The 48,574-nt window shown below is 48.9% G+C and carries 39 protein-coding genes, 1 other RNA gene and 1 other annotated feature (1 of these 41 running past the window's edge); of the genes, 32 read left to right on the top strand and 8 right to left on the bottom strand.

Going from position 1 to position 48,574, the window contains the following annotated elements:
- The 10 genes from speD to DWZ45_RS05495 form a co-directional block, all read left to right on the top strand.
- Nucleotides 1-758, top strand: the 3' portion of a protein-coding gene (gene speD, locus DWZ45_RS05450) for an adenosylmethionine decarboxylase (RefSeq protein ID WP_118468053.1). It extends 10 nt beyond the left edge of the window; 758 of the gene's 768 nt are visible here — the last part of the coding sequence; its start codon lies off the left edge, out of view; its stop codon occupies nucleotides 756-758.
- An 81-nt stretch (nucleotides 759-839) separates the two neighbouring features.
- Nucleotides 840-2,417 (top strand): aminotransferase class I/II-fold pyridoxal phosphate-dependent enzyme, encoded by a 1,578-nt coding sequence (locus DWZ45_RS05455; protein WP_270224102.1) that lies wholly within the window; start codon nucleotides 840-842, stop codon nucleotides 2,415-2,417.
- Nucleotides 2,418-2,445: 28 nt separating this feature from the next.
- On the top strand, nucleotides 2,446-3,306 hold the full coding sequence (gene speE, locus DWZ45_RS05460; protein WP_117796445.1) for a polyamine aminopropyltransferase: 861 nt from the start codon (nucleotides 2,446-2,448) through the stop codon (nucleotides 3,304-3,306).
- Nucleotides 3,287-4,162, top strand: a complete 876-nt coding sequence (gene speB, locus DWZ45_RS05465) for an agmatinase (RefSeq protein ID WP_117796446.1) — start codon at nucleotides 3,287-3,289, stop codon at nucleotides 4,160-4,162. Before speE ends, speB begins: the two co-directional genes overlap by 20 nt.
- A gap of 207 nt (nucleotides 4,163-4,369) precedes the next feature.
- Nucleotides 4,370-5,572, top strand: coding sequence for a saccharopine dehydrogenase family protein (locus DWZ45_RS05470; RefSeq protein ID WP_022360539.1), 1,203 nt, complete (start codon nucleotides 4,370-4,372; stop codon nucleotides 5,570-5,572).
- A gap of 106 nt (nucleotides 5,573-5,678) precedes the next feature.
- Nucleotides 5,679-6,851, top strand: a complete 1,173-nt coding sequence (nspC, locus tag DWZ45_RS05475) for a carboxynorspermidine decarboxylase (protein WP_118293252.1) — start codon at nucleotides 5,679-5,681, stop codon at nucleotides 6,849-6,851.
- A gap of 160 nt (nucleotides 6,852-7,011) precedes the next feature.
- Entirely contained in the window at nucleotides 7,012-8,010 is a 999-nt protein-coding gene (gene nudC / locus DWZ45_RS05480) for an NAD(+) diphosphatase (RefSeq protein ID WP_117796448.1), read from the top strand.
- Between the two features lie 260 nt (nucleotides 8,011-8,270).
- The gene (ilvN, locus tag DWZ45_RS05485) at nucleotides 8,271-8,771 is read left to right on the top strand and encodes an acetolactate synthase small subunit (protein ID WP_022360536.1); all 501 of its coding nucleotides are present in this window, start codon (nucleotides 8,271-8,273) and stop codon (nucleotides 8,769-8,771) included.
- A gap of 136 nt (nucleotides 8,772-8,907) precedes the next feature.
- Nucleotides 8,908-9,930, top strand: coding sequence for a ketol-acid reductoisomerase (gene ilvC, locus DWZ45_RS05490; protein ID WP_117796449.1), 1,023 nt, complete (start codon nucleotides 8,908-8,910; stop codon nucleotides 9,928-9,930).
- 225 nt (nucleotides 9,931-10,155) lie between these two features.
- On the top strand, nucleotides 10,156-11,328 hold the full coding sequence (locus DWZ45_RS05495) for an acyltransferase family protein (protein ID WP_182426635.1): 1,173 nt from the start codon (nucleotides 10,156-10,158) through the stop codon (nucleotides 11,326-11,328).
- 245 nt (nucleotides 11,329-11,573) lie between these two features.
- Here the strand turns inward: DWZ45_RS05495 and DWZ45_RS05500 are convergent, their stop codons facing one another.
- The gene (locus tag DWZ45_RS05500) at nucleotides 11,574-12,458 is read right to left on the bottom strand and encodes a LysR family transcriptional regulator (RefSeq protein ID WP_118468057.1); all 885 of its coding nucleotides are present in this window, start codon (nucleotides 12,456-12,458) and stop codon (nucleotides 11,574-11,576) included.
- Between the two features lie 338 nt (nucleotides 12,459-12,796).
- On the opposite strand from DWZ45_RS05500, the gene leuC reads away from it, so the two are divergent.
- From leuC to DWZ45_RS05540, 8 genes are all read left to right on the top strand, one after another.
- Nucleotides 12,797-14,062, top strand: a complete 1,266-nt coding sequence (gene leuC, locus DWZ45_RS05505) for a 3-isopropylmalate dehydratase large subunit (RefSeq protein ID WP_022359392.1) — start codon at nucleotides 12,797-12,799, stop codon at nucleotides 14,060-14,062.
- A 183-nt stretch (nucleotides 14,063-14,245) separates the two neighbouring features.
- Entirely contained in the window at nucleotides 14,246-14,731 is a 486-nt protein-coding gene (leuD, locus tag DWZ45_RS05510; protein ID WP_022359393.1) for a 3-isopropylmalate dehydratase small subunit, read from the top strand.
- Between the two features lie 40 nt (nucleotides 14,732-14,771).
- Entirely contained in the window at nucleotides 14,772-15,239 is a 468-nt protein-coding gene (gene ybaK / locus DWZ45_RS05515; RefSeq protein ID WP_117796452.1) for a Cys-tRNA(Pro) deacylase, read from the top strand.
- A gap of 642 nt (nucleotides 15,240-15,881) precedes the next feature.
- The gene (locus tag DWZ45_RS05520) at nucleotides 15,882-16,703 is read left to right on the top strand and encodes a cell wall hydrolase (RefSeq protein ID WP_022359395.1); all 822 of its coding nucleotides are present in this window, start codon (nucleotides 15,882-15,884) and stop codon (nucleotides 16,701-16,703) included.
- Nucleotides 16,704-17,002: 299 nt separating this feature from the next.
- Nucleotides 17,003-17,665 (top strand): HAD family hydrolase, encoded by a 663-nt coding sequence (locus tag DWZ45_RS05525; RefSeq protein ID WP_117796453.1) that lies wholly within the window; start codon nucleotides 17,003-17,005, stop codon nucleotides 17,663-17,665.
- Nucleotides 17,666-17,803: 138 nt separating this feature from the next.
- A non-coding RNA gene (gene ssrS / locus DWZ45_RS05530) (6S RNA) lies at nucleotides 17,804-17,984 on the top strand.
- A 120-nt stretch (nucleotides 17,985-18,104) separates the two neighbouring features.
- A complete protein-coding gene (locus DWZ45_RS05535; RefSeq protein ID WP_107000114.1) occupies nucleotides 18,105-19,361 on the top strand; it encodes an AI-2E family transporter in 1,257 nt (418 codons plus the stop codon).
- Nucleotides 19,362-19,408: 47 nt separating this feature from the next.
- Nucleotides 19,409-21,715 (top strand): SpoIID/LytB domain-containing protein, encoded by a 2,307-nt coding sequence (locus DWZ45_RS05540; protein WP_227589715.1) that lies wholly within the window; start codon nucleotides 19,409-19,411, stop codon nucleotides 21,713-21,715.
- 203 nt (nucleotides 21,716-21,918) lie between these two features.
- On the opposite strand, the gene DWZ45_RS05545 is transcribed toward DWZ45_RS05540, so the two are convergent.
- Nucleotides 21,919-23,235 carry a 6-phosphofructokinase gene (locus DWZ45_RS05545; protein WP_117796454.1) on the bottom strand — a complete coding sequence of 439 codons (1,317 nt, stop codon included), beginning with the start codon at nucleotides 23,233-23,235 and terminating at the stop codon, nucleotides 21,919-21,921.
- A 524-nt stretch (nucleotides 23,236-23,759) separates the two neighbouring features.
- Entirely contained in the window at nucleotides 23,760-24,212 is a 453-nt protein-coding gene (locus tag DWZ45_RS05550) for an NUDIX hydrolase (RefSeq protein WP_022358438.1), read from the bottom strand.
- A gap of 357 nt (nucleotides 24,213-24,569) precedes the next feature.
- On the opposite strand from DWZ45_RS05550, the gene DWZ45_RS05555 reads away from it, so the two are divergent.
- The gene (locus tag DWZ45_RS05555; RefSeq protein ID WP_117796455.1) at nucleotides 24,570-26,111 is read left to right on the top strand and encodes a carboxypeptidase M32; all 1,542 of its coding nucleotides are present in this window, start codon (nucleotides 24,570-24,572) and stop codon (nucleotides 26,109-26,111) included.
- Here DWZ45_RS05555 and DWZ45_RS05560 read toward each other — a convergent pair.
- Nucleotides 26,047-27,036: a site-specific integrase gene (locus DWZ45_RS05560; RefSeq protein WP_117796456.1), complete on the bottom strand. Its 990-nt coding sequence runs from the start codon at nucleotides 27,034-27,036 to the stop codon at nucleotides 26,047-26,049. The two genes, DWZ45_RS05555 and DWZ45_RS05560, sit on opposite strands and share 65 nt — an antisense overlap.
- A gap of 388 nt (nucleotides 27,037-27,424) precedes the next feature.
- On the opposite strand from DWZ45_RS05560, the gene glmS reads away from it, so the two are divergent.
- Nucleotides 27,425-29,266 (top strand): glutamine--fructose-6-phosphate transaminase (isomerizing), encoded by a 1,842-nt coding sequence (gene glmS, locus DWZ45_RS05565; protein ID WP_107000109.1) that lies wholly within the window; start codon nucleotides 27,425-27,427, stop codon nucleotides 29,264-29,266.
- 152 nt (nucleotides 29,267-29,418) lie between these two features.
- On the opposite strand, the gene DWZ45_RS05570 is transcribed toward glmS, so the two are convergent.
- Nucleotides 29,419-29,958 carry a DUF4364 family protein gene (locus tag DWZ45_RS05570; RefSeq protein WP_107000108.1) on the bottom strand — a complete coding sequence of 180 codons (540 nt, stop codon included), beginning with the start codon at nucleotides 29,956-29,958 and terminating at the stop codon, nucleotides 29,419-29,421.
- Nucleotides 29,959-30,045: 87 nt separating this feature from the next.
- Nucleotides 30,046-31,200 (bottom strand): NADP-dependent malic enzyme, encoded by a 1,155-nt coding sequence (locus DWZ45_RS05575; RefSeq protein ID WP_118468059.1) that lies wholly within the window; start codon nucleotides 31,198-31,200, stop codon nucleotides 30,046-30,048.
- A gap of 400 nt (nucleotides 31,201-31,600) precedes the next feature.
- On the opposite strand from DWZ45_RS05575, the gene DWZ45_RS05580 reads away from it, so the two are divergent.
- The 11 genes from DWZ45_RS05580 to DWZ45_RS05630 all read left to right on the top strand — a co-directional run bounded on the left by DWZ45_RS05580 (nucleotide 31,601) and on the right by DWZ45_RS05630 (nucleotide 44,247).
- On the top strand, nucleotides 31,601-32,851 hold the full coding sequence (locus DWZ45_RS05580) for an argininosuccinate synthase (protein WP_022358444.1): 1,251 nt from the start codon (nucleotides 31,601-31,603) through the stop codon (nucleotides 32,849-32,851).
- Between the two features lie 129 nt (nucleotides 32,852-32,980).
- Nucleotides 32,981-34,372, top strand: a complete 1,392-nt coding sequence (gene argH / locus DWZ45_RS05585; RefSeq protein WP_022358445.1) for an argininosuccinate lyase — start codon at nucleotides 32,981-32,983, stop codon at nucleotides 34,370-34,372.
- 22 nt (nucleotides 34,373-34,394) lie between these two features.
- On the top strand, nucleotides 34,395-35,333 hold the full coding sequence (gene argC / locus DWZ45_RS05590) for an N-acetyl-gamma-glutamyl-phosphate reductase (RefSeq protein WP_118468061.1): 939 nt from the start codon (nucleotides 34,395-34,397) through the stop codon (nucleotides 35,331-35,333).
- Between the two features lie 249 nt (nucleotides 35,334-35,582).
- Entirely contained in the window at nucleotides 35,583-36,791 is a 1,209-nt protein-coding gene (argJ, locus tag DWZ45_RS05595; protein WP_118468063.1) for a bifunctional ornithine acetyltransferase/N-acetylglutamate synthase, read from the top strand.
- On the top strand, nucleotides 36,791-37,657 hold the full coding sequence (argB, locus tag DWZ45_RS05600; RefSeq protein WP_118468099.1) for an acetylglutamate kinase: 867 nt from the start codon (nucleotides 36,791-36,793) through the stop codon (nucleotides 37,655-37,657). Before argJ ends, argB begins: the two co-directional genes overlap by 1 nt.
- 104 nt (nucleotides 37,658-37,761) lie before the next feature.
- A complete protein-coding gene (locus tag DWZ45_RS05605) occupies nucleotides 37,762-38,940 on the top strand; it encodes an aspartate aminotransferase family protein (protein ID WP_118468065.1) in 1,179 nt (392 codons plus the stop codon).
- Between the two features lie 2 nt (nucleotides 38,941-38,942).
- Entirely contained in the window at nucleotides 38,943-39,845 is a 903-nt protein-coding gene (argF, locus tag DWZ45_RS05610) for an ornithine carbamoyltransferase (RefSeq protein WP_022358782.1), read from the top strand.
- A 347-nt stretch (nucleotides 39,846-40,192) separates the two neighbouring features.
- The gene (locus tag DWZ45_RS05615) at nucleotides 40,193-40,612 is read left to right on the top strand and encodes a C-GCAxxG-C-C family protein (RefSeq protein ID WP_118468067.1); all 420 of its coding nucleotides are present in this window, start codon (nucleotides 40,193-40,195) and stop codon (nucleotides 40,610-40,612) included.
- A 292-nt stretch (nucleotides 40,613-40,904) separates the two neighbouring features.
- Nucleotides 40,905-41,242, top strand: a binding site (T-box leader).
- An 85-nt stretch (nucleotides 41,243-41,327) separates the two neighbouring features.
- Nucleotides 41,328-42,407, top strand: coding sequence for an ABC transporter substrate-binding protein (locus DWZ45_RS05620; RefSeq protein ID WP_227589780.1), 1,080 nt, complete (start codon nucleotides 41,328-41,330; stop codon nucleotides 42,405-42,407).
- Between the two features lie 92 nt (nucleotides 42,408-42,499).
- Nucleotides 42,500-43,405, top strand: coding sequence for an ABC transporter permease (locus DWZ45_RS05625; protein ID WP_118468069.1), 906 nt, complete (start codon nucleotides 42,500-42,502; stop codon nucleotides 43,403-43,405).
- A gap of 47 nt (nucleotides 43,406-43,452) precedes the next feature.
- Entirely contained in the window at nucleotides 43,453-44,247 is a 795-nt protein-coding gene (locus tag DWZ45_RS05630; RefSeq protein WP_118468071.1) for an ATP-binding cassette domain-containing protein, read from the top strand.
- Nucleotides 44,248-44,341: 94 nt separating this feature from the next.
- Here DWZ45_RS05630 and DWZ45_RS05635 read toward each other — a convergent pair whose 3' ends face one another.
- Together DWZ45_RS05635 and nhaC are read right to left on the bottom strand one after the other, a co-directional pair.
- Entirely contained in the window at nucleotides 44,342-45,220 is an 879-nt protein-coding gene (locus DWZ45_RS05635; RefSeq protein WP_118468073.1) for an MBL fold metallo-hydrolase, read from the bottom strand.
- A gap of 155 nt (nucleotides 45,221-45,375) precedes the next feature.
- A complete protein-coding gene (gene nhaC, locus DWZ45_RS05640; protein WP_118468075.1) occupies nucleotides 45,376-46,764 on the bottom strand; it encodes a Na+/H+ antiporter NhaC in 1,389 nt (462 codons plus the stop codon).
- A gap of 425 nt (nucleotides 46,765-47,189) precedes the next feature.
- On the opposite strand from nhaC, the gene DWZ45_RS05645 reads away from it, so the two are divergent.
- On the top strand, nucleotides 47,190-48,527 hold the full coding sequence (locus DWZ45_RS05645; protein WP_118468077.1) for an MATE family efflux transporter: 1,338 nt from the start codon (nucleotides 47,190-47,192) through the stop codon (nucleotides 48,525-48,527).
- Nucleotides 48,528-48,574 lie beyond the last annotated feature (47 nt).

The raw sequence follows: 48,574 nt of genomic DNA on the forward strand, positions 1-48,574 counted from the left end.
GCGAAAAATTAAAATTATACGGCTTTAATAACCTGACAAAGGCGCTTAGCTTTAATATCTATGATGTCTGTTATGCCAAGACACCGAGGGAGCAGAAGGATTATATTGCCTACATTGATCAGCAGTACAATTCGGAACGCCTGACCCGGATCCTAACATCGCTGACGGATATGATCGGGGCGCGGGTATTGAGTATTTCTCAGCAGGACTACGATCCGCAGGGGGCTTCGGTCACGCTTCTGATTGCGGAAGGCTCTATGGTGCCGGTGCAGGGGGAGACGCAGGTGGCGCATCTGGACAAGAGCCATGTGACCGTCCATACCTATCCGGAATACCATCCGGAGACCTGTCTGGCGACCTTCCGGGTGGATATCGACGTGGCGACCTGCGGGGAGATCACGCCGCTTTCGACACTCGATTACCTGATCGGTTCGTTTGATTCGGACATCATCACGATGGACTACCGGGTGCGTGGGTTCACGCGGGATGTGGACGGAAAAAAGTTGTTTATGGATCGTGAGATCCGCTCGATTCAGGATTATATCTCCAAGGAAACGCTGCGGCGCTACGATGTGGTCGATATCAATGTGTACGAGGCAAATCTGTTCCATACCAAGATGATGCTGAAAGAGATCGATCTGCAGAATTATCTGTTTAAGACAGATGTCTATGAACTTCCGCCGACCACCAGACTCAGTATTATGGAGAGCCTGCGGCGGGAGATGATTGAAATTTTCAGCGGAAGAAATGTGTTTTAAAAGAAATGCTTTTTGAGAGGAAAGAGAAGAGTTTGACTGGAAAATACCGCGAAAACCAGGGAAATTCGATAGAAGAAACGAATGAGTGATTTTCAGGAGGGACGGCAGATGGAAGAAGAGAGAAGAAATCTGGAGCCGGGCGTCGGACGGAGTGCACGGCGCAGAAAGGAAGCTTCAGGACCGAAAGAAACGGGGGGAGGCAGTCGAAGAGATGACGCGCTGACCCAGGAGCGCGCGCCGATCTATGAGGCGCTGGAAGCATTTCAGAAGATGCGCGTGGTGCCGTTTGATGTGCCGGGGCACAAGAGGGGGCGCGGCAACCCGGAGCTGACGAAACTTTTAGGAGAGACCTGCATGCGGCTGGACGTCAATTCCATGAAGCCGCTCGATAACCTCTGCCATCCGGTGTCCGTCATCGCGGATGCGGAGCAGCTGGCGGCTGAGGCATTCGGGGCGGCACACGCATTCCTGATGGTCGGCGGTACGACATCGGCGGTCCAGAGCATGGTGCTGACGGCAGTCAAGCGGGGCGAGAAGATTATATTGCCGCGAAATGTCCACCGCAGCGTCATGGGCGCCATGGTGCTTGGAGGCGCGGTTCCGGTCTATGTGAATCCGGCTGGCGATAAGAGACTGGGGATTCCTCTTGGAATGCGTGTGGAAGATGTGCGCCGGGCGATCAAGGAAAATCCAGATGCTAAGGCGGTGTTTGTGAACAATCCGACGTATTACGGCATCTGTTCGGATCTGCGCTCGATTGTAAAGCTGGCACATGAGCATGGGATGTTGTGTTTAGCTGATGAGGCGCATGGAACCCATTTTTATTTCGGGGAAAATATGCCGGTTTCCGCGATGGCAGCTGGGGCGGATATGGCGGCGGTTTCGATGCACAAATCAGGCGGAAGCCTGACGCAGAGCTCGATTCTTCTGACGGGTCCGGGTATGTCCGCCGGGTATGTCCGCCAGATTATCAATCTGACGCAGACGACGAGTGGTTCCTACCTGCTCCTTTCCAGCCTCGATATCTCCAGACGGAACCTGGCGCTTCGCGGGCGTGAGGCATTTAAGCAGGTGGTGGAGCTGGCGGAGTATGCGAGAACAGAAATCAACCGGATTGGCGGTTATTATGCCTATTCGAAGGAGCTGGTAAACGGCGACAGCATTTATGATTTCGATGTGACCAAACTTTCAATTCACACGCGCGATATCGGGCTGGCGGGGATCGAGGTTTATGATCTTCTCCGGGACGAGTACGATATCCAGGCGGAATTTGGTGATCTGGGAAATATTCTGGCATATCTGTCCATCGGTGACCGGCAGCGGGAGGTAGAGCGCCTGGTCAGCGCACTGGCGGAGATCAAGCGCCGGTTCAGCCGGGATAAATCGACGCTGATGGATTTTGACTATATTGACCCGATTGTGGCGATGTCGCCGCAGGAGGCATTTTACGGAGAAAAAGAATCTCTTCCGATCCGCGAGACAGCCGGACGTGTGTGCAGTGAGTTTGTCATGTGCTATCCGCCGGGCATCCCGATTCTGACGCCGGGCGAGCAGATTACGGAAGAGATCATTGACTACATTGCGTATGCGCTGGAAAAAGGATGTTCAATGACTGGACCGGAGGATCCGGGGATTGAGCGCCTGAATGTGCTGAAATAGATAAGCAGTAGATAGAAAGGGGAAAATTATGAATTTCTGGTTTTCAGAGAATCATACGCCAAATGTAAAAATTTCCATCCGGGTGGATCGCCAGCTTTACAGCGGAAAGAGCGAGTTTCAGCGGATCGATGTCTTTGATTCGCCGGAATTTGGGCGGTTTCTGACTTTGGATGGATATATGATGCTGACGGAAAAGGATGAATTTATCTATCACGAAATGATCACGCATGTGCCGATGGCAGTGCATCCGTTGGTCAAAAAGGTACTGGTGATTGGAGCCGGGGATGGAGGCGTGATCCGGGAGCTGACCCGCTATCCGGAGATCGAGCACATCGATATGGTGGAGATCGACCCGCTGGTGGTGGAGGTCTGCCGGAAATATCTGCCGAAGACAGCGTGCCGTCTCGGTGATCCGAGACTCTCGATTCACTATGAGGATGGGCTGAAATATGTCCGCTTTAAGGAAAATGAATACGATCTGATCATCGTGGATTCGACCGATCCGTTTGGACCGGGCGAGGGACTTTTTACCCGGGAATTTTACGGGAACTGCTATAAGGCGTTAAAAGAGGACGGCATCATGGTCAATCAGCATGAAAGCCCGTTTTATGCCGAGGACGCGGAGGCGTGCAAGCGGGCACATAAGCGGATCGTAGAGTCGTTTCCGATCAGCCGCGTCTATCAGGCGCATATCCCGACCTATCCGTCCGGGCACTGGCTGTTTGGATTTGCGTCGAAGAAATACCATCCGTTAAAGAATTTGGATGAGACAAGATGGAACCTGCGGGGGCTGGACTGCCGGTATTATACGACGACCCTGCATAAAGGGGCATTTTACCTGCCGGCATATGTGGAGGAGATGTTAGAAGATGTTGAAGGCAAATATTGAGACGTTTCTGGCGTGTGACGCCAGCTATGAGGAGGCGGGGATCGTGCTCTACGGCGCGCCGTTTGACTCAACCACTTCGTACCGCCCGGGCACCCGGTTCGGCTCACGGGCGATCCGCTCGGAATCCTATGGGCTGGAATCGTATTCGCCGTACCAGGACCGTGATCTGACCGATTACGCCGTGTTTGACGCGGGCGATCAGGAGCTCTGCTTTGGTGACGCATCGTTGGCGTTAAAGGATCTGCGGGAACGGGCGGTGGAGGTTGCCGGGGATGGCAAGATACCATTTATGCTGGGCGGCGAGCACCTGGTGACGCTGGCACCGGTGCAGGCGCTGGCAGAGAAATATCCGGATCTGCATATCATCCATTTTGATGCACATGCCGATCTGCGGGACGATTATCTGGGTGCGAAACTTTCCCACGCCTGTGTGCTGCGCCGCTGCTGGGAAGTCCTGGGAGACGGCAGGATCACGCAGTTTGGTATCCGCTCCGGCGACCGGGAGGAATGGCGCTGGGGAAAAGAACACGTGACGACGCATCCATTTATTGTGGATATGGAAGTCCTTCAGGAAACTCTTCGGAAACTGGAAGGAAAACCGGTGTATTTTACCCTGGATTTGGATGTGCTGGATCCGAGTGTGTTTCCGGGAACAGGAACGCCGGAACCGGGCGGAATCAGTTTTGAGGAACTTCGACGGGCAGTCACGCAGATCTGCAGTGCAGCTTGGATTGTTGGATGTGATGTGAATGAATTATCCCCGGCGCTGGATGCGTCCGGTGCATCGACGGCGGTGGCGTGCAAGATTGTAAGGGAGATGCTGCTGGCGCTGTTGGGAAATCCAAAGATTAAGTAAGAAATGTTTTTGGCGGGTCCCAAGGTCAAAAATTCTCCTGCAAGCAAGCTTGCGTCGAACTTCTGACCTTTTGACCCTGGTATCATCAAATAAAAGTGTGTGTTTGAGACATGAACTGAAAAGTGTTTGAACAAAAGCAAATGTGAAATTTGGATTATAAAATGGAACAAAAACAGAGTACATTTCAGAATACAGGAGGAAAAAAAGATGGGAAAAGCGTTAATTATCGGATGTGGAGGCGTAGCTTCCGTAGCAATTCACAAGTGCTGCCAGAACAGCGAGGCATTTGAGGAGATCTGCATTGCAAGCCGGACGAAGTCCAAATGCGATGCGCTGAAAGAAAAATTAGAGGGAACCACCAAGACAAAGATCCAGACCGCACAGGTGGATGCAAACAACGTGGACGAGTTGATTGCCCTGATTGAGAAATTTAACCCGGATGTGGTGCTGAACCTGGCGCTTCCGTACCAGGATCTGACGATCATGGATGCCTGCCTGGCAACGAAGACCCATTATATCGATACTGCGAACTATGAGCCGGAGGACACGGCAAAATTTGAGTATAAATGGCAGTGGGCATACCGTGAGAAATTTAAAGAGGCGGGCATTACCGCACTGCTGGGAAGCGGCTTTGATCCGGGTGTAACCGGTGTGTTTTCGGCATATGCGCTGAAACATGAATTTGACGAAATCAACTACATCGACATTCTGGACTGCAACGGCGGCGACCACGGCTATCCGTTTGCAACCAATTTTAACCCGGAGATCAATATCCGGGAGGTGTCGGCAAACGGTTCTTACTGGGAAGATGGACACTGGGTAGAGACGAAACCGATGGAGATCAAGAGAGAGTATGATTTTGACGGCGTCGGCATGAAGGATATGTACCTGCTTCACCATGAGGAGATCGAATCGTTGGCGCTCAATATGCCGGGAATCAAGCGGATCCGCTTCTTCATGACCTTCGGTCAGAGTTACCTGACCCATTTAAAGTGTCTGGAGAACGTCGGCATGACTTCGATCGAGCCGATTATGTACGAAGGAAAAGAGATCGTACCGCTGCAGTTCTTAAAGGCAGTGCTTCCGGATCCGGCATCCCTTGGTCCTCGTACTGTTGGAAAAACGAATATCGGATGCATTTTCCAGGGTAAGAAGGATGGAAAAGAGAAGAAGTATTACTTATATAATATCTGTGATCATCAGGAGTGCTACAAAGAGGTTGGTTCCCAGGCGATCTCCTACACAACCGGTGTACCGGCGATGATCGGTGCGATGCTGGTGATGAATGGAACCTGGCAGAAACCGGGCGTTTATAATATTGAAGAATTTGATCCGGATCCATTTATGGATGCGTTAAATAAATGGGGACTTCCGTGGAAGGAATCCTGGGATCCGGCACTGGTGGATTAAGATAAAAATACCTCCATGTAAGAAACTGGTTTTATTTTGCGTTTTTTAGGCGCAGGAAGAGAATGGACAGGGAAGATGGAAGCGAGAAGGAAAGGAAGGAAAACAGATGCAGGAACGGGAGGCGGCTGGGGTTCTCCGGGACACGGCGGCGATCCGCACGCCATTTTATGTGGTGGATGAGACGCTTTTAAAGAAAAATCTGGAAATTTTGAAAGATACGGCAGAGCGGGCTGGATGCCGGATTCTGCTGGCACAGAAAGCATTTTCCATGTATTCGGTCTACCCGCTGATTCGTCAGTATCTGTCGGGAACCGCGGCGAGCGGGCTTTATGAGGCGCGGCTTGGAAAAACGGAGTTTGGTGGGGAGACCCATGTGTTTTCTGCCGCCTACCGCCCGGATGAGTTTGATGAGATTTTAAATTATGCCGACCACATCGTTTTTAATACGCCGGGGCAGGTGCTGAAATATGGTGAAAAAGTAAAAAAAGCCGGAAAACAGGCGGGACTCCGGCTGAACCCGGAGTGTTCCACGCAGGAGGGTCACGCGATCTATGATCCGTGTGCGCCGGGATCACGCATGGGGACGACTCTTCCGATGCTTTCGGAGGCGGGGAACTTTGAAGAAACTATCCTTCCGTATCTGAATGGATTTCATATGCATACGCTCTGCGAGCAGAATTCAGATGACCTGGAGACGACGCTGCGGGCAGCGGAGGAGAAGTTTGGAGCCTGGTTTTCAAAGGTAAAATGGCTGAACCTGGGCGGCGGACACCACATTACGAGAGAAGATTATGACCGGGAACGCCTGATCCGCCTGGTGCGCGGGCTGCGCGAAAAATATGGTGTGGAAGTATACCTGGAACCGGGCGAGGCAGTTGTCTTAAACGCGGGATTTCTTGTAACTTCCGTGCTGGAGACGATGGAAAACGGCATGCAGATTGCGATTCTGGATACCTCGGCAGCCTGCCATATGCCGGATGTGCTGGAAATGCCGTACCGTCCGCCGCTTATCGGAGCGGGAGAAGCGGGCGAAAAGCCGTATACGTTCCGCCTGGGCGGACCAACCTGTCTTTCGGGGGACTGCATCGGGGATTATTCGTTTGATGCACCGCTAAAAGAGGGTGGACGGCTGGTGTTTGGCGATATGGCGCTCTATACGATGGTCAAAAATAATACCTTTAATGGAATGCCGCTTCCGTCGATCGTATACCGGCATGAAGATGGGACAGCGGAAGTGGTGCGGGCGTTTGGATATGAGGATTTTGTGGGACGGTTGTAAGTCTGGGGCGAGCCGAGGGATTGTATTTTTTTAATAAAAAGAGTAAAATGAAGAGACTTGCAGAAAGATTACAAAGAATGTCTGCGAGGACAGCCGTTACACAGTATGGAAATAACGGTTGCACAAGTTTTGGAGAATAAAAGGATAGAGAGATAAAGTTATGATACAGGATATCGCACCACATCGCTATGACAATACATACCACATTCAGAAACCTGGAGCACAGGACTACGTCTTCTGCATCCAGAAAAGCCGGATTCTTCTGCGTGAGACCGTGGAGGAACATGTGCTTACTATCCCGCGCCGGGAGGAAATTGAGGCGGCAGTTCCGGAACTGATGGATCGGGCGGTTTATCTCTTTTCGGTTGATGAGAAGCCGTATTTTCTGGTCAGTGTGCCGGAGAAAGAAGCGGAAGAGATTCTGGCAAAGCTAAAAGAAGGTGTTGGTCAGATGCCTGTTTCAGACAAAAATCATATGGAAGCTGGGAAGATGGCTTCTGGTGCACTGGAAGGGGCAGAAAAAGAGCCGGAGCAGCTTTGCTATGCATGGAAAACGTCAACCGACATCCGTGCGATGGAGCCAATGCACCAGGCATTTGCAGCGATCACGGCGGTGCAGCTGTGGCGCTGGAGACAGAGCCGTCAGTTTTGCGGACGCTGCGGGGCAAAGACGCAGGACAGCAAGAACGAGCGGGCGCTCGTCTGCCCGGTCTGCGGTCAGACGGAATATCCAAAGATTTCCCCGGCAGTCATCGTGGCGATCACGAACGGGAACAAACTTCTTATGTCGCGCTACCGCGTCAACCACAGTACCTACCGTGGGTATGCGCTGATCGCTGGATTTGTCGAGATCGGGGAGACATTTGAAGAGACCGTCCGCCGCGAAGTGATGGAGGAAGTCGGGCTGAAAGTTAAAAATATCCGCTATTTCAAGAGTCAGCCGTGGGCGTTTACTGATACGGAGATGATCGGATTTTTTGCAGAACTGGATGGGGATGATAAGATCCGGCTGCAGGAGGATGAGCTTTCTGAGGCAGGCTGGTATACGCGAGAGGAGATCCCGGACGATGCACGCCTCATCAGTGTCGGAACCGAGATGAAGATGTATTTTAAATACGGTCCGGACTGGGAGAAAAAGTGGCAGGAACACCAGAAATGATGTGTTGATATATCGTTAATGTACACAGGTAGGCACTTTTGGAACCGAAAGTGCCGTAAGAAAACGTGGTGGCAGCAGGAATTTGCCGTATTTAAATGCGGAGCCACGGCAAATTCCGTTACTGGGCACGTATGCGTGAACAGTAATGATATAGCTCTGGGGAATACTAGGCATTCCTTTTAATTAGTTGACAAACTGAGAATTGGTTGCTATCATTAAGGCAATACGAACAAGACAGAAGATCAAGGTGGGAAGATTGCATGAGCAGAATTGTGTTATCACTGCTGGTAGATAATACTGCCGGCGTTTTAAGCCGTGTGGCTGGACTTTTCAGCCGCCGCGGATATAATATCGAAAGCCTTACAGTTGGCGTGACCGCGGATCCGAGATACTCCCGTATGACGGTTGTATCGCTGGGCGATCATCAGGTTCTGGAGCAGATTCAGAAGCAGCTTGGAAAACTGGAAGATGTACACGACATAAAGGAACTGCGGGAAGGTCATTCCGTATACCGTGAGCTGATGCTCGTCAAGGTGAGAGCAAATGCAAACCAGCGGATGGCGATCAATGCAATTTCCGAGATTTTCCGTGCGTCGATTGTCGATGTGGGAAAAGATTCTGTCACTGTTATGCTGACAGGCGACCAGTCCAAACAGGACGCGCTGATTAATCTTCTGGAAGATTATGAGATTCTGGAATTAGCCAGAACGGGTCTTACAGGTCTTTCCAGAGGCGCGGATGATATCCGCTATCTGCCGTAGTACATCAATTGATAGACTGGATACAAGGCATTCAAGAGGTTTACAAAGTTTGGTCCAAAGACGCACAGAGAGGCGCCGGTCTATGCTTTATAATAAATTTATTTTATTTTTGTTAGATCCAAGGAGGAAATGAAAAATGGCAGCAAAGATTTACTATCAGGAAGATTGTAATTTATCCTTATTAGAAGGACAGAAGATTGCTATTATCGGTTACGGCAGCCAGGGTCATGCACATGCCTTGAACTTAAAAGAGTCCGGATGCGATGTTATCATCGGTCTTTACGAGGGCAGCAAGTCTTGGGCAAAAGCAGAGGCACAGGGATTTAAAGTATACACCGCAGCAGAGGCTGCAAAACAGGCTGATATCATCATGATCCTGATCAACGATGAGCTTCAGGCAGATATGTACAAGAAAGACATCGAGCCAAATCTGGAAGAGGGCAACATGCTTATGTTCGCTCATGGCTTTAACATCCACTTCGGATGCATCAAACCGCCGAAGAATGTCGATGTAACCATGATCGCTCCGAAGGCACCGGGTCACACTGTAAGAAGTGAGTATCAGGCTGGTAAGGGTACACCGTGTCTGGTAGCAGTAGAGCAGGATTACACAGGCAAAGCACTTGACCGCGCACTGGCTTATGGTCTTGGCATCGGCGGCGCTAGAGCAGGCCTTCTGGAGACTACATTCCGTACCGAGACTGAGACAGACCTCTTCGGTGAGCAGGCAGTTCTTTGCGGCGGTGTTTGTGCTCTGATGCAGGCTGGTTTCGAGACTCTGTGTGAGGCTGGTTATGACCCGAGAAATGCTTACTTCGAGTGTATCCACGAGATGAAGCTGATCGTAGACCTGATTTATCAGTCTGGTTTCGCTGGTATGAGATACTCCATCTCCAACACAGCTGAGTACGGTGATTATGTAACCGGACCGAAGATCGTTACCGCTGAGACAAAGAAAGCTATGAAGAAAATTCTGTCCGATATCCAGGACGGTACCTTTGCAAAAGAGTTCTTACTGGATATGTCCCCGGCAGGTCGTCAGGTACACTTCCAGGCGATGAGAAAGCTTGCTTCCGAGCATCCGTCTGAGAAAGTCGGCGCAGAGATCCGTAAGCTTTACAGCTGGAACAACGAGAACGATAAGCTGATCAACAACTAATCATTTTTCGAATATAGGAAATCTTATACAGGGCTGCTGCAGGTTTGCAGCGGTCCTGTTTTTTGTGTAATAGGAAATTTCTTGGAATTCCCTATTAGACAAAAAGGCACTAACGTGCCAATGATGGGCACCCACGCGAAGATGCAGGTTGTCGCAAGCGACCGCGCTCGGCGCGAGAATGTGCCAGGGCACATTTTTTTTACATGAATGGGAAAGGAAACGCGGATGAAACGCTATGATGACGTAAATATAATCAAGGCATACGCCTGTCTGGCGGTCTTTGGAAGTCACTGGTTCGGTACATTCGGGAGTTGGGGCAGCAATAAGGTAAATGCGCTGATGGAAATAGGACCGCTTCCCCTGTTCCGCTATGGAACTTTCGGGGTTAGTCTTTTTTTGATGATCAGTGGAATGCTGATAGCCGATAAGGTATATTCCGGGCGGTTTACTTCGTGGAGCTTAGAGATCCTGCGCCGCTATCTGAAACTGACCTGCCCGTTGACGGTCACATTTCTGCTGGCATATCTATTTTACCGGAGCGGTCTCTTCTACACAGTGCGGGTTGCGCCGCGTCTGGAAAATGAGTGGTTGAGCAACTTTTACAGCTATCTGCCAGGCGGTCTGAAGGCGATCCGCTATGCCTGGTTTGATACAATCTTCAAGGCGGATTCAACGTACTATGGTCCATCCTGGATGCTGACCTACACTTTCATGGGAAGTATTCTGACTCTTGTACTTTCATCCGCCCTCCGGGAAGTAGGAACCCGCCAGAAAATCCTGATTCTGGCAGGTGTCGCGGCAGTGCTGATCGGATTGAATAGCTTTTATATCTGCCTGCTTCTGGGAAATGGGATCTGTCTGCTGATGCGGGCAGTTGAGAAGTCCATGAAAGAAAGAGAGCGAAAAGAGAATCTGCTTAAAGATGGAGAAGGAAAATATGGCATCTTTGGTGCTGCCCTCTGGATTTTCAGCATCTGGTTCGTTCGAAAATCTTTCTGGATCGGAACCACATTGGGAGCGCATGGATTTCCAGGCGGACTCGGAACCATGGAATTCTATGGTCATGTTGCTGCATTCCTGATGATTTTAGGCTTCCGTCTCTTCTGGCTCGGCGGTCTGGAGACCTGGCTCCCGGAGACCCTCAAAAAAATTATTCTGTGGATCGGCGAGTATAGCATGGGAATCTTCCTGACACACTGGCTTGTGATTGCCAGCTTTTCCTGTTGGTTTTACAGCATTTATTCTGAGGCGGGAGAGAAGCTGGCGATCGGGGTGAATCTGGTACTGAGCTACATTTTAATAGGAATTTGTTCGAAAGTGTATGTCTGGCTGGTAGATGGGAAAATATTTCCATGTGTGTGGAAATGTGCGAAGAATATTTTAAAAGAAAATCGGTAACTGCTCAGTAGGTCTGCGCATTTACTGCGCTGACCGTACGAAAACATGGGCCAGCAGGCAAAAATTCCATTGCCGCAGGCAATTTTTAATGAATTTTTGCGCGTGACTGTGAAGGTACTGAACAGTTACGAAAATTGATAAAAATAGGAACTAAACAGAAAAAGTCCGGCATATGGCAGCTTGACCGCCATGCGCCGGACTTTTTCGTTTCATAGGAAATGGCGTCCGTGTTGCCAATTATTTCATCATTCTGAACAAAACTGCACAAAATCATTCATCGTCCGCGTCATCGCCGTCGGATGATAAGCAAATCCAATCGTTCGGTTTCGGATTGGCACTTCCAGCGGGAGTTCGATCAGCGAACCATCCTTTAATTCTTCCCGCACGAACTCGCGGATCACACATCCGATTCCGAGTCCCGTTTTGGCAAATTCAATCAGAAGATCCATCGTCGTCGCCTCTAAAATCTGCTTCGGTTCAATTCCGTGCTCTGCAAAGTACGCATCAATGTGGGTGCGCGTCATATTGCTGCGGTCGAGCAGCAGGATTGTCCCGGATTCGAACGGATCGACATCGGCACCTTCGCGGATCCGCAGATTTTCCAGATACGACCGGGTACAGACAAAGGTGTCCTCGATTCGCATGACTGGGAGAAATGAAAGGCTGCGGCGGTTTTTCGGCTCGGCGATCAGACCGATGTCGAGTTTCTGCTGTTCCAGCATCGAGATTGTGCGTGCAGTGTCCTGACTTTCAATCAAAATGCGGACATGCGGGTACTGCGCGATAAATCCCTTTAAATAAGGAAGAAGAATATATTTGCACAGCGTGTTGCTGACGCCGATCTTGAGCTGTCCGATGTGGAGGTTCTGGATCTGTTTTAGCTCATTTTCACCGCGATCCAGTGCTTCAAAGGCGGCTTCCACATGCTGAAATAAGACCTGTCCCTCTGCGGTCAGGGAGACGCCGCGGGAATTGCGGATAAAAAGTGCCATGCCGAGGCTTTCTTCCAGCTTGCTGATTGATTTGCTGATCGCGGGCTGGCTGATAAAAAGTTCCTTGGCGGCGCGGGAAATATTGCCGGCGCGTGCAACGGCGTAGAAAATACGGTACTGGGTTAAATGTTGTTCCATAATACTCCTTTATATCTATAAAGTTACTGTTCACGCATACGTGTCCAGTAACGGAATTTGCCGCGGCTTCGCATTTAAATACGGCAAATTCCTGCTGCCACCACGTTTTTTTACGGCACTTTCGGTTCCCAAAGTGCCTACTCGTGAACAGTGACAATATAACTTCGACTCATAGTATCTATCAACAATATATATTTGTATTATAACAGAACCGGTGCTATAATACAAACATAAAAAAGCAAAAGATGGCAGCGGCACCGTTGGAACAGAGTTTTTTCCTACAACAGTAAGGGCATCGGAGCCGTTACCAAGTATGTATATGCAGGAGGAAATAAATCATGGGAATGACAATGACACAGAAGATCCTGGCAGCGCACGCGGGTCTTGCAGAGGTAAAAGCAGGACAGTTGATCGAAGCAGATCTGGATCTGGTTCTTGGAAATGATATCACAACACCGGTAGCGGTCAATGAGATGAAGAAGATGGACAACCAGACGGTATTCAATCATGACAAAATTGCGCTGGTTATGGATCATTTTATCCCGAATAAGGATATCAAGTCGGCGGAAAACTGCAAATGCTGTCGTGAATTTGCCTGTCGTCATGATATCACCAACTATTTTGACGTAGGAGAGATGGGAATCGAGCATGCACTCCTTCCGGAAAAAGGTCTGGTTGTAGCAGGTGATGCAGTCATCGGTGCGGATTCCCATACCTGTACATACGGCGCACTTGGCGCATTCTCTACAGGTGTCGGCAGTACCGATATGGCAGCTGGCATGGTAACCGGTAAGGCTTGGTTCAAGGTACCGTCCGCGATCAAGTTCAACCTGATCGGCAAACCGGCAAAATGGGTCAGTGGTAAAGATGTCATTCTTCACATTATCGGTATGATCGGCGTAGATGGCGCGCTGTACCGTTCCATGGAGTTTGTCGGCGAGGGCATCAAGAACCTTTCCATGGATGACCGTTTCACGATCTGCAACATGGCGATCGAGGCAGGCGGCAAGAACGGTATCTTTCCGGTTGATGAGAAGACCATCGAGTACTTAAAAGAGCATTCTAAACGTGATTTCAAGGTATATGAGGCAGATCCGGATGCAGAGTATGACGAAGAGTACACCATAGACTTATCTGAGTTAAAGCCGACCGTATCCTTCCCACACCTTCCGGAGAATACGAGAACGATCGATGAAGTGGGTGACATTGCGATCGATCAGGTTGTCATTGGCTCCTGTACGAACGGACGTATCGAGGATATGCGTATCGCAGCTGAGATCTTAAAGGGCAGAAAAGTGAAAAAAGGTCTGCGCTGCATCGTGATTCCGGCGACACAGGCGATCTATTTACAGTCCATGAAAGAGGGACTTTTAGAGACCTTCATCGAGGCTGGTGCCGTTGTCAGCACTCCGACCTGCGGTCCGTGCCTGGGCGGTTATATGGGTATCCTGGCAGAAGGCGAGAGATGTGTATCCACGACCAACCGTAACTTCGTTGGACGTATGGGACACGTGGATTCTGAGATTTATCTGGCAAGCCCGGCAGTGGCAGCAGCCAGCGCCATTACCGGAAAAGTGAGCGGACCGGCGGAACTGGGACTGTAATAGGCATAAAAGTTTAGGAATAAGTAAAACGGATGTAACTGTTCAGTAGATCTGCGGGTGACTGTGAAGGTGCTGAACAGTTACAAACGGATATTACGGTTCGGGGAAAGGTTTCCTGCAACCGCAGATGCCGTTTCGTGAATTGGAATAAAATAACAGGATAAATCGCAGGAGGATATAGAAATGAAAGCAAATGGACATGTGTTTAAATATGGAGACAATGTAGATACAGACGTTATCATCCCGGCAAGATACTTAAACTCTCCGGATGGCAACGAGCTGGCAAAACATTGTATGGAAGATATTGATAAAGAGTTTGTAAATAAAGTACAGAAGGGTGATATCATCGTAGCAAATAAGAACTTTGGCTGCGGTTCTTCCCGCGAGCATGCGCCGCTGGCAATCAAGTGTGCAGGTGTAAGCTGTGTTATTGCTGAGACGTTTGCACGTATTTTCTACCGCAACTCTATTAATATCGGTCTGCCGATCATCGAGTGCCCGGAGGCTGCAAAAGCAATCGCGGCTGGTGATGAGGTAGAGGTTGATTTTGACAGCGGTGTGATTACCGATAAAACCACCGGCCAGAGCTTCCAGGGGCAGGCGTTCCCGGAGTTCATGCAGAAGATCATCACAGCCGGTGGACTGGTAAACTATATCAACCAGAAATAAGAGGAGTGCACTAAATTTGTCTCCAGAAAGGATTTAGCTTATGACAAAAACAAACGTAATGCGTCTTTTAGACGCGGCTGGAATCGATTATGAAGCAGGCGAGTATGAAGTAGATGAGGACGACTTATCCGGCAGCCATGCGGCGGATATGATGGGGATGGACCATGACACGATGTTCAAAACGCTCGTTTTAAAGGGCGATAAGAACGGCTATCTGGTCTGCTGTATCCCGGTCGATGAGGAGCTGGACCTGAAAAAGGTGGCAAAGGCTTCCAAGGACAAGAAAGTGGAGATGATCCATATGAAGGAACTTCTTCCGCTGACCGGCTATATGCGAGGTGGTTGTTCCCCGATCGGCATGAAAAAGAAGTTCCCTACTTATATAGAAGAAACAGCGCAGATTTTCGACAAAATCAGCATCAGCGCGGGTCAGAGAGGTGTTCAGGTCATTCTGAATCCGGAGGAACTTGCAAAATATGTGGATGCACAGTTTGTAGCGCTGATCTAGAGTGGTAAAGAGTTTGGGTGGCAGTGATCGGACACCGGACAGTGGATTATATGTGTTGGTTTCACATAATCGGAGTTTGTCTGACACCTTTACAGATACCATGATTGTTCTATTACAGTTGACATAAAAAACAGGCGACTTGATTCGCCTGTTTTTTTGACGGGCAGAATTTAACAGAATTGTAAAAAATTAAAAATTTTATACCAGCCAAAGTTTATAAAAATTGGGAAGAAAAAGCAAAAAAGTTTATAAAATGCTCACATAAATATTAAGGAAAAGTTAAATGAGAACGTGATTTGTCACAAAAATGTAAAAAAGACGTTGACTTTGAAGCCGGAAACCACATATAATGTCTCCCGTCACTTGAAGGAAGCGGCACAGGCAGAGAGGATCTGTCGTAACTGTTCACAGGTAGGAATTTTCTGAACTGAAAATTCCGTACGATACAGTTCTGGCAGCAGATTTTGCCGATTTGGAATGCGCAGCATCGGCAAAATCCCGTTGCTGGGCACACGTGTGTGAACAGTAACGATCTGTCCTTAGCTGTCAGAAAAAATCAGACAGCCAAAGAAGATGCCGCAGATGTTAAATGGCAGTCAGACCGGTTTTGGGAGGACTGCACTGATAGAAAGAGGAGAGTGTATGCCAAGCATTGACACATTTCTTCAGACTGCTTATCAGTTTATAAAGGCATTATTTGTCCGTGTGACAAAAAGGATGTACCGGACCGCAGCCGTATTGATGACGGGGGCAGCGGTTGTGACGGTGATAGCATTTAATTCGGTCAGTTTTGGCGGCGTTGGCAAAAATGCAGCCTCGGCACACCGGGAATATCCGGATGATGTGGAACTGACAGAAATGCTGCAGTCAGAAGAAACGACAGAGACAGAGAGCTTATCAGAATTTACGATTCTCGCCTCCAACGAGGAAAGTCAGCATCTACTTGGACAGAGACTGGAGCAGGGGATTCAGGATGAACTTGCGAAGGAAGCTCTGGAAGTAGAGGTAATCGAACGAGAAGTACGAATGCAGACCCAGCAGGCGGCGCAGGAAGCAGAAGAACGGGAGCGCCGGGAACGCGCAGTCATCTCTTACAGCGATGAAGATTACAGTGTTCTGCAGAAAATTGTGCAGGCGGAGGCGGGTGTGTGCGACGACAGGGGAAAGATACTGGTTGCAAATGTAATCATCAACCGGGTGAAAAACAAGAAATTCCCGAACAGCGTTAAAGCCGTTGTGTACGAACCATCCCAGTTCTCACCGGTACTGGATGGAACGATCAACAGCTGTAAGGTAACGCAGCAGACAATTGACTGCGTCAACCGTGCACTGGAAGGCGAGGATTACTCGGGCGGCGCCCTGTACTTCATGAACCGCGGAATCTCTGCTTCCTCCAATGTACGCTGGTTCGATGGCAAGCTGACCTATGTCATGCAGCATGGTGGACATGAATTTTACAAATAAAGAGTGAAACACGTTACTGTTCACGGGTAGGCACTTTTGGAACCGAAAGTGCCGTAAGAAAACGTGGTGGCAGCAGAAATTTGCCGTATTTAAATGCGAAGCCACGGCAAATTCCGTTGCTGGGCACGTATGCGTGAACAGTAACTGAAACGCAGAAAAGAAAGATGGCTGGAGAAAAGTTGTCTTTCTTTTTTGCGTAAAATGTATTAGAATGGTCGTAAGCAATGAAAACGTAGTTTTTTCAAGCTGGTGTGCTGCGGAGTAATGCACCGCGGACTACAATAAGGAGAACGAACCATATGAACCATATCATACTATTTGACCTCGACGGAACCCTTACAGATCCAAAGGAAGGCATCACAAAGTCTGTCCAGCATGCGCTGCAGGCGTACGGGATCGATGAGCCGGATCTGGATAAACTGTGTCCGTTCATCGGACCGCCGCTGTCGGACAGTTTTAAAGAATATTACGGATTCAGCGAAGCGCAGGCGCGCGAAGCGATCGGCTATTTCCACGAATATTTTACGAAACAGGGAATGTTTGAAAATAAAGTTTATCCGGGAATTCGGGAGATGCTGACACGTTTAAAGGATGCCGGTCTTACGCTGGCGGTGGCAACTTCAAAGCCGGAACCGTTTGCTATTCAGATTCTGGAGCATTTTGATCTGCTTTCCTACTTTACCCTGGTTGGCGGGGCGGATATGGAGGAGATCCGGGTTCGCAAAGGCGATGTGATTGCCTACACGCTGGACCGTCTGGGAACAACACCGGAGGAATCGAAGGTTATCATGGTGGGCGACCGGAAACACGATATTATCGGGGCGCATGAAAATCAGCTCCCATGTGCGGCAGTGCTGTATGGATATGGTTCCCGGGAAGAATTTACGGAAAATGGGGCAGACTACCAGATTGAGACGGTGGAAGAGCTGGGAGATTTCCTGATGAAGTGGGGAGAAGTATAAAAGACAAAAAAGAGCTTCTTAAAAGAGATAGAGAGATGGATAACCTGAACAGTAACAACCTGACCGCATTATCAGAAAATGGAACTTGAAAAAACATCCGACTTGCGGTATAATAGCCGTATCAAAAGAGAATATTTGTAATTCCTGGGATGCTCGACAACTCTTGCTTTTTTTGAACCTACATTTTGACTAACGGGATTCCGATATTTTTAGATGGATGTCAGGCCTCCTCTCGAGTGGAAGACAGAAATCTAAGTGAGGTTGCCCACCTAGCAGCGCTAGGCGTCAATATGGTAAGAGCCGGCATTTTGGGGTTACAAAGGATAAAAGCAGCGAGCAATCGCTGCTTTCTCTGTAAAAGAAAGTGTGTAAAGAAAATGTAACATTTTCCAGAAGCACATTGTAAAATCAGAAAAGAGGAACGGATAAGAACATAAGTATGGAAAAAAGAGATTTCAAAGAATACATTTATATGGGGATGACGGCAGTTTCGGTGATTGCGGTCTGCATACTGCTCTGGTTCAGCATCCAACACTGGGATGTGGTGTCGGCGGGCACCCGCAAGGTTGTGAAAATCCTCGCGCCGATTCTCTGCGGTGCGGTGCTGACGTATCTGACCGCCCCGGCATATAACTGGGTAGCAGGGATCGTGGAAAAGACCCTTGGCTCTGTCACTAAGAATTCCAAATACGTTCGTGGTGCAGCCCGGATGCTTGCGACGGCAGCCTGTCTGGGGCTGGTTATTGTGCTTGTGGTAGGGATGTTCCAGCTTATGATCCCGCAGCTGATCGAGAGTTTGATCGGCATTCAGGATTCATTTCCGCTGTATGTGCAGAATGTGTATGAATGGATTCAGCGTATTTTGAAAAATAATCCGGAGATCGAAAATATGGTTCTGAGCAGTTTTGAAAATAATCTGGCAGTTTTTCAGAACTGGGCGGAGAAATCGTTTACCAACATTGATATGCACCGGATTGGACAGATCGTGACAGGCCTTTCCAGCAGCGTGCTGGGTGTCCTGGAATTTATCAAAAACTGGCTGATCGGTCTGATCGTCATGGTGTATCTGCTAAATATCAAAGATACACTGGCAGCACAGGGAAAGAAGATTGTTTATGGTTGCCTGAATCTAAGACAGGCGAATCTGGTAATCGAGGAGCTCCGGTTTATCAATCAGATGTTCGGCGGCTTCATCATCGGCAAGCTGGTGGATTCCCTCATTATCGGTATTATCTGTTTCATCGGTGTGACGATCTTAAATATGCCGTTCCCGATGCTTTTGAGCGTCATTATCGGTGTGACGAATGTGATACCTTTTTTTGGACCGTTCATCGGTGCGATACCTGCAGCGTTCCTGGTATTCTTAGTCAGTCCGCTCCAGTGTGTGTATTTCCTCATCTGGATTCTGCTTCTGCAGCAGTTTGACGGCAATATTCTGGGACCGAAGATCCTGGGCAATTCGACAGGACTTTCGAGTTTCTGGGTACTGTTTTCGATTCTCTTCTTTGGCGGACTCTTTGGTTTCGTCGGCATGATTATCGCAGTACCGGCATTTGCGGTTATTTATGACTTGATCTCCCGCGCGGTGCACCGGTCGCTGCGGCTTCGGAAATTGCCGATGGAGACAGACGAATACCGGAAGTTAGACCACATTGATGAGAAAACAGGAACGTTTATGGAGTTAAATAAAAAGTGACTGTGAATGAGAAAGGACAGTTAAAAAATAAAGGCGGCTGGAGAAATATGGAAAAGAAAACAGGCAGATCGCGAAAGGCAGTACAGTCTCTGAAACCTAAAAAGCTGGTTTACTGGGCAGTGGCGATTCCGGCTTTTCTGGCACTCCTGCTCTTTGCAATTGTATTTTTGGATCACTCGGATAATGATATTTCACGCGCCATGGCATCGAAAGCTATGGCGTTATCATTTGCAGACCGGGACGACATCGTTGCGTCGCAGGGAGAACACGGAAGCCATTTTGGAACGCCGGATCAGGATGAATGGTATGCCAAATATATTGACTATATGATTGAGGAAGGCTATCTGGAGCCGGGAGACGAGAAGATAAGTAAAAGCTACGCGATGGGCGCACTGACCTATGGCGAAGCGGCATATGCGGCAGATCGCGTTTCAAAAGGGCTTTCGAGCGCCCTGAATGTATCTAAAAATAAATATAAAAAGGCAATGCCGAAGGAAGAATGGTGGCGGTTTTATGAGTCATTCTTAAAAAAGGCAGATTCGGAAAACGCGGTCAAAAAACAGAAGCTGGTGCTTTATGGAACACCGAAAAATGTGAAGGAAGCAGCGGCATGGACGGCATATACGGATCAGGGAACGATGAATTTTGAGGGCGTGTCGCTGGATGCCTGCATCGATCGGAAGATCGAGGTCTATGAGCGTGATGGTTCGATCATCACGCTGTGCGGCGTACAGTCTGAAAAAGTTATATATAAGAATGTCTGGATCGTTCCGGGAGAATCGGGTGGGATGGATGTGTATATTGGCACGATCGTCCGGACATTTCCAGAGGAAGAAAAGCTCAAGGATCGTACCGATGGCGTGCTGGCGGATGTCGAGCTGGATAAGGGCAAGATCCGCAAGCTGTCGCTCAAGGAAGATATGATCGAAGGAAAGGTACTTTCGGTCAAGGATGATACGATCGAGATTGACGGGTACGGAACGCTGAAACTGGACGATGATTTTAAAGTATATAAAACATATGGAGTCGTCAAGGAGCAGAAAAAGCGGGATGTGCTGGTCGGCTATGATCTGGGAAAATTTGTCGTGGCTGGCAAAAAGGTTTGCGCAGCACTCTTAAATCATGATTTTTCAGCGACGAACATCCGCGTGCTGATCATGAATGATGATTATTCCTCCTTGTTTCACACGAAGGTGGTACTCCAGTCGGACAGCACGATGCATGTGACCTGGGGCGAATCAGAGGAGACTTTGAGCCCGGGAACGAAATTGTCCGTGAGTCCTGGCGATGACCGTCTGAAAGAAGGGCGCATGACGATCACGCTGGAAGACCCGCAGAAGGAGATCCGCATCCTGAGTACCAAGCGGGCGCAGGGAACGCCGTCGTATTTCGGCAGCTTCGAGTTGAGCGAGGAGTCGGATGGGCTGCTTCTGATCAATGAGCTGGACGTCGAAGATTACCTGACACGCGTAGTGCCGAGCGAGATGCCATCTAATTATGAGCTGGAGGCGCTCAAGGCGCAGGCAGTTTGCGCACGGACGTATGCCTACCGGCAGATCAAGGCGAATGCATACAGCCGTTACGGCGCACACGTTGATGACAGCACGAACTATCAGGTGTACAATAATACAGAGAGCAGTGAGCGGACGAATCTGGCAGTCAAGGAGACGGACGGGAAGATTGTATATTACAACGATACCCCGGCGGAAACGTATTATTTTTCAACTTCCTGCGGATATTCTACCGATGGAACGATCTGGGGCGCCAGCAAAGACGAGGTTCCGTATCTGAAAGGGATCGGTTTGACGGAAAAGAAGAAGATTCCGGATTTGACGGACAACGACACATTTCTCAAGTTTATCCAGGGACAGGGTGAGCAGAATTATGATTCCTCGTTCCCGATGTACCGCTGGAAAACAACGATCACGAATAAGAAGCTGCAGCAGAAGGTAGATACCATCGGCGAGATTCAGGGTATTTTTGTGACTTCCCGCGGTACGGGTGGCATCGCCCAGACGGTGCAGATCGTCGGAAGCGAGGGAACCAAGACACTGAAAGGTCAGAGTCAGATCCGGAGTGTCCTCGGCTCGGAATCACTCGTTTATAAGAAAAATGACGGAACCGAACTGACAGGATGGAGTACGCTACCGAGTGCCTTTTTCTCGGTGGATGAAACTGCCAGGGATGAGGAAAAAGACATCCGCACATTTACCATCTGGGGCGGCGGCTACGGTCACGGAGTCGGCATGAGCCAGAACGGCGCACAGGAGATGGCGCGCGAAGGCAAGAATTATGAAGAGATTCTGATGTTCTTTTATGATGGGGTTGAAATTCGGGATTGTGAGGAAGATTAGATTTAGAAGATGGCTGCGCTGAAAGGGCACGGTCAGGATTCCTCCCCAAATGATAAGAGTGTGTGATTGGGGTAAATTAGAAAAAATTCAGGTATTATGTATTATTAAGTAGAAAAGAGACGCATTCGTAAAATGAAAGAAGCGTCTCTTTTTCTGTTGCTTGTATGGATTTCAAGGATGAAGCAGTTATACTGTGTGACGGACTATTTGCGGTACAAATATTTTGGAAGTCCGTTTTCCATAATATGGGAAACGTCCCCTTGGATCAGCGGCTGCGAGTAAGCCAGGAAATCATCGCTGACATCGGTACCGTTTTTCGTGATCCACTCAGCAGGTACTTTCTTTTCCTGATTGCAGATCAGATTGACATCCTTGAGAACTGGATGAATTTTATATACAGTGTTACGATGTTTTACGCATGAAGCGGATGCTGCGCCTAAGTCTGCAGCGTTTGAAACGGCAGCAGCTGCATGAACAGGTTCAGAAGCAGCTGTATCAGTCTCACGCTCAAATGCCACCATCTGCCCAGTATGGCCGTCCAGAGCTGCCTGGACACCGAAACGGCCTGCCATCTCGGCCTCATTCAGATCAGTAGCGGAAACGGTGAGACCGGAGCAGCGCTGGTTGACGTTGAGCTCGACCGAGCGCACCTTGACGCCGAACTGGTTGCGGACATAATTTTCCAGAATTTTTCCGCATCCGGCTAACATTTTGTGACCGAAGGTGTCGACCTGGGCTTCGGTTGAATATTCGCAGATAAAACGACCGCCGTGGTCGCGGATGCCCTCGGAGACGCAGACGATGACATTCGCTGTCTTTTCAAACGCTTTCTTTAAGTCGTCATTAAATTGTGCCAGCTCAAATGGAGCTTCCGGCAGATAGATTAAGAGCGGATTGTCACCGGCTTCCTTGCGTGCTAAGGCAGAGGCAGCCGTCAGCCATCCGGCATGGCGTCCCATGATCTCAACGATGGTGACCGATTTCTGCTGATAGACAGAGGCGTCCAGCGCAATTTCACGGACGGATGCAGCGACATAGCGGGCAGCGCTGCCGTATCCCGGCGTGTGATCGGTCAGGACGAGATCGTTGTCGATCGTCTTGGGAATGCCGATAAAGCGGATCGGGCTTTTGATCTGCGCCGCATAGCGGGAAAGCTTGCTGACGGTGTCCATCGAGTCGTTGCCGCCGATGTAAAAGAAATAGCCGATGTCCAGCCGCTCCAGTTTTTCAAAGAGGACGCGGTAGAAGCTGTCGGAGAGGTTCTCAGGGAGTTTAAAACGGCAGGAACCCAGATACGCCGCCGGAGTCAGGCGAAGAAGTTCCAGATCGTCATCGGAGAGTGTTTCTGAAAGGTTCATATAAGAATCCGCGAGAAAGCCCTCGATTCCATTGATCATACCGTAGACGCAGCCAACCGCATCGCTGTGGCGCGCACCTTCGCAGATAACACCGTAAAGGCTCCCGTTGATAACCGCGGTCGGTCCGCCGGACTGTCCGACTAAGATGTTTTTCTTGTTCATAAGGTAAATCTCCTTTTTGTGAGGTAAGTACAAGGTTTATGATATAAAAAGTTTCAAATCAATATAAAAATGTACATAAAATGATTTGCTGGAGTTGTATTTTTCATAGAGGTAAAAATAAATTAAAAAGTACAACTCAAAACGTATCTATTGTAACGGAAAGAGAGGAAGAAAGCAAGGGAAAAAGGTATGTATGATAAATAATATGAAAACCGGATACTCGGAAGCAGATAAAAGGCGTATAAAAATTTGGAGATTGATGTATAGAATAACAGAAACGGGTCATACTGTTAGTATCACAAAAGAGAAATTTTTGAATACTTATCCTCCCCTTTTTAATACCCTGTTCGTTGGCTTTGTGCAGCGGACGGGGTGTTTTTTTGTTTCATAGGAAATTACCGAAAAGCCTTTTTTAACAGGAAAACCGCGAATTTTAACCCAGATTAGCGGGCAGAGAAATGGAAGCTGCCGCTCAATCATCTATTTTTGGTAATGATTTTGCAACAGCCTCTTTGTTCTTGTGATTAAAAGTATTTCCGATTCCCCCACAAATTTGCCTTTTTCAGATCCAGATATTCATTGTAGGCTTTTTCCAGGATCTGTTTTTCGTTGGAAAATTTCAGAAGGTGGTAGGCTTCGTAAAATTTGTAGTAGCCGGAATCGACGAAGTATTCTTCGCGCTGCGGCTTGCTGTAGTAGCTGTCCGCCATCATCAGATACCAGTGCACGGTCTTTTCGATGGTATCCTGAGGGGTGTTGAAGGTGTACTGGCTTTTGCCAATGTACTTGATGATGGAGGCGGCGACGCCAGTCTCCTCATGAACCTCCCGGAGGGCGGTCTGCTTGAAGTCTTCGCCCGGTTCTACGGTTCCTTTGGGAAGAACCCAGCCTTCGTATTTGTTCCGGTAGTTTTTGTAAAGAACGAGTAATTTTCCCCGAAATATAACCACACCGCCGCAGCTCGTTGCTTCGATCATCTGCAATCCCTCCTGTCCTGGTGTGTGCATGGAAGTTGATTCGTGGCGTATATCCGTGTGCCGGGAACCAGCTTTATGCATATGATTTAAACTGGTTTTAGTATACCGCGTTTTGCATGATTATGCAAGATTGGAAAGTCACATAAGGCATCATGAGAAAATCCTGTTACAGTTTGCACAATGTGTGAACTGTAAAAAATCATAAGAAAGATATAAGAAACAGAAGAAAGAAAATCTGGTATGATGAAGATGGAAATGGATCATATTACAAAAGAATGCAGGCATATGTGCAGCGGAACCTAAAAATACACAGAATTTGGATGATAGAATTACGAAAAAAAGACAGGAGGCAGGAAAATGGCACAGACAGAACAGAAGAATCAGAATGTAAAAAAACAGTTTGAGGAGCTGCAGTCTCTTTTGGAGCGGGCGATGGCGCTTCAGACGTCGATGGTTTTGTTTGAGTGGGATGATGAGACGCTGGCGCCGAAGGGTGCAGCGGAGCATACCGCGCGGGTGATAGGTTCACTTTCGGAGCAGTATCAGGAGATTCTGGCGTCAATGCGTTTTAAGGAGCTGCTGGATGTCTGCCAGAAGGCAGAAAAAGAGAATGCGGGCGTATTTGATGAGGTGCAGTCGGCAATTCTCCGGGAAGCAGCCGAGGAGCAGGAGCGGCTTTCCTGCATTCCGCCGGAGGAATACCGTGCGTATGCAGAACTTACGGCGCGTGCGACGGGAATCTGGACGCGTGCGCGAGAGAAAAATGATTTTGCTTCATTTGCCCCTGTTTTGAAGGAGATTATTTCCTATCAGAAGAAATTTGCGGCGTACCGGGCAAAGCCGGGACAGAAGCTTTACGATGTGATGCTGGATACCTACGAAAAAGGTTTTAATATGGAGATGTTAGATCCATTTTTTGAGCTGATGAAAGGGAAAATCGTGCCGCTTTTGAAAGAATCGGCAGATCGCTCGAAGACGGTTCCGGACGCCTTTTTATCCGCAGATTATCCGGAGGCGGCGCAGGCAGAGGCGGCGCGTTTCCTAGCAGAGTATGAGGGCTTTGATTTTGACCGGGGAGTACTGGCACTCAGCGCCCATCCGTTTACGACGAATCTGCACAATCATGATGTACGGATCACGACGCATTATCAGAAACGGATTGATTCTTCGATTTTTTCCGTGCTGCATGAGACGGGACATGCTATCTATGAATTTGGCATCCGGGATGACCTGACACAGACGCTGGTGGGGCAGGGAACTTCGATGGGAATGCATGAATGCCAGTCCCGTTTCTTTGAAAATATCGTGGGGCGCAGCCATGCATTCTGGAAACCGATTTATGGAAAAGTGGCGCAGATGTTTGGAAGCCCGCTGACGGAGACGAGTCTGGAGGATTTTCTGGCGGCGGTTAATAGAACCGTTCGGGGGCTGATCCGGACGGAAGCGGATGAGCTTTCTTATCCGCTGCATGTGCTGGTGCGATATGAAATTGAGAAAATGCTGATTGAGGAGGATCTGGAGGTGGAGAAACTGCCGCAGATCTGGAATGATAAGTATGAAGAATACCTGGGAGTACGCCCGTCCACGGATCGGGAGGGCGTACTGCAGGATATTCACTGGTCACAGGGATCGATCGGCTATTTTCCGTCCTATGCATTAGGAAATGCCTTTGGCGCGCAGATTTATCACCAGATGAAGAAGGAATTGCCGGTAGAAAAACTACTGGAGGCTGGAAACCTGGGAGAAATCCGCGAATATCTGCGGAAAAATATTCACCAGTATGGCAAATTGAAGGACAGCCGTCAGATCCTGCGCGATATGACGGGGGAAGATTTTAATCCGTCATATTATGTGGCATATCTGGAAGAGAAGTATGGACGGCCGGAAAAAGAGCAGTAAGGCGGTCGATCTGTTCTTTCTTGAATTCCAGAGAGGAATGAAAATAGTATTCAAGCGTGACTTTCAAATCGGAGTGTCCCAGAATTTCGCTGAGCGTTTTGGGATCCATGCCATTTGTGATACAGCGGGTGGCAAACGTGTGCCGGATTGCATGAAAATTCAGATAGCGCAGTCCGGCTTGTGATAGAATGCGCTGGTAGTGATTCTGGAAGGTTCGCGGATCCATCGGGGAGCTGGCAGATTGTGACAGCAGAAAATAATCCGGGTGTTCCGGATGAGAATATGGCTGTAGGATCGGCAGAAGGAAAGCGGGCAGGGGAACCAAACGGTTGGAGGAGATGCTTTTGGGACCGGATAAAATGAGTTCTGATTTATGGGTTGTGTCAAGGCGCGTCAGGCGCTGTACCGTGTGTCGGACATGGAGATAGCGATCGGAAAAATGAATATTTTCCCAACGCAGGGCGCAGAGTTCTCCAACCCGCAGCCCTGTATAGAGTCCCAGATAGATGACGGCTTCGGAGATTCCTGTATGGGCAGTTAGATAGTGTTCGAGCTGTTCCTGTTCCTGAAGGGTAAAAACAGGTACTTCAGGGCGCTTTTTTGGAAGACGGGGCGGGAGATAGAGAATGCCGTTTGTCTGCCCGGTTTCATAGGAAAGACGCAGAATGGAGTTGACGAGCAGAAGAATACAGCGGATAGTTCCGTTCCCAAGCGGATGCAGGGAATCCGGGGATAAAAGGGAATTGCGGAATGTCTGAAGCATAGGCAGATCGACCTCTGAAAGCTGGATGGCTCTAAAATAAGGGGAGATATAACGGTCTGCCAGATGCCGGTATTTCACATAGGTAGACAGGGCTCGCGCCTGTTTCTGCTTTTCCAGCCAGATGGAAAGAAGATCGTTAAAGTACATTGTTTCGTTTTTCATGATGAAACCTCCTGTATAAAAAATAGTTGTCGTGGACAATCGTTATTTTACAGGTAGATATGCAGAAGAAATATGTGACTGCTTATGGCGGATGGTTTTGAAAAGAGATGTGTTTATATGATGACTGACGAAAATATTACAGCAAATGCTGACAAGAAGATTCTTTTTTGGTATAATGAGACAGAATATGTACATGACTGAGAAGAAAGTCTATATCGAAGGTGCCGGTCAGGCGCTATTTAGGGATAAACGACATATTTTATAGAAGATTCTATTTTGAAGAATCAATAGATTTATCATATTCTTGAGATAGAGATACGAAGGCGGGAGTGTCTGAGGCGGTATGATGGCAGCGGCTCGCCTGGTTGGAAAAAGGAGGAATAATTGTATGTGTGGTATCGTAGGATATACAGGAGACCAGCAGGCGGCTCCGATCTTATTAGCGGGTCTGGAGAAGCTTGAATATCGTGGATACGATTCAGCAGGTCTGGCAGTCAGAGACGGAGAACGTGTACCGGAGGTTGTAAAGGCGAAGGGACGTCTGCGCGCGCTGGCAGAGAAAACAGACAATGGACGCGCAATGCGGGGCAACTGCGGTATCGGTCATACCCGCTGGGCGACACACGGGGAGCCGTCTGAGAACAATGCACATCCGCACTGCACGGATGACCGCAGCGTGGTAGCGGTTCACAATGGTATTATCGAAAACTATCAGGAAATTCGCGAAAAACTGATTAAAAATGGATATACGTTTTATTCAGATACTGATACAGAGGTGGCTGTAAAGCTGATCGATCATTATTATAAGAAATACAACGAGGGACCGCTCGATGCGATGGCGCGTGCGATGATGCGTATCCGTGGCACGTATGCACTGGCGGTTATGTTTAAGGATTATCCGGAGGAGATCTTTGTAGCCCGTCAGGATAACCCGATGATCATCGGAGTAGGCGAGGGTGAATCCTTTATCGCGTCGGATGTTCCGCCCCTGCTTCCATATACCCGCAAGGTATACTATATCGGCAATCAGGAATTGGGACGCTTACATAAGGGAGAGGTTACTTTCTATAATATTGATCAGGAAGAGATTCAGAAAGAACTTGTGACGATTGAGTGGGATGCAGAAGCTGCTGAAAAGGGAGGTTATGAGCATTTCATGATTAAGGAGATCCATGAACAGCCGCGTGCGGTTCGGGATACATTAAATTCAGTCATTCGCGATGGTCATATTGACCTGACCGAGGCGGGACTTTCCGATGATGTCATTCGTTCGTTAAAGCGTATTTATATCGTAGCGTGTGGTTCTGCTTACCATGCAGGCGTGGCAGCGCAGTATGTGATCGAAGATCTGGCGCGTATTCCGGTCCGCGTCGAGCTGGCTTCCGAGTTCCGTTACCGGAACCCGATTCTGGAAGAGAACAGTCTGGTTATCATCATCAGCCAGTCGGGCGAGACAGCCGACAGCCTGGCAGCCCTGCGTCTGGCAAAGAGCCAGGGCGTTCCTACGATGGCGATTGTCAATGTAGTAGGTTCCACGATTGCGCGTGAGGCAGATCATATTTTCTACACATTGGCAGGTCCGGAGATTGCGGTGGCGACCACCAAGGCATATAGCACACAGCTGGTTGCCGGATATCTTCTGGGCGTGCAGTTTGCCCATGTGCGCGGTACGATCACAGAAGAAAAATATGAAGAACTCCTTGCAGCCCTGCAGGAACTGCCGGATCAGATCGCGAAGCTGCTCGAAGATGACAAAGAACGCATCCAGTGGTTCGCAGCGAAATATGCCAATGCAAAAGACGTGTTCTTCATCGGCCGCGGCATCGACTACGCAGTCAGCATGGAAGGTAGCCTGAAATTAAAAGAGATCAGCTACATCCATTCCGAAGCGTATGCAGCCGGAGAATTAAAACACGGAACCATCAGCCTGATTGAGGATGGTATCCTCGTAGTCAGCATCCTGACCCAGGAAGCCCTGTATGAGAAGATGATCAGCAACATGGTAGAAGTAAAATGCCGCGGCGCCTACCTCATGGGACTCACAACTGCAGGCAACTACAATATTGAAGACACCGTCGATTTCGCAGTCTATATACCGAAGACTGACGAGCACTTCACACCGAGCTTAGCGGTTGTGCCGCTGCAGCTGCTGGGATATTATGTAAGTGTTTCGAAGGGACTGGATGTAGATAAGCCTAGAAACCTGGCGAAGAGTGTTACGGTAGAGTAAGATGGTTTTTTAATTATTTATAGCATAGCAAGAAAAAAACTGGAATTAATACAGAAAAAAGAAGCCCCCATCAAGATGCAGAACAGGTTTTCCCTGAATCAGTTGTACGCATCTTGATGGGGCTTCTTTTTTCGTCTCTATCGCTAATATTGCTATTTCTTTTCCACCCCATGCTCACTCATCAAAGATTTCATCACATAAGCATAAATCTCTTGGCTTCGATCCTTCCAGTGATTGCACATGATTTCCGCCTGCTCCTTATCCGGAACGGAGATATCGAGATTGACAAGAACGGCTTTTCCTTCCCGCACCTCGCAGTGAACGATGTAGTCCTGATTGGTCGATTTATAGAAATCGGAGATCAGTCCTACCTCGTTTCGCATGCGGAAGCGGTTCTGTTTCAGGTATTCATCCATGTCGCTGACGATGGCAGGAGAGATGTTTTTGCCGAAAAATTCCAGCGTTTCCTCGCCCTCCTTAGTGATCTCATAGCGGGAGCTGTTCCGCATCGTCTCCTTTTTTACCAGACCTGCATCCAGAAGCTCGTTCAAGGCCTGCTGGAGTGTGAAATACGTGGTGTACTCACGATCCAGGAAAAAATTGGAGAGCTGCGCGTTGGTCAGCGGAAAATTGACCTGGTGCAGCATATAGAGATTCATCAGTTTGTAAAGTGTCATCGGTTCAGCCAGCATGGAAAAACTCCTTTATTATTATTTCGTAACTGTGTAAATTTTGTGCGGTTCTTACGGTAAATGCGAGAATCGCTTGAATTGTTACGTTTATTTCTTAATGTGTTCCTTCACAGCCTTGGAAACAGCGTCAGCTACACGCGGATCAAATGCTGCCGGAAGAATGTTCTCGTCGCTCAATTCGCTGTCATCAACCAGAGCAGCAATTGCGTTGGCAGCAGCCAGTTTCATTTCTTCGGTGATAGCGGTTGCGCGTCCTTCCAGAGCGCCGCGGAAGATGCCTGGGAAGATGAGAACGTTGTTGACCTGGTTCGGGAAATCGGAACGTCCGGTTCCTACGACTCTTGCACCAGCAGCTTTTGCCAGATCCGGCATGATCTCCGGTACCGGGTTTGCCATTGCGAAGAGAATGGAATCCTTATTCATGGAAGCAACCATCTCCTGGGAAACGATGCCCGGAGCAGACACGCCTACGAAGATGTCAGCGCCTTTTAATGCATCGGCAAGTGTGCCCGTCTTGTGCTCTAAGTTGGTAACTTCGACCATCTTTTCCTGCATCCAGTTAAGCCCTTCCATGCCCTTGCAGAGCATACCGGTCTTATCACACATGGTGATATGCGGGAATCCGTAGTTTAAGAGCAGTTTGGTGATGGCAACGCCTGCGCTTCCGGCGCCGTTGACAACGACGCGGCAGTCTTCCTTCTTCTTGCCGGTTACTTTCAGGGCGTTGATGATGCCTGCCAGTACGACGATGGCGGTTCCGTGCTGATCATCGTGGAAAACCGGAATGTTTAACAGTTTCTTTAAACGTTCCTCGATCTCAAAGCAGCGCGGTGCGGAGATGTCCTCCAGGTTGATACCGCCGAATGCCGGGGCAATGCGGACAACTGTCTCGATGATCTCCTCGGTGTCCTGTGTGTCGAGGCAGATCGGGAATGCATTGATGCCGCCGAACTCTTTAAACAGAACGGCTTTTCCTTCCATAACCGGCATAGCTGCTAACGGTCCGATATTGCCAAGTCCCAGAACGGCGCTTCCGTCGGAGACAACGGCTACAGTATTGGACTTGATGGTGTAGCGGTATGTAGCTTCCGGATCTTCTGCAATTACCTTACATGGTTCTGCAACGCCCGGTGTGTATGCCAGAGCCAGATCCTCTCTGGTTTTTACCTGTACTTTGGAGACGGTATCGAGCTTGCCGTTCCATTTTTCATGAAGTTCGAGTGCTTTTTCATTGATCGTCATGGTTTTTATCCTTTCGAATGCTTTCATTTTATTCTTACATTATAATAGCAATTTTGACATTTTAAATCAAGATGCATATTTTAGAATGCAGGAAGGGCAGTACCATGTTACTGTACACACACAGTACCACTTATTTATAATACTTATACCTATCATGTAGCATAGCATATAAATGAAGTCCGTAAATGTTATTTTTATGCATAAAACACATGAAAAATGCATAAAACACGTTTTTATACAAAAATTATTCATAAAAATGCAAAAAAAGTATTGCATAATTAGGATCAAGGAGGTATAATCTGGGTAATTTCACGTGAGGCATATAAATCTGCCGGTCTTAGTTGACTGGATGGACAAAGAAAAAAGCATCACGCAGGCAAATGATTGGAGGAAATGAAAAATGGCTAAGAAATATAATAAAATTGTTCTTGCATATTCAGGCGGTCTGGACACATCGGTTTTAATCCCGTGGCTGAAAGAAAACTATGGCTGTGAGGTTATTGCAGTTTCCGCTGACGTAGGTCAGGGTGCGGAGCTGGATGGTCTGGAAGAGAAGGCATTAAAGACAGGTGCTTCCAAGCTGTACATCGAGGATCTGAAGAAAGAGTTCGTAGATGAGTACATCATCCCGACCATGAAGGCTGGCGCTACTTATGAGCATTACCTGTTAGGTACTTCCTTCGCTCGTCCGATTATCGCTAAGAGAATCGTTGAAATTGCGAAGAAAGAGGGCGCAGACGCTATCTGCCACGGCTGTACCGGTAAAGGAAACGATCAGGTTCGTTTCGAACTGGCTATCAAGGCATTTGCTCCGCAGATGGATGTTATCGCTCCGTGGCGTTTCTGGGAACTGAATTCCCGTGAAAAAGAGATCGAGTACGCAGAGGCTCACAACATTCCGTTAAAGATTACGAAAGAGACCAACTACTCCAAGGATAAGAACCTGTGGCATCTGTCCCATGAGGGTCTGGATCTGGAGGATCCGGCAAACGAGGCTCCGATCAACAAACCTGGATTCCTTGAGTTAGGCGTATCTCCGGAGAATGCACCGGATAAAGCTACTTATGTAACCATCCACTTCGAGAAAGGTGTTCCGACCAGTGTAAACGGCGAGGAGATGGATGCAGAGAAGGTAATCGAGGTTCTGAACAAGGTAGGCGGTGAGAACGGCTGCGGACTTCTGGATATTGTAGAGAACCGTCTGGTTGGCATGAAGAGCCGTGGTGTATATGAGACTCCTGGTGGAGCTATCCTTTACAAAGCTCATGAGAAACTGGAAGAAATCACTCTGGACAAAGAGACACAGCACTACAAACAGCAGCTGGCTCTCAAGTTCGCTGAGTTAGTATACAATGGTCAGTGGTACACACCGCTGCGCAAAGCAATGAGCGCGTTTGTTGATTCCACACAGGAGACCGTAACCGGTGATGTAAAACTGAAACTTTACAAGGGCAACATCATTCCGGCATCTGTTACATCTCCATACACCCTGTATTCCGCAGGCATGGCTACATTTGATGAGGATGACTGCTACAACCAGGCAGATTCCGCTGGATTCATCAACCTGTTCGGACTTCCGATCAAGGTTCGCGCCCTGAACGACGAAGTTCTGGCAGCAAAGACCGGCGAGCATTTTCCGAGCGTAGAATAATTTAGGAAAATAATAAATAATCTGCAGGTGACAAGCCCGCAGCCGATGGTGACCATTGGTTTTCCGGTATCTGCCGGTTCCAATGGTCGCATTGGTTCTAAATCAGAGAATAAAAAGGAGTTTACACTTATGGCAAAGTTATGGGCAGGACGATTCGGAAAAGAGACAGATCTGGAGGTAAATGATTTTAACTCATCGATTTCCTTTGACTGTCGTCTTTATAAGGAAGATATCACAGGCTCCATGGCCCATGCGGCTATGCTGGGCAAGCAGGGCATCATTGCGAAGGAAGAATCAGACAAGATTATCGAAGGACTGAAAGGTATCTTAGCGGATATTGAGGCAGGTAAGATTCATTTCTCACAGGATTATGAGGATATTCATATGAATGTAGAGCAGATTCTGACCGAGCGCATCGGCGATGCCGGAAAACGTCTTCACACGGCGAGATCCAGAAATGATCAGGTTGCACTGGATATGCGTCTTTACGTGAAGAAAGAGATCGTGGCGATCAAAAAGGAAATTCTCGATTTCATGGAAGCACTCTGCGAGAGCGCAAAGAACAATCTGGAAACTGTTATGCCGGGTTATACACATCTGCAGCGTGCACAGCCGGTTACATTTGGACATTATATGATGGCATATGCCAATATGATGCGCCGTGATGTAATCCGTCTGGAAAACTGCTTAGAGGGCATGGATGATATGCCGCTCGGATCTGGCGCGCTGGCTTCCACGACTTATCCGATCGACCGTGATTTTGTACGCCAGCAGCTTGGATTTGCCAGAGTGACCAACAACTCCTTAGACGGTGTTTCCGACCGTGATTACTGCGTAGAGCTGACGGCAGCGTTATCCATTCTGATGATGCATCTGTCCCGTTTCTCTGAGGAGATTATTTCCTGGTGTTCCTGGGAGTTCAAGTTTGTAGAGCTGGATGACGCATTTTCAACCGGTTCCTCCATCATGCCGCAGAAGAAGAATCCGGATGTCTGCGAGCTGGTCCGCGGCAAGACCGGTCGCGTGTACGGCGATCTGTTTACCCTTCTTACCATGTTAAAGGGTATTCCGCTGGCATACAACAAGGATATGCAGGAAGACAAAGAGGCAGTCTTTGATGCGATTGACACCGTAAAACAGTGCCTGCGCGTGCTGACTCCAATGTTCTCCACGATGCAGATCCTGAAAGACAATATGAAGAAAGCGGCTCTGAAAGGCTTTATCAACGCAACGGACTGTGCAGATTACCTGACCAAGAAGGGAATGCCGTTCCGTGACGCATACAAGACCGTCGGACAGCTGGTAGCCCAGTGTGTACGCGAGGACAAGTCCTTAGCCGATCTGACACTGGAAGAGTACAAGACACATTCCGATGTCTTTGAAAATGATGTATATGAAGCGATTGATTTGAAGACCTGTGTACGTGGACGTAAGGTAATCGGCGGACCGGCTCCGGAAGAAGTAACCCGCCAGATTTCTGTGATTGAGAAATTTGTAAGCGAACACAAGGTTCAGGAGTAGGACAGGAAACGGGGGACGAACAATGGCGAAACCGAAGATTTATATAGACGGAAAAGAAGGAACAACCGGGCTGCAGATTTACGATCGTCTGGAGAAAAGAGAGGACATCGAGCTGCTTCTGATCGATGAGGCAAAGCGCAAGGACACGGAAGAGCGAAGAAAGCTGATTCATGCGGCGGATATCGTATTCCTGTGCCTGCCGGATGCGGCAGCGGTTGAGGCAGTTGCACTGGCGGAAGGTTCTGGGGCGCGCATCATTGATGCATCTACCGCGCACCGGACAGCCAAAGGATGGGCGTACGGCATGGCGGAACTTTCAAAGGAGCACCGCGAGGCGATCAAAACGTCCAGCCGGGTGGCGAATCCAGGCTGCCATGCAACTGGATTTATCACTTCTGTTTATCCGCTGGTGGCGCAGGGGATCATCCCGAAGGATTATCCGATGACAGTCTTTTCCCTGACCGGCTATTCCGGCGGCGGCAAAAAGATGATTGCCGAGTATGAATCGCCGGAGAAGCCGCAGAGCTATTTCGCACCCCGTATTTATGGTCTGACGCTGAAACATAAGCATCTACCGGAGATGCAGAAGGTCTGCGGACTTGATTATCCGCCGGTCTTTAGTCCGATCGTGGATGACTACTATAAAGGAATGGCGGTCACGATCCAGCTTCAGAACCGCCTCTTAAACGGCGGGCCGACCGCGGAAGATATCTATGAGAAGCTGGCTGGCTGGTATGACGGACAGAAGCTCATTAAGGTACATCCGTTTGGATATGACGGTATGATCGCGGCGGCAGATATGGCAGGCCGAGACAGTCTGGAGCTGATTGTCAATGGTCACGGGGAACAGACCATGGTGACGGCGCTCTTTGATAATCTTGGAAAGGGTGCTTCAGGCGCAGCCGTTCAGAACATGAACCTGATGCTCGGATTTGAGGAGACAGCTGGACTGGCACTATAGAGGGGTTGAGAGATAAAATCATAAAATAGCTGCGGGGGACTATAGACATGAAGTTATATAAAAATGTACTCTCGGAGTCTTTCTGCACTTGCTTTTGTGGCTGATTTTCCGCCAGCCGCACCCGAATTTCATCAACGTACGCACCGCGTACGCCTCAGAAATTTGGGCACAACTGACAAAAAAACATCTCACAAAATCAAGCACAGAAAGATTCCGAGAGTACATTAAAAATGACAGGAGGAATGTCATATGAAGATAATCGAAGGCGGTGTTTGTGCTGCAAAAGGATTTAAAGCGGGCGCGATGCGCTGTGGAATCCGTAAATCTCATACAAAAAAGGATCTGGCGATGATCCTTTCGGACTGTGTCTGCAACGCATCGGCGGTTTATACGACCAACCGCGTCAAGGCATCACCGATTTTACTGACAAAGGAACATCTGGCCGACGGAAAGGCACAGGCGGTTATTGTCAATTCCGGAAATGCGAACGCGTGCGCTCCGTTTGGCATGGAGAATGCAAGAAGACAGGCAAAGGCAGGCGCGCGAGCGCTGGGCGTTTCGGAGGAAAATGTAATCGTAGCATCGACCGGCGTCATCGGTCAGACGCTTCCGGTTGAGGCGATCGAGGCTCATGCAGGCGAGATGGAGATGAAATATGACAACTCCCTGGTAGCTGCAGAAGCGATCATGACGACCGATACAAAAGTGAAGACGATCGCTGTTGAATTTGATGTAGATGGAACAACCTGCCACATCGGCGGTATCTGTAAGGGTTCCGGCATGATTCACCCGAATATGGGAACGATGCTGTGCTTCATCACAACCGATTGTGCAGTCAGCAGCGAGATGATCCGCAAGGCGCTGTTATTCAATGTAAAACGTACCTTCAACCGTGTGACTGTTGACGGCGATACTTCCACCAACGATATGTGTACCGTTCTGGCAAATGGTATGGCTGGCAATGCGGAGATTACTGCAGAAGATCCGGCATACGAGGCATTCCGCGAGGCATTGCAGGCAGTCATGCAGGATCTGGCTCGTAAGATTGCGGCAGACGGCGAGGGCGCAAGCAAGCTGATGACCTGTACCGTGAAGGGAGCGAAGGACGAGGAGACAGCCGAGGTACTGGCAAAATCCATCGCCGGTTCTTCCCTGACCAAAGCAGCAATGTTCGGTTCCGATGCGAACTGGGGACGCGTTCTCTGCGCGATGGGCTATTCCGGAGCTGAGTTTAACACGGAGAAAGTGTTAGTCGAGTTTGCTTCCAAAGAGGGCAGCATTGCGGTCTGTGAGGACGGCAGAGGACTTGATTTTGATGAAGATCTGGCAAAGAAAATCTTAAGCCAGGATGAAGTGGAGATCAATGTAACACTTCAGGAAGGCAGCGGAAGCGCTACCTGCTGGGGATGCGATTTGACCTATGATTATGTGAAGATTAATGGAGATTATCGGACATGATGAAAACAGGATCAAAAATGAGCGCAGAAGTCCTGGTAGAGGCACTGCCTTATATTCAGGAATATGCAGGTAAAATTATCGTTGTAAAATACGGCGGAAACGCCATGATTAATGAAGATTTAAAGCAGGCGGTGATCGAGGATATCGTCCTTTTAAATCTGGTAGGAATCAAGGTTGTGCTGGTACACGGCGGCGGTCCGGAGATTTCGGAGATGCTCAAAAAAACCGGAAAAGAGTCTAAATTTGTCAAAGGTCTGCGCTACACAGACCGCGAGACGATGGATATTGTCCAGATGATTCTCTGCGGCAAGGTTAACAAAAACCTTGTTTCCATGTTTGAGAAAGCAGGCGGACATGCCGTTGGTCTGGGCGGCATGGACGGCGGACTCTTCAAGGCGATCCAGTTGGTCGATCCGGATGGAACGGAATACGGCTATGTGGGAGATATTAAAGAAGTCAATGAGAAAGTCGTTCTCGACGTTTTAAATGAGGGCTTTATCCCGGTTGTTTCCTCCGTGGCAGCAGGCATGGACGAGGAGACAAACTATAATATCAATGCAGATACGGCAGCGGAGAAGCTGGCGGTGGCACTGAAAGCGAAAAAACTGATTCTTCTGACGGATGTATGCGGTCTGATGCGCGATCCGAAAGACGATTCGACATTGATTCCGAGACTGAAAGTTTCCGAGGTTCCGGCACTCATCAAAGAGGGCGTGATCTCCGGCGGCATGATTCCGAAGGTAGATTGCTGCGTTGAGGCAGTGCGCCAGGGCGTAGAACGTGCCAATATCCAGGATGGTCGTGTGCCGCACTCGATTCTGGTCGAGCTTTTGAGCGATGACGGTGTAGGAACCATGTTCTCGTAAACAGCAGATGAACTAGATTCTGCACGAATCCGGGCTGTTTTAGCTGAAATGCAGGACGGATGCTGGAAGCTTTGCGGGCAGATGTGGGCGTTAGGAGGTTTTTTATGACATTTGAAGAAATCAAGCAGGGCGAAGAAACATATATCATGCATACATACGGCCGCTTTCCGATTGCGCTGGATCACGGAAAAGGCGCGACGCTGTGGGATACGGAGGGAAAGAAATACATTGATCTGACCTCCGGCATCGGTGTCAACAGTCTTGGTCATGATAACGATGCGCTGACGACTGCGGTATCGGAGCAGGCACATAAGCTGATGCACGCCTGCAACCTGTATTACACCGAGCCTATGGTGCAGGCAGCAAAGAAGTTGGTCGATGCAGCCGGAATGGGAAAAATCTTTTTTGCAAACTCCGGTGCGGAAGCCAACGAGGGTATGATCAAGCTGGCAAGAAAGTATTCCTTTGACAAATACGGCGAGGGAAGAAATAAGATTATCACGCTGAAACAGTCCTTTCACGGACGTACCGTGACGACATTAAAGGCAACCGGACAGGACAAGTTTCATCAGTATTTCTTCCCATTTACGGAAGGATTTGATTATGCAGCAGCCAATGATATCGAAGACATGAAGCGCAAGATCGATGGTACGACCTGCGCTGTCATGATGGAGATGATTCAGGGCGAGGGCGGCGTCCTTCCGCTTGATAAGGAATTTGTACAGGCAACTGCCGAGTTCTGCAAGGAGAAGGACATCCTGCTTCTGATTGACGAGGTTCAGACGGGCATCGGACGTACCGGAAGCCTGTTCTGCTATGAGCAGTACGGCGTTCAGCCGAATATCATCAGTATGGCCAAGGGACTCGGCGGCGGTGTTCCGATCGGTGCTGTCATGGCGGATAAGAAATGCCAGGATGTACTGGGCGCCGGTACGCACGGTACAACCTTCGGCGGCAATCCGCTCTGCTGTGCGGCTGCCAATACCGTATTAGATATCGTAAATAAGCCGGAATTCCTGAAATCGGTTCAGGAAAAGGGCGAGTACCTGAAAAAGGAGATTTTAGCGATCGGTTCTCCAAAGGTAAAGACTGTTCGCGGCATGGGATTGATGTTAGGCATCGTAGTGGACAAAGATGAGAGAGCTGCGATGGTCAGTCAGTTGATGGAAAAAGGCGTCCTGGTCCTGACAGCCGGTACAGAGGCGATCCGTCTGCTTCCGCCGCTTGTTATCACGAAAGAGGAGATGGACGAGGCAATCGCTGCTATGAGGGAGGTATTTTAGACATGAAGCATTTATTAAAGCTGTTGGACTGCACACCGGAGGAGATTACCTCGATTCTGGATCTGGCAGATCAGTTAAAATATGAGCGGAAACATCACATTTCACATCGTCTTCTGGAGGGCAAATCTATCGGCCTGATTTTCCAGAAGTCATCCACCCGTACCAGAGTTTCCTTTGAGACAGGTATGTTCCAGCTCGGCGGACAGGCACTGTTCCTTTCCTCCCGCGACTTACAGATCGGACGCGGTGAGCCGGTACAGGATACCGCACGCGTACTGTCCCGTTATCTGGACGGCATCATGATCCGTACCTATGAGCAGAAAGAAGTGGAGGATCTGGCAAAATACGGTTCTATCCCGATCATCAACGGTCTGACTGATTTCTGCCATCCGTGCCAGGTACTGGCTGACCTGATGACGATCCGTGAGAAATACGGCGTACTGAAAGGGCTCAAGATGTGTTACATCGGCGACGGCAACAACATGGCGAACTCCCTGATCGTAGGCGGTCTGAAATCGGATATGCAGGTATCTATCGCAACTCCGGATAATTACCGTCCGGCGAAGGAAGTGCTGGATTTCGCAGCTGGCAATGACGCATTTACACTGGTAAATGATCCGATCAAGGCAGTGGAAAATGCAGACGTTGTCATCACAGATACATGGACTTCCATGGGTCAGGAAGAAGAGAAGAAGATCCGCCAGCAGGCATTCCAGGGATATCAGATCAATGATGAACTGATGGCTGCGGCAAAACCGGGGGCGATGGTAATGCACTGTCTGCCGGCTTACCGTGGACAGGAGATTACCGAGAAGATCTTTGAAGAACATGCGTCTGAGATCTTTGAAGAGGCGGAAAACCGGTTGCATGCCCAGAAGGCGGTTATGGTTACGCTGATGAAATAGAAATATATAGAAATGCATAAAAATGGCAAGGTGACGCGCCAGAAGCCAAATGCCCTCCGTTGCGGTTTCGGAGCCGGTAACACTAGGCTTGCATAGATTTGTTAAAAGCAGAGTCCAAAATACAAACTCGCTTCGCTCAGACAGGTGTATTTTGAACTCTAACACAAATCTCTGCGAGCCAAGAGTTACCAAGACTCCTGCAAATGCAACGGAGGGCATTTGGCTTCTGGCGCTGTATGTTGTATGCTTTTTGGGGTGTTTAAAAAGTGGAAATGTATGTTATAATTGGCATAAATAGTACAATGTAAAAAATTTAGCAGATTAAGAAAATTTTAGGAGGTATCAGTATGACAAAAGAGGAGATTTCAGCGCGTCAGCAGCAGGCGGCTCAGTTTCATGGAATGGGGTATAATTGTGCCCAGTCGGTGGCGTGTGCGTTTGCGGATAAGGTGGATTTGGACAAGGTGGCGCTGTTTAAGGTGACGGAGGGGCTTGGTCTTGGCATGGGCGGCATGAATGGTACCTGTGGGGCCATTTCGGTGGCGGCTGTGCTGGCGGGGCTGAAGGATAGTACCGGGGATCTGGAGCTGGCGAATTCGAAGGCGGTTTCTTATAAGGATGCCAGAGAGTGCATCGCGCGTTTCCTTGAGAAGAACCAGAGCGTGGTCTGTAGGGATTTGAAGGGTGTGGAAACGGGAAAGGTGCTGCGTGCCTGTCCGGACTGCATCAGCGATGCGGTGGAGATTATCGGAGAAGTATTGTTCTAATATATCCTCACAAATTGGCACGTTTGAAACTGCAAGTGCCGTACAGCAACGCGCGGGCAGCCGATTTTGTTACTGTTCACGCATACGTGCCCAGTAACGGAATTTGCCGTGGCTTCGCATTTAAATACGGCAAATTCCTGCTGCCACCACGTTTTCTTACGGCACTTTCGGTTCCAAAAGTGCCTACCTGTGAACAGTAACCCGATTTTGCCGATGATAAAGAAAAATTCGAAAATAGGATTGACAACTTAAAAACATAGTGGTAAACTATGAAAAAATTAAATACGACACTATAAAGTCAATGAACAAAACGAGTACATACAGAGGTACATCACAGAGAGCCGGGCTTGGTGGAAACCGGTATGAAGGGCTGTATGGAATGGATTTGGGAGATGCGAGGTGAAAGAGTGATTCGAGTAGCTGCAGCCGTAGCTCTGCGTTAAAGGGTAGGGTATCGAGAGCATATCTGATTTCGCATTATCAATCACGTCTATGTTTTCCGTACCGTAGAATGAGTCAGACTGGATGGCAGATATTTTCCATTGTGTGAGAATATCTGCTTTTTATATATAAAGTTTGAAGGTCTGAGAACAGGGGTGGCACCACGATATTTGTTTATTCGTCCCCGGCGCAGGAGTTTGTCTGCGCCGGGGATTTTATATTTCGTTGGGAATCAAAATCAGCGAGAGCCAGGATGGCGGAAAGGGAGAGCATTATGAGAAAAATGAATGGATTTGGAATGATGGCAAAAAGAGGCACAGCAGCAGCGATGGCAGCGGCAATGGCACTGACGATGGCAGGCTGTGGCGGCTCGAATGCGGCAGAGACGACAGCAGCGGCTGATTCTGAGGCGGCTTCTGAAAATGGAGATGCATCGGAGACAGCAGCCAGCGAGGCAAAGGGCGATATCAAGGTTGGAGTGATCCAGATGATTGATAACGGTGCATTTGCAGATATGCGCGATGGTTTCTCGGAGGAGCTGACTGAAAAATATACAGGTGGTAAAGTCGATATTGTTTACAAAAATGCACAGGGCGATGCGGCAGCGCTGAATACCATCTGCCAGGAGATGGCAGACAGCGGTGTTGACCTGATTGCAACGATTGCGACTCCGGCGACCCAGGCGATGGTAAACCTGGAGACGGATATTCCGGTATTCTTTATCGCTGTTTCCAATCCGGTCGGCGCGGGTGTCATTACCGATATGGAAAAGCCGGATAAGAATGCAACCGGTACTTCCAATGCGATTCCGGTTGAGGATATTTTCGCACTGAGCGATAAGCTGACACCAGATTGTAAGACCTACGGAATGTTGTATAATACAAGCGAGATTAATTCCGTCAGCACCGTGGAGAATGCAAAAAAATATTTAGACGATCAGGGACTTTCTTATAAAGAGGCGGTTGTTACGAACTCATCTGAAGTACAGCAGGCGGCACAGTCTTTAGCGGGTGAGGTTGACGCGATTTTCGTACCGAATGACAGTGTCATCCAGAGTGCAATGCCGATGGTAACGGAAGTGGCAAGAGATGCGAAGATTCCGGTATATGGAAGCTCCGCTGTTATGGTTGATTCCGGTGCATTTGCAACGATTGCGATCAGCGATACCGAGATCGGCGCACAGACCGCAGATATGGCACTGGAATACTTAAACGGAACTGCGATTGAGGATATTGCAGCTGTTGTGGTACCGGCTTCCAATATGGTAATCAATCAGGATACAGCGGATGCACTGGAAATCACATTCTCGGATGAGGTGCAGAAAGAGGCAGCCTTTGTAAAGGATGCGGAGTAAGATATAGAGCAGTCTGGCTGGTACACACATTCATTGATTGTGGAAATTTGCGGAGTAATTACAAACGAACTTGAAAATAGGAGGAAGCACACATGACACTGGTGATCGGATCCCTGCAGTTGGGATTTTTATATGGAATACTGGCGCTTGGAATATACGTCACATTCCGCATTTTAAATATTCCGGATCTGACGGCGGAGGGGAGTTTTACGCTGGGACTGGCAGCCTCGGCGGTCTGCACGCTGGCGGGGCATCCGGTTGCCGGGATCGTGGCAGCAGCTGTGGCCGGGGCGCTGGCAGGCTGTGTGACAGGCGTACTCCAGACGAAGATGGGAATTCATGCGGTATTAGCTGGCATCCTCACAATGTGCGGGCTTTACACCATCAACCTGATTGTGATGGGAAGCAGCCCGAATATTTCCCTCATCAATGTTCCGACCATATTTAAAGCGGCAGAAAGCCTGGGACTTTCAAAAGAGGCGGCAAGACTTGTGATTGCGATCGCGGCAGCAGCAGTCTGCCTGGTGCTGCTGATTCTTTTCTTCCGGACGCATCTGGGACTCTGCATCCGGGCGACGGGCGATAATGAGGCGATGGTGAGCGCGTCCTCCATCAATGTAGACGCGATGAAAATCACGGCGCTGGCATTCAGCAATGCACTGGTAGCGGTCAGCGGCGGTCTGATTGCCCAGTATCAGGGATTTGCGGATGTAAACTCCGGTTCCGGTATGCTGGTCGTAGGTCTGGCATCGGTCATCATTGGCGAGGTGATTGTTGGAAAAAGAGGTCTGGAAATCGGATTTTTTTCCTCGATTTTCGGTTCGATCATCTACCGTTATATCATCGCAGCGGCAACCAAGAGCCAGATTTTTCCGGCATATGCGTTAAAACTGGTATCAGCGTGCATCGTAGCGGCGGCGCTGGCGCTTCCGGCGATCCGTTATCAGATGGGGCTTTCAAAGATGAAGCGGACGAGAGAAAAAGATATGTGTAAATAATAACCTGGAAAGCAGTTACAAACAGGGATAAAAGATGGAGATGTACTATGTTAGATGTAAAACAGGCAACCAAAGTATTTTCCGCTGGTACGGCGAGCGAGCACCCCGCTTTGAACGGACTGGACCTGCATCTGGATGATGGGGAGTTCGTGACGATCATCGGTTCCAACGGAGCGGGAAAATCGACGCTTTTTAATGCGATCTGCGGCAATTACTGGCTGGATCAGGGACAGATTTTCCTGGATGGTCAGGATATCACTTTTCTGTCGGAGCATCGTAGGGCGCGTCAGATCGGGCGCGTGTTCCAGGATCCGATGAAAGGAACGGCGCCACATCTGACGATCGAGGAAAATCTGGCGCTGGCATATACCCGGAAGGATCGGAAGCCATTTCGAAGTGCGGTCCGCAAACAGGAAAAGGATCTATTCCGGACAGAGCTTGAGAAGTACCATATGGATCTGGAAAACCGTATGAAGACGAAGGTAGGGCTTCTGTCAGGTGGTCAGAGACAGGTTGTGACGCTTCTCATGTGTACGCTTGTCATGCCAAAGCTCCTTCTTCTGGATGAGCACACAGCGGCGCTTGACCCGGCGACGGCGGATAAGGTCATGGAGATCACGCGGTCGATTGTGTCGGAAAACCACCTGACGACGCTGATGATCACCCACAATCTGTCGCAGGCGCTCACGACCGGAAATCGGACGATCATGCTCGATGAAGGGCGGATCATCCTGGATCTGGGCGGTGAGGAGAGAGCAAAAATGGGGGTGAATGACCTTTTAGACTGTTATGCGGAGAAAAAGAAGAAGGCATTTGATAATGACCGGATGATGCTGGCGTAGAAGATAAAACGAAATGGGGATGTAAAAAAATTCGATTGAGTTTTTACATCCCCATTTTGTTTAGGGACTTATTTCACAGCCCCTTAAATTTTTCTTAGAATACATCTAAATCCTGTCCATTTACAACGGCACCTTCATATCCGGCATCACGGATTTCCTGCAAAATGGCGGTGTTTCTGCGCGCCATCTCAGCCTCGACATCGCGGGTGTTGTCCTGGATTTCCATGTGATAGATACGGTGGTAGGTAACCAGAAGCCGCGGGTGCGCTTTGGCGGCAATCTTTGCCAGATCAACGCTGAGAGTGTGAACTTCCTGGTGGTATTTCTGCCATTTTGGCTCTCTGGCGGAGAGTCCGGCGGTGTACTCGACCTCATGGAGGAGAATATCGCAGCCTTCCGCTTTCTGCGCCACGATCTCAAGCGGAGCCGTGTCACCGCTGATCACGATTACCTTATCCGGCGTTGTAAACTTAAATCCGTAGCTTTCAAGCGTACCGTGGCTGACTGGAAATGCCTCAACCGTCACGCGGTCATCCTGATAAATGATACCAGGCTGGATATCGGTAGTTTCGACTTTGTAGCCATTTTCGTTGGCTTTTTCAAAGCCGTGGATACGGAAGTTGATGTCCGTCTCATATGCTTTTAAAATATGTTCGGTCATGTTCTGGATGCCTTTTGGACCGAATACTTTCAGCGGCTTCGGGCGTTCCAGCACCCACGGGGTAAAAATGAGATCCGGATAGCCGGCCGTGTGGTCGGTGTGCAGATGTGTGCAGAATGCGATCATCAGCCGGTCCGGGCGCAGGGCATCAATTCCCTGTTGGTATGCTTTCGCCGCCTGACGAACAACGCCAGGACCAAAATCTACAAGATAAGCGCGGTCGCCTACGACAACTGCGGAAGAAGGACCGCTGGCATTCGGGCAGGCGTTCGGGGTGCCGGTTCCGAGAAGTACAAGCTTTGTTTCCATCATAAATATTCATCTCCTAAATTCATATGTAATATATTTTGCGCGAAATCATGAAAATAGTTCGGGCAAATTAGATGTGTTCAGCCTTTGCACAGGTAAACACCGTGTCAAAGGCTGAATATATGTTTCGATCCTTTTGTTTTCATCAAGAGAAAGGTTTAATTTTGAGCGCCGTCTGTATGCCGGATGGAGATTCCCGTAAATCCATAGAAAATACTGAACAAAGGTGTTAAGTACAGTAAGAACAGGTATGGGAAGAATATTGACCAGGCAACGCCGAGGGTTCCAGACATGTATACACAGTAACCGTGCCACGGAATCATCGGACCGGATAAAGTACCTGCGTCCTCAAGGGTACGAGAAAGGATTTCTGGTGCGATTTTTCTGGATTTGAACAGCGGTTTCATCATATTTCCAGTCAGGACGTGGGACATCGGCTGGGAACAGCTGATTAAGCTGGTTACATAGCCGACTAAAAGGCTTGCTGCAATCAGGCTGCCATCGCTGTTGATGTGATTTACGATGGCGTTTAAGAGATTGCCGAGAACGCCGAGGCGATCCAGCATACCGCCCATACCAACTGCAAAGCAGATGATTGCCACATACTGAAGCATGCTGCTCATACCGCCGCGGTTTAAGATGGTCTGTAAAATACCTTCCTCAATGCTGGTACTGTATCCGTTGTAAGCAACACGGATGATACTCTGCAAAGTTGCGCCCTGATAGAAGAAAGAGACAGCTCCGGCGCAGATGGCGGAAAGACCAAGGGAGACAACCGCGTTTACTTTGCATAAAAGCAGAATAATGATTGCGATGGCTGGCAGCAGAGTGATGAAGCCAAGTTTAAACTCACCTTGCAGGGCATCGATGTATGTCAGAAGATTTCCAGTTTCATAGTTTCCTGAAGTCTGGCTGATGCCAAGAATTACAAAGAGAACCAGGCTGATGACAAAGGTCGGAAGCGTGGTCCAGAGCATGGAACGCACGTGGTCGTTTAATTTAGAGCCAGCAACCGCTGGAGCCAGGTTGGTTGTGTCGGAAAGCGGGCTTAATTTGTCACCGAACATCGCGCCGCAGATGACAGCACCTGCCACCATGCCAGGATGGATGCCCATCGCGTTGCCGATTGCCATCATGGCAACACCGGCACTGCCGACGGAACCGTAGGAGGTTCCGGTCACAAGGCTTAATACGGCACAGAAAATCAGGGTCAGAGGCAGCAGCCAGGTCGGGTTGATCAGTTTTAAACCGCCGACAATGATGGTTGCAATCGTGCCGCTTTGCAGCCAGGTACCGATCATGACGCCAATTGCCATGAGCAGGCACAGGGTAGGAACGACAACCCGGATCGCGTCGTAAGCGCCGTTTACAACATGCTCATAATTTATGCGTAATACCTTACAAAACAGATAGATGATGATCCAGCTCATAAATAGTCCAATCATCGGTCCGCCCGTTTTCAGCCGGATGCAGACTGCAACCGCTCCGATGATCAGGAGCAGAAGCAGAAGCGACTGAGGCATGTTTAATTTTTTGTCTTCGCTCATAACATAGTTCCTCCCTAATGTGAAAGTCGTGCTTTTTTGAATTTAATGCGTTGAGGTTTAACGCGTTAAATTGTAAATTTATTTTCATTATACAGAATAATTCCGAAAAAATCAACCGTAGGAATAATATTTATTTGGCTCAAGGGAGAGTATTCACGGGTAGGCACTTTTGGAACCGAAAGTGCCGTAAGAAAACGTGGTGGCAGCAGGAATTTGCCGTATTTAAATGCGAAGCCACGGCAAATTCCGTTACTGGGCACGTATGCGTGAACAGTAACGGAGAAGAGGTGCAGGTGATGTTCCGTGATGTGAAGAATTATGATATAATGAGCGCAAGTGAGCCAGAAAGCTGCTTGCAGATTTATGGCGAACGGCGAATCGTGATATAATGGCAGAATTACTTAAAAATTTGACAGGAGAATGTTATGGAACAGAGGATTCAGTTATCGGATCATTTCGGTTTTGGGAGATTGATCCGGTTTACAATTCCATCTATTTTAATGATGATTTTTACCTCCATTTACGGAGTGGTAGATGGATATTTTGTATCGAATTTTGTAGGAAAAACGCCGTTTGCGGCGGTCAATTTCATTATGCCGTTTCTGATGGTCGTAGGTGCCATGGGATTTATGTTCGGCACGGGTGGAAGTGCCCTGATCGCCCGGATTATGGGCGAGGGCAGGCGTGAGAAGGCGCAGGAGATTTTTTCCCTTCTGATCGCTGCGACCTTTGTTTCTGGTCTGGTAATTGCGGTTATCAGTATTCTGTTTTTACCGCAGATCGCTGCCTTTCTTGGCGCGAAGGGAGAGATGCTGGCGGACTGCATCCGGTATGGACGGATCATTCTGGTGGCGCTTCCGTTTTTAATGTTGCAGTATGCGTTTGGCAGCCTTTCCGTGACGGCGGAGAAGCCGAAGCTGGGGCTGATTGTAACGATCATTTCGGGTGTGCTCAATATGACGGGAGATGTTCTGTTCATGGGAGTGTTCCATTGGGGAATTGCCGGAGCGGCGATGGCGACTGCGATGGGACAGATCATAGGCGGAACGATACCGCTGGTTTATTTCCTGCGGAAGAACAGCAGCAGCCTGCGCCTTCGCAGACCAAAGTGGGATGGAGGAGCGCTCAGACGTGCCTGCACCAACGGTGTATCGGAATTGATGAGCAGTATTTCCATGTCCATTGTCGGCATGCTGTATAACGCGCAGCTGATGCGCTACGCGGGAGAAAACGGAGTCGCAGCTTACGGAACCATCATGTATGTGGATTTTATTTTCCTTGCGATTTTCATCGGTTATGCGACCGGCGTAGCTCCAGTTATCAGCTATCACTACGGCGCAGGAAATAAAAAGGAGTTAAATAACCTGTTAAAGCGCAGTGTGCTTCTGATCGCGGCGGCGTCTCTGAGCATGCTGCTGCTGTCTGAGGTGATGGCGGCACCGTTGGCAGCTATTTTCGTAGGATATGATGCCGGGCTTCTGGACATGACGGTACATGCGTATTCCATTTATGCGGTTTCGTTCTTATTCTGCGGTTTCTCCATTTTCAGTTCCGCCTTTTTTACGGCGCTGGGAGATGGACTGACCTCGGCGCTGATAGCATTTTTGCGTACTCTTGTGTTTGAAAGTGCATCGGTTATCATTCTGCCGCTGCTCCTGGGCTTGAACGGAATCTGGGGTGCAATTATCGTGGCGGAATGTATGTCCGTGACGGTGTCAGTTATCTTTTTGGTGGCGAAGAGAAGGAGGTATCAATATTTTTAGGACAATAAGCGGGAATCCTCGGCAATTCAATTACCGAGATGAAAGCG

The organism is Clostridium sp. AF32-7AC (assembly GCF_003477925.1).
Lineage (GTDB): Bacteria > Bacillota > Clostridia > Lachnospirales > Lachnospiraceae > Otoolea > Otoolea fessa.

What these genes read in the sequence shown, in the direction of transcription:
- DWZ45_RS05455 (WP_270224102.1), top strand. Translation starts at nt 840, where the DNA reads ATGAGTGATTTTCAGGAGGGACGGCAGATGGAAGAAGAGAGAAGAAAT.
- speE (WP_117796445.1), top strand. Translation starts at nt 2,446, where the DNA reads ATGAATTTCTGGTTTTCAGAGAATCATACGCCAAATGTAAAAATTTCC.
- speB (WP_117796446.1), top strand. Translation starts at nt 3,287, where the DNA reads ATGTTGAAGGCAAATATTGAGACGTTTCTGGCGTGTGACGCCAGCTAT.
- DWZ45_RS05470 (WP_022360539.1), top strand. Translation starts at nt 4,370, where the DNA reads ATGGGAAAAGCGTTAATTATCGGATGTGGAGGCGTAGCTTCCGTAGCA.
- nspC (WP_118293252.1), top strand. Translation starts at nt 5,679, where the DNA reads ATGCAGGAACGGGAGGCGGCTGGGGTTCTCCGGGACACGGCGGCGATC.
- nudC (WP_117796448.1), top strand. Translation starts at nt 7,012, where the DNA reads ATGATACAGGATATCGCACCACATCGCTATGACAATACATACCACATT.
- ilvN (WP_022360536.1), top strand. Translation starts at nt 8,271, where the DNA reads ATGAGCAGAATTGTGTTATCACTGCTGGTAGATAATACTGCCGGCGTT.
- ilvC (WP_117796449.1), top strand. Translation starts at nt 8,908, where the DNA reads ATGGCAGCAAAGATTTACTATCAGGAAGATTGTAATTTATCCTTATTA.
- DWZ45_RS05495 (WP_182426635.1), top strand. Translation starts at nt 10,156, where the DNA reads ATGAAACGCTATGATGACGTAAATATAATCAAGGCATACGCCTGTCTG.
- DWZ45_RS05500 (WP_118468057.1), bottom strand. Translation starts at nt 12,458, where the DNA reads ATGGAACAACATTTAACCCAGTACCGTATTTTCTACGCCGTTGCACGC.
- leuC (WP_022359392.1), top strand. Translation starts at nt 12,797, where the DNA reads ATGGGAATGACAATGACACAGAAGATCCTGGCAGCGCACGCGGGTCTT.
- leuD (WP_022359393.1), top strand. Translation starts at nt 14,246, where the DNA reads ATGAAAGCAAATGGACATGTGTTTAAATATGGAGACAATGTAGATACA.
- ybaK (WP_117796452.1), top strand. Translation starts at nt 14,772, where the DNA reads ATGACAAAAACAAACGTAATGCGTCTTTTAGACGCGGCTGGAATCGAT.
- DWZ45_RS05520 (WP_022359395.1), top strand. Translation starts at nt 15,882, where the DNA reads ATGCCAAGCATTGACACATTTCTTCAGACTGCTTATCAGTTTATAAAG.
- DWZ45_RS05525 (WP_117796453.1), top strand. Translation starts at nt 17,003, where the DNA reads ATGAACCATATCATACTATTTGACCTCGACGGAACCCTTACAGATCCA.
- DWZ45_RS05535 (WP_107000114.1), top strand. Translation starts at nt 18,105, where the DNA reads ATGGAAAAAAGAGATTTCAAAGAATACATTTATATGGGGATGACGGCA.
- DWZ45_RS05540 (WP_227589715.1), top strand. Translation starts at nt 19,409, where the DNA reads ATGGAAAAGAAAACAGGCAGATCGCGAAAGGCAGTACAGTCTCTGAAA.
- DWZ45_RS05545 (WP_117796454.1), bottom strand. Translation starts at nt 23,235, where the DNA reads ATGAACAAGAAAAACATCTTAGTCGGACAGTCCGGCGGACCGACCGCG.
- DWZ45_RS05550 (WP_022358438.1), bottom strand. Translation starts at nt 24,212, where the DNA reads ATGATCGAAGCAACGAGCTGCGGCGGTGTGGTTATATTTCGGGGAAAA.
- DWZ45_RS05555 (WP_117796455.1), top strand. Translation starts at nt 24,570, where the DNA reads ATGGCACAGACAGAACAGAAGAATCAGAATGTAAAAAAACAGTTTGAG.
- DWZ45_RS05560 (WP_117796456.1), bottom strand. Translation starts at nt 27,036, where the DNA reads ATGAAAAACGAAACAATGTACTTTAACGATCTTCTTTCCATCTGGCTG.
- glmS (WP_107000109.1), top strand. Translation starts at nt 27,425, where the DNA reads ATGTGTGGTATCGTAGGATATACAGGAGACCAGCAGGCGGCTCCGATC.
- DWZ45_RS05570 (WP_107000108.1), bottom strand. Translation starts at nt 29,958, where the DNA reads ATGCTGGCTGAACCGATGACACTTTACAAACTGATGAATCTCTATATG.
- DWZ45_RS05575 (WP_118468059.1), bottom strand. Translation starts at nt 31,200, where the DNA reads ATGACGATCAATGAAAAAGCACTCGAACTTCATGAAAAATGGAACGGC.
- DWZ45_RS05580 (WP_022358444.1), top strand. Translation starts at nt 31,601, where the DNA reads ATGGCTAAGAAATATAATAAAATTGTTCTTGCATATTCAGGCGGTCTG.
- argH (WP_022358445.1), top strand. Translation starts at nt 32,981, where the DNA reads ATGGCAAAGTTATGGGCAGGACGATTCGGAAAAGAGACAGATCTGGAG.
- argC (WP_118468061.1), top strand. Translation starts at nt 34,395, where the DNA reads ATGGCGAAACCGAAGATTTATATAGACGGAAAAGAAGGAACAACCGGG.
- argJ (WP_118468063.1), top strand. Translation starts at nt 35,583, where the DNA reads ATGAAGATAATCGAAGGCGGTGTTTGTGCTGCAAAAGGATTTAAAGCG.
- argB (WP_118468099.1), top strand. Translation starts at nt 36,791, where the DNA reads ATGAAAACAGGATCAAAAATGAGCGCAGAAGTCCTGGTAGAGGCACTG.
- DWZ45_RS05605 (WP_118468065.1), top strand. Translation starts at nt 37,762, where the DNA reads ATGACATTTGAAGAAATCAAGCAGGGCGAAGAAACATATATCATGCAT.
- argF (WP_022358782.1), top strand. Translation starts at nt 38,943, where the DNA reads ATGAAGCATTTATTAAAGCTGTTGGACTGCACACCGGAGGAGATTACC.
- DWZ45_RS05615 (WP_118468067.1), top strand. Translation starts at nt 40,193, where the DNA reads ATGACAAAAGAGGAGATTTCAGCGCGTCAGCAGCAGGCGGCTCAGTTT.
- DWZ45_RS05620 (WP_227589780.1), top strand. Translation starts at nt 41,328, where the DNA reads ATGAGAAAAATGAATGGATTTGGAATGATGGCAAAAAGAGGCACAGCA.
- DWZ45_RS05625 (WP_118468069.1), top strand. Translation starts at nt 42,500, where the DNA reads ATGACACTGGTGATCGGATCCCTGCAGTTGGGATTTTTATATGGAATA.
- DWZ45_RS05630 (WP_118468071.1), top strand. Translation starts at nt 43,453, where the DNA reads ATGTTAGATGTAAAACAGGCAACCAAAGTATTTTCCGCTGGTACGGCG.
- DWZ45_RS05635 (WP_118468073.1), bottom strand. Translation starts at nt 45,220, where the DNA reads ATGATGGAAACAAAGCTTGTACTTCTCGGAACCGGCACCCCGAACGCC.
- nhaC (WP_118468075.1), bottom strand. Translation starts at nt 46,764, where the DNA reads ATGAGCGAAGACAAAAAATTAAACATGCCTCAGTCGCTTCTGCTTCTG.
- DWZ45_RS05645 (WP_118468077.1), top strand. Translation starts at nt 47,190, where the DNA reads ATGGAACAGAGGATTCAGTTATCGGATCATTTCGGTTTTGGGAGATTG.